This window comes from Amycolatopsis sp. NPDC024027 (assembly GCF_040638975.1).
Lineage (GTDB): Bacteria > Actinomycetota > Actinomycetes > Mycobacteriales > Pseudonocardiaceae > Amycolatopsis.
Genome location: NZ_JBEZYY010000002.1, coordinates 288,257 through 344,662, shown reverse-complemented (window position 1 = coordinate 344,662; position 56,406 = coordinate 288,257). Strand labels below are relative to the sequence as shown.

Sequence of the window (56,406 nt, the reverse complement as noted above, 5' to 3'; positions counted from 1 at the left end):
ACACCGAGCTGGTCCGCACGGGCGTCGTCGTCGACCCGGCGCACCTCGCCGCGTACAACACGGTGTGCGGCTTCCGGCTGAGCGACGAGCTGCCGGCGACGTACCCGCACATGCTGGCGTTCCCGCTGCAGATGGCGCTGATGACCGAGCCGGGTTTCCCGTTCCCGCTCCTCGGCATGGTGCACGTGGCCAACCGGATCACCCAGCACCGCGCGCTGCGGGTGGCCGAGCCGCTGACCGTGCGCGTGCGGGCGGAGAACCTGCGTCCGCACGAGAAGGGCCGTCAGTTCGATGTCGTCAGCGAAGCCTGGACCGGGGAGGACCTGGTTTGGCGCGACGTCAGCACCTACCTGCGGCGCGGCTCGGCTTCGGGCCCGTCCGGGCGCCGCGAGCAGCTGGCCCCGCCGACCCCGGACGCGATCTGGCGCGTCCCGGGCGACATCGGGCGGCGTTACGCGGAGGTCTCGGGCGACCGCAACCCGATCCACCTGCACCCGCTGACGGCCCGCCTGTTCGGCTTCCCGCGCGCGATCGCGCACGGGATGTGGACGAAGGCCCACGCGCTGGCCGCGTTCGAAGGCCGGCTGCCGGAGGCGTTCACGGTCGACGTCCGCTTCAAGCAGCCGGTGCTCCTGCCGGCCAAGGCGGGCTTCACGTCGTGGGCTACTTCGGAGGGCTGGGCGTTCGAGCTGTGGAGCGGATCGAAGCCGCACCTGGAAGGCGCGATCAGCTCACTCTGACGGCTTCCAGACCGCGCCCTCGATGAGGTCGTTGAAGCCCAGCCAGACGAGGTTCATCAGCCAGGAGGCCAGAACGCCGTCGGAGATGTCGGGGTGGTCGAGGGCCCAGTCGGCCAGCGACTCGGCCGCCCCGACCAGCGCCGCGGACAGGCCTTCGCCGGAGAACTCGGCCTGCTCGCCGACGCCCTTGCGGGTGCCGGCGGACACCACGAGCGCGGCGACCAGCTGGATCGCGCGCACCCGCATGTCGGTGACCTCCGCGGCGAACGCGCCGCCGACGGTCAGCGCCTGGCGGTGCAGGACCGTCCACGACTCGCGGTACTCGGCGACGAACCGGTAGAAGGACCGCAGGCCGTGCCAGAGCTGCATGTCCGGCGGCAGGTCGGGCTGCACGCCGGCCTGGATGGCCTCGAGCAGGCGCGTCGCCTCGCGGCGGATGCACGCGCCGAAGAGGTCTTCCTTCGAGCCGAGATAGGTGTAGATCATCGGCTTCGAGACACCGGCGACGTCGGAGATCTCGTCCATCGACGCGGCGTGGTAGCCGTGGCGCGAGAAGACCTGGACGGCCGCGTCCAGGATCTGCCGCTCGCGCACCGCACGCGGCAGCCGCCTGGCCCGTTCGGGCGGACGCTGATCTTCCTCTGACACGCTGGACCTCCTCGTTGCTGCCCGGAGACGCTACCGGTCGTTGCCACGCGCGGGTGATTTCGGCACGCTTGCCCGCCTACCTACTGGTGGGTAGTATTACTCTTGGGTAACTCGAGAGGGGTGACCATGGCCGAAAACGCCGGGATGACCAGCGCTGATCGGATCGCGGACCTCCGCGGGCCGGCGCTGCTCGAAGCACTGGAGCGGCTCGACCCGCTGGGCCCGGAGGCCCACGCCCTCGACGTCAACGAGCTCGACCTCAACCCCGGCAACCTCCGCAAGGATGACTTCCGGCGGCTCCTGAACGCCCTGCTGAGGCTGGCCGAGCGCGCCCCGGCGTTCGACCTGAGCAAGGTCGAGCCGGCCCGCTTCGCGTCCCTGGTGGCATCGGCGTCGCGCGCGCAGCTGGAGAGCGTCGTCGCCGACCGGCCGCTGCGAGAGCGCGTGCTGGACGAGATCTTCGCCCGCATGGGCGCGCACATCAGGTCCGATCGGGCCCGCGACCTGCAGGCAGTGGTCCACTGGCGCCTGTCGGGCGGAGCGGGCGAAGGCGGCTTCGACCGCTACGAGACGGCGATCTCCCACGGCTCCTGCACGGTGAGCCGCGAGATGCACGCCACCCCGCGGGTCACGATCACCATCGCCCCGGCCGACTTCTTCCGGCTCATCACCCACCAGGCGACCCCGGCGGTGTTGTTCGTCACGGGACGGATAAAGGTCAAAGGTGACCTGGCCTTCGCGGCCGGGTTGATCGGTTTCTTCGACTTACCGCACCCCGTATAGTCCGCGCGTGCCCCGAAACGCGAAATGGCGCCGCCCCCGCACCCTTCGCGGTGGCCACGTGGTGAACGCGTTCGCGGAGAAGCTGGTTCTCGGCCGCTTGACGCCCGAGCAGTTCACCCAGGTCCTGGAAACCCTGCACATGCTGGGCGAAGCGGGCGCGGGCATCGAGCTGAGCTCCCTGTCGACGGACGTCCTGGTGGACGTGGTCCGCCGCGCATCCCGCGACCAGCTGAAGGCGATCGCGGACCACCCGGAGCTGCGTGCGGTGTTTTTGGACGAGATATTCCGCCGCATGTCGGAACACTTCTCGCCAACCCGAGCCCGGCACGTGGATTTCGTGGTTTCGTGGCGCTTTTCGGAGGGAACAGGAGAGGACGGCTACGACCGTTTCCAGACAGTGATCGAGGACGGCGTGTGCGTTTCTTCGACGGACTTGTCCCGCACTCCCGACACCACGATCACCTTGTCGGTGGACGACTTCATCAGGATGGCCACCGGCAACGCAGCGGTAGCGGCGATGTTCGTGACAGGCCGGGTGAAGGTGAAGGGCGAGTACGCCCCGGCGGTCCGGTTCTCCAGCTACTTCGACATCCCTAAGCCGACTGGGGACTAGCTGTCACCGTTTTCGGCTACTCTCGCCTTCGGCTGTAGGCGAGTGCTTACAAGGGGTGCATGCCTCAGTTGAGGTGTGCGGCTTCCAGGCCTGTTTGCCGACTATCCGAAGGCCCACCGGTGGGGACCCGAAGGTACGTGGTGAACGGCTGTCGACTGAAGCGTGGGCAAGGAGCTCGATACCGCGAAGCTGTAAGAAAACCTGCAACGGGGTCGACGGACTACTGAAGGACGCCTGACACCCGGCGGCGTTCCCGGACCGCCGTGATGACGCGGTCGGTAGCGACCTCGACAGACTCGTGTTCCCAGATCCGGACGGCGAGCCACCCGGCGTCATCGAGCCTCGCGTCCGTGTCGGCGTCCCGCCTGCGGTTCGTCTCGATCTTCTCGCGCCAGAATTCCGCGTTGTTCTTCGGCCATGTCGCATGCTCCGGACAGCCGTGCCAGAAGCATCCGTCCACGAAGACCGCCACGCGGGCGGGGCCGAACACGAGGTCTGCCTCGCGACGTACGCCTTTGACCGGTCGGCGGTGCACCCGGTAGCGAAAGCCTGCGCTGTGCAAGGCCTTGCGCAGCGCCATCTCGATCCCGGTGTTCCGGGATTTCTGCTTGCTCATCCGGATACGCACGGCTGAAGTGGTGTTCAAACGCTCCACGCGCACATTCTGGCAAGGTTTCGTGCCCTCGGCCGATCGTGGCTAGTTCTCCACGATCCGACCTTCGATCACCGTCGGCTGCTCCCGCCGCGGCTCCTCCGAAGCCACGACCTCGCTGTCCACCACCATCACCGGCCCCCGCCGCTGGTTCGCGAACCGCACGGCCCGCTTCTCCATCCGCTTCAACCACAGCCGCCGAGCCACCACTCGCGAAGGCGGCAGGATCAACAGCAACCCCAGCACGTCGCTCACGAAACCCGGGACCAGGATCAGCACACCACCGAGCCCGACCAGCATCCCGTCGGTGAGTTCCTTCTCCGCCGGGCGCCCCGAGCGGGCCGCCGACGTGAACGCCCTCATCGCCTTGCCGCCCTCGCGGCGGGCCAGCCAGGAGCCCAGGAACGCGCCGGCCAGCAGGAGGCCGAGCGTGCCCAGCACGCCGACGGCCGAACCCACCGCCCAGATCGCGGCGATCTCGGCGAAGACGTAAAGCAGGAACGCGACAGCCATACCTCGTACAACGAACGACCTGTCCGATTTGCTCCCGGCCCCGCCTGATCAGCGCAGCAACGCCGCAACCATCGACCGCAGACCCTCCGCCAGGCGGTCCGTCTCGCCCGTCCGCAAAAACCGCAGCATCAGGTCGCTGTGCAACGAGCCCAGCAGCAAGTGCGCCGTCAAGTCCGCGTCCAGCGAAGGGGCCGCCGAAGCGATCAAGCCTGACACGTGTGCGTGCCACGACACGTAGATCGGGCTGCTCAGGCGGTCCGTCGAGGCCTGCTCGAACGCCGCCATCACCTTCACGTTGCGGGTGGCCAGCTCGACCACCGCGTCGAAGAAGGCCGCCAGGCGCTCTGCCGCGGGGGCGCCCGGGCCCAGTGGGGGCGGGCCCGACGAAACCGCGTCGGACAGCGCCTGGACCCGGGACTCCACCAGTGCGCGCATCAGGCCCTCGCGGTTTCCGAACCGGTGGAACACCGTTCCCTTGCCGACGCCGGCCGCCGCCGCGACGCGGTCCATCGACACCTCGGCGAGGTCGTGGGACGCCAGCAACTCCTCCGCCGCGCGGAGGATCGCCTGGCGGTTGCGGGCCGCGTCGGCACGCTCCATAAAGACTCCCTCGACAAGTTGACCGTCGGTCCATATAGTAGGCGACCGTAAGTTGACCGTTGGTCCAGTTAGGGGTGGCAGATGCGTGCGGTGGTTCAGTACGGCACGGGTGGTCCGGACGTGCTCAAGGTCGAGGACCGGCCCGAACCGACGCGGAAGTCCGGCGAAGTGCTGGTGCGGACCGAGGCGATCGGGGTGCCGTTCTACGAGACGCAGCTGCGGTCCGGGCTGATCCCGGCCGGGTCGGCGCCGGGGGTCTTCGGGCACGAGGCCGCCGGGATCGTTGTCGAGGCCGACGATCCGAGCCTGCACGGCAAGAGGGTCGTCACCATGTCCTTCACCGGTGGCGCGTACGCCGAAGTCGTCGCCGCGAGCCAGTACACGCTCGTGCCCGACACGATCACGCCCGAGCAGGCGGTCGCCGCTGCCGTTCCGGCCTCTGTGGCGCTGGCCTTGATGAACGCCGCGGACGTCAAGGCGGGCGAGACCGTGCTGGTCGAAGCCGCGTCCGGGGCGATCGGTGGTTACCTGGCCAGGCTGGCCGGGCAAAAGGGTGCCCACGTAGTCGAAACCTCCGGCAACGGAAAGGCCGACATCGACCACAACGACCCGGACTGGCGGCAGAAGCTGCCCGACGGCATCGACGTCGTCTTCGAGTCGATCGGCGGCCCGCGCGCCGCCGAGCTCCTCGCGAAACTCGCGCCGCACGGCCGGATCCTCGCCTACGGCCTGCTCAGCGGCGAATTCCCGACGTTCCCGGTCGCCGGCCTCGTCGCGCGCGGGATCACCCTGATCGGCTTCGGCGGTCCGGACGCCTACGGGAAGCGGGTCGCGGCCGTCCGCGCCGAGGCACTCGGCCTCGTCGCGGACGGCACGCTGACCCCCGTGCTCGACCGGACCTATCCCCTCGCGGACGTCGCCGCCGCGCACGCGCGCGTCGAGAGCCGCGAAGGCGCCGGCAAGGTCGTGCTCGTCCCTTAGCTCGGCACCTCGTCCAGGTACGCCTGGGCCTGCAGGGTGAACAAATCCGCGTACCCCGCCTTGGCCGCCATCAGCTCCTCGTGCGTGCCGTACTCCGCCACCTTTCCGTGGTCCAGCAACAGAATCCGCTCGGCCTGCCGAACCGTCGAGAACCGGTGCGAGATGTAGAGCGTCGTCCGGCCTTCGGACAGCTCACGCAGGCGTGCGAACAAGTCGTGCTCGGCCTGGGCGTCCAACGCCGACGTCGGCTCGTCGAGGATCAACAGCGGCGCCTCCCGCTGGAACGCCCTGGCCAGCGCGATCTTCTGCCACTCCCCACCAGACAACGAAACACCCTGGTCGAACCACCTCCCCAACGGGCTGTCGTAGCCGGACGGCAGCCGCTCGATGCGCTCGTCCGCTCCGGCACGGCGGGCCGAGTCCTCGATGTGCGGACGATCTTCCAGCCGCGAAAGGTCGCCCAAGCCGATGTTCTCCGCTGCCGTTCCCTGATACGTCACGTAGTCCTGGAACATCGCGCTGATCCTTTGGCGCAGCTCGTCCGGGTCGTATTCGCGGATGTCGACGCCGTCGAGCAGGATGCGGCCGTTCGTCGGGTCGTACAGCCGGCAGAGGAGCTTGAACAGCGTCGACTTGCCCGCGCCGTTGCGGCCCACCACCGCCACCGTTTCGCCCGGGCGGATCTCGAAGCTCACGTCCTCCAGCGCCGGCTCTTCCGAACCGGGGTAGGCGAAGGTGACCGAGTCGAACTCGATGTGTCCGTCCACTTCGGACGGGAAGGGGCGCGGCGAGGAGGGCGCCGTGATCTCCGGCTTCGTGTCCAGGAACCGGTAGAGCGTGTCCAGGTACAGGTTGTTCTCGTACATCCCCGAAAAGGCCGTGAACAGCCCGGACACCGACGTCTGCACGGACGTCGCCGCGGCCGTGTACAGCGCCAGGTCACCCAGCGTCAGCCGGCCGCCGACCGCCTCCAGGGCGATGTACAGCGCGATCGCCGAGCCCGCGAACGTGCTCAGCAGTCCCCAGGACGTCGAACTGAGGTTGCGGTTGATCGTCAGCTTCCGCTGCCGCTCGTACGAGACGACGCCGAGCCGGCGGAACCGGTCGACGAAGTACGGGCCGAGCCCGAACAGCTTCGTCTCCTTGGCGTAGGTGTCCGTGGTGACCAGCGACGACAGGTAGTCCATCCGCCGCTTGATCGGCGACATCAGGAACGTCAGCCAGAACGCGCGCGAGCCGTACTTGGACTGCGAGATGAACGCCGGGATCGGCGCCACCAGCGCCACCAGGGCGAGCAGCGGGCTGATCGAAACGAGCAGCGCGACCATGCTGCCGAACGTGATCAGCGTCCGCACGAGCCCCAGCGCGGAGTTCATCATCGACAGCGGCCGCGTCGGGGCTTCCTGCGCGGCCTGGCGCAGCATGTCGTACGACGTGGACCCCTCGAAGTACGCGAGGTGCAGTTCGCTCGCGTGCGCCATCACCTGGTGGCGGATGGTCAGCGTCATCCGTTCCTGCAGCAGCGACTGCGCGATCGACGTCAGCGCGCTGCTGATCGCGGTCGCGGCGAGCACGGCGAACTGGAACAGCGCGACGTTCACGATGTCGGCCGTGGTCCCCTTGCCCTGGATCGCCGCGACGACGGCGTCGAGCAGCAGCTTCGCGATGTACGCGGTCACCGTCGGCAGGAGCCCGGACAGCAGCGTGATCAGCGCCAGGAGGATCGTCAGGACGGGACTCGCCTGCCACGTCAGCTTCACGACCTTCGGCAGGCCGCGAACCGTGCCCGCGACGGACGTCTTCGCGCGCTTGAGCCGCGAGCGGAGGTCCTTCGGCTGGTCCTCCGGTTCGGGTTCGGGGATCTCGACCGGCCCGGTCAGCCCGCTTTCCGGGACCGTCGTCGCGTGCCGCCGTCTTCCTCGCCGAGCCAGCATGAACTCCATGCCGCCCCCACCGCCCGGAATCACTGAGCCTCCACGGCGCCGTGCAGGAAGACGTCGACCACCTGGCGCGTGGTGGGCGCGTCGTCGTCCGCGGCCATCGGGCGGCCGCCGAAGAGCAGGGCCAGGAAGAGCGAGGCGAGCTGCTCAGGTGGCAGCCGCAGCCGGTCCTTCTCGGGGGTGAACAGATCGACCATGGCCCCGCGCATGACGGCCATCGACTCGCGGCGGCTGCCCTTCCAGGTGCCACGCCGGTCCTTGAGGCGCTGTTCGGGGTCGCGCTGCTTGTGCCGTCCGGACGCGTGCAGGGCGCCCATCAGCGCGCCCATCCGCTCGAGGTGCGCGCTGAGCGCTTCGGCGGCCTCGACGAGCCGGTCTTTCAGGGGCTGGTCCAGGGGGATGTCGGCGATGGCGTCGAGTACGTGGTCGGGCCGCAGCGCCTCGGCGGTGCAGGCGTCGAAGAGCTCGTCCTTGTCCTTGAACGCGCGGAAGATGGTGCCTTCGCCGATGCCGGCGGCTCGGGCGATCTGGCTGGTGGTCACTCCTGTGCCGTGCTCCATCAGGAGCGGCAGCACCGCGTGCACGATCATGGCGCGCCGGGCTTCGACGCTCATGCCCGGCGCTCTTCGCCGGGTTTCGGGTGCTGGTGTCATGCGTCCAGTGTGCGGAGTGAGTGCTCACTCCGTCAAGCGAGTATGCCGAGGGCGAAACAGTGAGGGCCGCCCCGGCGCACCGGGACGGCCCTCTACCTGCGCGAACTCAGTAAGTCATCGCCATCGCCGGGTCGGCCAGGAGGGCGCCGACGTCGGCGAGGAACTCCGAGCCCTGCTGGCCGTCGACCACGCGGTGGTCGAAGCTCAGCGACAGCTGGAGGACCTTGCGGACCTTGATCTCGCCGTCCACCACCCACGGCTGGTCCTTGATCGCGCCGAGGCACAGGATCGCGGACTCGCCCGGGTTGATGATCGGCGTTCCGGTGTCGACGCCGAAGACGCCCACGTTGGTGATCGTGATCGTGCCGTTCGCCATGTCCGCCGGGGACGTCTTGCCCTCGCGGGCGACGTCCGTCAAGACAGTCAGCGCCTGCGCCAGCTCCTTCAGGGACATCGAGTCGGCGTCGCGGACCTTCGGCACGATCAGGCCGCGCGGCGTCGCCGCGGCGATCCCGAGGTGCACGTAGTCCTTGTAGACGATCTCCTGCGCCTGCTCGTCCCAGACCGCGTTGATGTCCGGAGTGCGCTTCGCCGCCAGGCACACGGCCTTCGCCGCGAACGTCAGCGGCGTGACCTTGACCCCGGCGAACTCGCGCGACTTCTTCAGCTTCTCGCGGAACTCCATCATCGGCGTGACGTCGATGGTCAGGAACTCCGTGACGTGCGGAGCGGTGTACGCGCTCTGCACCATCGCCGCCGCGGTCATCTTGCGGACACCCTTGATCGGCACGCGCCGCTCGCGGGTGGTGGGGTCGTAACCGGACTCCACAGTGGACACAGCGGCCGCCGGAGCCGAGCCGTTGGCCGCCCGCTCGACGTCCTCGCGGGTGATCACGCCACCGTCGGCGCTACCGGTCAGCGCGTGCAGGTCGACGCCGAGGTCCTTGGCCAGCTTCCGCACCGGCGGCTTCGCCAGCGGGACGTATCCGCCGCGAGGAGCCGCCACGGGAGCCGCGACCGGGACCGGAGCAGGCGCCGGAGGAGCGGCGACGGCGACTGCCGGAGCGGGTTCCGCACCCTTGCGGGCCCGCCGCTGCGTGACCACGGCCTTGGAGCCGTAGCCGACCAGCGGCTTCATCTCTTCTTCTTCAGCAGGAGCGGCAGCCGGAGCCGGCGCCGCGACGGGCGCGGCGGCACCACCCGGGTCGACGTCGATGGTGAGGATCGGCGTGCCGACCTCCACCGTCTGGCCCGGCTCGACGTGCAGCTCCGTGACGACCCCGGCCCACGGGATCGGCAGTTCGACGGCGGCCTTCGCGGTCTCGATCTCGACCACGATCTGGTTCACCGTCACGGTGTCACCCGGCTTCACGTGCCAGGACAGGATGTCGGCTTCGGTCAGCCCCTCCGCCGTGTCGGCCAAGGGGAATTGTTTGTACGTGGGCATGGCGCGGATGTCCCCCTTACCAGGCGAGCGAGCGGTCGACGGCGTGCAGCACCCGGTCCAGGTCGGGGAGGTAGTGCTCCTCGAGCTTGGCCGGCGGGTACGGCGTGTCGAACCCGGTTACCCGGAGGACGGGCGCTTCCAGCGAGTAGAAGCACTCCTGCTGGACGCGCGCGGCGATCTCCGACGTCAGCGACGACTCCGACGGCGCCTCCGAGAGCGCGATCAGCCGTCCGGTCTTGCGCACCGACTCGAACACCGGCCCGAGGTCCAGCGGCGAGAGCGTGCGCAGGTCGATGACCTCGAGCGACTTGCCTTCGTCCTCGGCCGCGGCGGCCGCGTCGAGGGCGACCTTCACCGACGGGCCGTACGCGACGACCGTCGCCGTGGTGCCTTCGCGCACGACCTGCGACGAGAAGCACGAGACCGCCGTCCCCGTGACGTCGATTTCGGCCCGCAGCGCACCCGAGTGGTACAGCCGCTTCGGCTCGAAGAACAGCACCGGGTCGTCGGACTTGATCGCCTGCTGGATGCCCCAGTAGGCGTCGACGGCGTTGGAGATGGACACGACCTTGAGGCCGGGGATGTGCGCGAACAGCGACTCGGGCGACTCCGAGTGGTGCTCGACCGCGCCGATCCCGCCGCCGAACGGCACCCGGATCACGACCGGCATCTTGATCTTGCCCTGCGTCCGGTAGTGCAGCTTCGCCAGCTGCGAGGAGATCTGGTCGAAGCCGGGGAAGATGAAGCCCTCGAACTGGATCTCGCACACCGGCCGGAAGCCGCGCACGGCCAGGCCGACCGCGGTGCCGATGATGCCCGACTCCGCCAGCGGCGTGTCCAGCACGCGCTGCTCGCCGAAGTCCTTCTGCAGGCCGTCGGTGATCCGGAACACGCCGCCGAGCTTGCCGACGTCCTCACCCATGATCAGGACCTTCGGGTCTTCTTCCATCGCGCGGCGCAGGCCGAGGTTGAGCGCCTTGCCGATGGTGAGTTTCTGGAGGTCGGACATCAGTGCTCACCCGCCGATACGAAGCCGTCGAGGTAGGACAGGAACTCTTCGCGCTGCGCGTCCAGCACCGGGTTGCCCTCGGCGTAGACGTTGCTGAAGATCCGCTCCGGCGGTGGCTCCGGCATGTTGAACGTGTACTCGCGCAGGTCGGCGGCGAACGCGTCGGCGTCGGCCTGGACGCTGTCGAAGTAGTCGTGGTCGGCGTAGCCGTTGCGGGCCAGGTACGCGCGGACGCGCTCGATCGGGTCCTTGAGCTTCCACTCCTCCAGCTCGTCGGAGAGCCGGTAGCGGCTGGGGTCGTCGGTCGTCGTGTGCGCGTCCATCCGGTAGGTGAACGCCTCGATCAGCACCGGGCCGTTGCCGTGCCGGCACTCGTCGAGCGCCCAGCGGGACACCGCCAGGCAGGCCAGGACGTCGTTGCCGTCGACGCGGATGCCGGGGAAGCCGTAGCCGCGGGCGCGCTGGTACAGCGGCAGGCGCGACTGGCGCTCGGTCGGCTCGGAGATCGCCCACTGGTTGTTCTGGCAGAAGAACACCAGCGGCGCGTCGTAGACGGCGGCCCAGACGAATCCCTCGTGGACGTCACCCTGCGAAGTGGCGCCGTCGCCGAAGTAGCAGATCGTCGCTTCGCCGTCGTCGTCGCCGACCTTGCCCTCGAACTTCTGGCCCATCGCGTAACCGGCGGCGTTGAGCACCTGGTTGCCGATCACGATGGTGTACGGGTGGAAGCCGTGGCCCTGGTAGTCCCAGCCGCTGTGGTCGGTGCACCGGAAGATGCCCAGCAGGTCCTTCATGTCGACCCCGCGCGCGTACGCGACGCCGTGCTCGCGGTAGCTGGGGAACGCCATGTCGTTCGCCTTGAGGGCGCGGCCGGAGCCGATCTGCGCGGCCTCCTGGCCGAGCAGCGGGACCCAGATGCCGAGCTGGCCCTGGCGCTGCATGGCGTTCGCCTCGCGGTCGGCCCGCCGGACCAGCACCATGTCGCGGTACAGGCCGCGGAGTGCTTCGGCGTCGACGTCCTCGACGTACTTGTCGAACTGGGGCGAGGGAACCCGTTCGCCTTCGGGGGTGAGCAGCTGAGTCAGCTCAGCGCCACCTTCGCTGGTCGCTCGCAACCCGGCGATCACCTGTTCGGGGGAGGGCTGGGCCGCGACCGCGGCGGGGCCGTCTCCAGGCTCCGGGTGCGTCCACTGTTCGGACGGCATGCGCTGTACTCCTTGTGTCGGTGCCTCTGGCGGCCGCTTGTGGCGACCACAGCGACTGCACCGGCGGGGACCAGCGCATCGGGTCCGAAGCGCTCGGTCACCGTCGGCGTTGACGGTTCTCGCCGACATCCTGGCACGAAGGTCCACGCTTTGGTGAGTCACGGATACTGATTTGTTGCTGAGAAAGGGCCCCTGAACAGGGGAAACGCTAGGAAGCCCGAGCATCGGACCTACGAGAGTCGGGTGCCGGTCGCGGTGCTCACCAGGCGTGGCGTGCCCGGGTGATCGCGTGATCACCCGCGCCGGGGACGACGTTGTGATGTGCCGCACGCCGTCACCCCCGTGGCACGATGGGCCACGTGGAGCAGAAATCCGTGCGTGAATCCGTCGTGTCGTCGTGGACCAACGACGTCATCCCGAGTCTGTCCGGGCTGGTGGCGATCCCCGCCTTGTCCCCGGCCTTCGACGCCGAATGGGCGAAGAGCGGTCACCTCGCCGCCGCCGTCGAGCACGTCCGCGAGTGGATCGCCGGGCGCGATCTGCCCGGCGCGGCCCTCGAGGTCGTCCAGCTCGAAGACCGGACCCCGCTGTTGCTCGTCGACGTCCCGGCGACCCCGGGCGCGGCGGACAAGGGCACCGTCCTGATGTACGGCCACCTCGACAAGCAGCCCCCGGTGGGCGGCTGGTCCGAGGGCCTCGACCCGTGGACCCCGGTGATCCGCGACGGGCGGCTGTACGGCCGCGGGTCCGTCGACGACGGCTACTCCGGCTACTCGGCGACGACGGCGATCGAGGCCGTGCACGCGGCCGGCGGCGAACACGCCCGCGTCGTGCTGCTGCTGGAGACCGGCGAGGAGTCCGGCAGCCCGGACCTGCCCGCTTACGTCGAGCACCTGGCCGACCGCATCGGCTCCGTCTCGCTGGTGGTCTGCCTGGACGCCGGCGGCAGCGACTACGAGCGGTTGTGGCTGGTCACGAGCCTGCGTGGGATGCTGCACCTCGACGTCACGGTGCAGCTGCTGGGTTCGGCGCAGCACTCCGGCATCGCGAGCGGTGTCGTCGCGAGCTCGTTCCGGATCCTGCGGCACCTGATCGAACGCCTCGAGGACAGCGCGACCGGCGAGCTGCTGCTGGACGAGCTCAAGGTCGACGTCCCGGCGAACCGGCTCGCGGAGCTCAAGGCCGTCTCGCAGGACTTCCCGGACGCGCTGACGAAGGCGTTCCCGCTGGTCGCAGGCGGGCGCGTGATCACGGAGGACGCGCTGGAGCTGATGCTCAACAACGCGTGGCGCCCGACGCTGTCGGTGATCGGCGCCGACGGCTTCCCGAAGCCCGCCGACGCCGGGAACGTCCTGCGCGAGAGCACCACGCTGACGCTGAGCTTCCGCCTGCCGCCGACGGCCGACGCCGAGAAGGCGCTCGAAGCCGTGAAGCGCGTCCTGACCACCGAGGTCCCGTATGGCGCGAAGGTCACGCTCGGCTCTCCGCAGGCGGAGAGCGGCTGGAACGCGCCGACCGAGTCGCCGTGGCTGACGACGGCCCTGCGCACGGTCAGCGACGAGGTCTTCGGCCGTCCCCACCGCGCGACCGGCATGGGCGGCTCGATCCCGTTCATGGGCCTGCTCTCGCGGAAGTACCCGGACGCGCAGTTCCTGGTCACCGGCGCGTGCGGAGCCGACTCGAACATCCACGTGCCGGACGAGTGGCTGCACCTGGACTACGCGCAGCAGGTCACCGAGGCCGTCGCGCACATCCTGGACGCCCACGCCCGCGGCTAACCGCAGGCCTCGCGCAAGGTCGCGGCGGCTGTCTCCAAGTAGGCCGGGAACTCCTGTTTCCCGCCTTCGTCGATCCAGCGGTCGAAGGCGTCGCCGAAGACGATCGCCGCGACCTGCGCCGCCGGTTTCGCCAGCTCAGGCGGTGTTCCCCGGTGTTCCAGGGCGTCCTGGATCGCGGCCGTGATCGCCGCGCCCTTGCTCCGCTCGCGTTCGCGGAGTTCGGCGCTCGAAGCGATCACGGCCCGGCGTTCCGGCGACGGGTCGACGAACTGCGTGACCCGCGTACCGACCTCGGCCAGCGCGGCGAGGGCCGTGCGAAGCGGCGACTCCGCCTCTTCGGCGGCGAGGACGGCTTCGGCGACCGCGGGCGGTAGCTGCTCCGCGCCGGCGAAGAGGACTTCGCGCTTGTCGGGGAAGTAGCGGAAGTAGGAGCGGCGCGTGATCCCGGCGCGCTCGGCGATCTGCGTGATCGTCACGGCGTCGTACCCGTGCTCGGCGAAGAGCTCCAGCGCGGCTTTCCGCAGCCGGTCCGCGGTCCCGGGATCCCATCTGGCCACGCCTCAGCCTAGCTGACGTCTCAGTGTGTCATCACGTGCTAGGGTCAGTGACGACACACTGAGACATCACTGGAGGTCGACATGGAGATCTGGGTGCTCGGGGCGCTGGGCCGCACCGGTCGGGGCATCACCGCCGAGCTGACGGCGAACGGGCTGCCGGTCGTGCTCGTCGGGCGCAACCGGGAACGCCTGGAGGCGACCGGCTCGAAGTTCGTCGTCGCCGACGGCGTCGAGGCCATCGCGGCGGAGATCCGGCGGCAGCGGCCGGCGGTCGTCGTCAACACGATCGGCGAGTACGCCGCCACGGCCGAGACGATCGCGCGAGCTTGCCTGCCCGGTGGCCATTACGTCGACATGGCCGCGGACCTCGCCGCCGTTTCGCGGCTGCTCGACCTGCACGAGGAGGCCCTGGCCGGTGGTAGCACCTTCGTGACCGGCGCCGGCTTCGGCGTCCTGGCCACGGAATCCGTCGTGGCGAAGCTGTGCGAAGGACGCGACACCCCGAGCCGCGTGCGGGTCGACGCGCTGGCGTCCGTCGCCATCGAAGCAGGAGCCGTGGGGGTCGCGTTGGCCGCCAGCGTCGTGGACGGCCTCACCACGGCCAGGCCCGGCGCTGCCCCGAGGACCATCGCCCTGCCGGACGGCGAGTCGGTGAAGGCGGCGGGCCTTCCCACGGGTGAGCTGATCGCCGCCCGGCGCGCGTCCGGCGCGCCGGACGTCACGGTCACCTCCGCGCTGGCGCCGGCCGCTCCGGTGGTCCGGGCGCTCCTGCCCCTGCTCGGCCGGGTGGTGTCGATCCCGGTCGTGCGCCGGTTCGCGGTCCGGCGGCTGGCCCGGGTGACGACGAAGGCGGCCCCGCGTCCCCGCACGCACTCCTGGGGCCACGCCGTCGTCACCTGGGCGGACGGCACGACGCGCGAGGGCTGGCTCCGCGCCGGCGAGGGCATGGACTTCACGACGGCGGTCGTGGCCGAAGTCGCGGCCCGCCTGGCCCGCGGCGAGGGCAAACCGGGCGCGCACACCCCGGTGTCGGCCCTCGGCGCGGACGTCGCCGAAGCGGCGGGCGGGTCCTTCCTGCTCTAGGCGAGCCGGGTCAGCTGCACCGAGACGTCCAAAGTGGATTGACCGCCGCCGGTGAAGATGCCCTTCAACGGCGCCACATCGGCGTAGTCCCGGCCCATGGCCACCCACACGTGCCGCGGCCCGACCGGGATCGCGTTCGTCGGGTCGTAGGCCCACCACCCGCCGGTCCAGACGTCGACCCACGCGTGGGACTCGCCCTCGACCACCTCGCCGAGCTTCGCGTCCGGTTTCGTGTGCAGGTAGCCGGACACGTACCGGGCCGGGACGCCGATCGCCCGCAGCATCACCAGCGTCACGTGCGCGAAGTCCTGGCACACGCCTTCGCGGGCCTGCCAGGCGTCCGTCGCGGTCGAGTGGACGCCCGTGGTCCCCGGCTGGTACTTGAGCTGCTTGTTCACCCACTCGCACACCGCCAGCACCGCGTCCGCCGGGTCCAGGCCGCGGCGCAGCGCGCGGGCTTCACGCGCCAGGGCGAGGTCGCGCGGGGTGTAGTCGGTCGGGGTCAGGTACTCGGTGCGGTGGTCGATGACCGTCTCCGAGCGCAGGTCCTTCCACGCCGCCGTCCGGATCGGTTCCGCTTCGTCCGCCGTCTCGACCACCGAGGTCGCCAGCACGGTGAACTCCGTGTGCGGCGCGTGCAGGTCGAACGACGTCACGACCGTGCCCCAGTAGTCCGTGTACCGGTAGGCGCGGGTGGCCGGGGCCGTCTCGATGCGGGTCGCCACCGTCGTCTGGCGGCGGTCGTTGCGCGGCGTCAGCCGGGCCTCATTGTACGACTGCGTCGCCGGTGTCGCGTACCGGTACCCGGTCCGGTGCGCCACCCGCAGCTGCCACGTCACAGCGAAACCTCCGCGCCGCTCCACGCCACCCACGGCGACGTGCTGAAGTACTGCATCGACACCGCTTCGCCGATCTCCTTGATCGACGTCTGCAACGCACCGAGCCGCCGGGGCAGGTCGGTGAGCAGCTCCGACGGGCGGAGGAACTCCAGCTCGCTGCGGGCCCGGCCGAGCTCGCGCAGGGCCTCGGACTTCTCGTTGGTGCGCGCGCCGCCGCCCGGGTCGAGCCGCTGCAGGCACTCTTCGGCCTGCCGCAGCGCGTGGAACACCGAGCGCGGGAACAGCGTGTCCCGCAACAGGAACTGCACGACGCGGCCGGCGTCCAGCGCGCCCCGGTAGGTGCGCAGGTAGGTGTCCTGCGCGCCGGCCGAGCGCAGCACGGTGATCCAGCCCGGTGAGGACGCACGGTCCGCGACCCGGGACAGCAGCAGCCGCACCACCATGTCGGCGCGTTCGATCGAGCGGCCCAGCACCATGAACAGCCAGCCGTCGTCCCGGCTCATCGTCGAGTCGGCCAGCCCGGCGAACATCGCCGCACGCTCTTCGACGAAGGACAGGAACGCGTGCGGCCCGGCGCGCCGGGCGTAGCGCTGCCGGTCGGGCACCGCGTTCCACGTCGCGTTCAGGCATTCCCACAGCTCGGTCGAGACGACTTCACGGGCGCCGCGGGTGTTCTCGCGCGCCGAATTGATCGAGCCGACGATCGACGCGGGGTTGTCCTTCCCGTACGCGACCAGCTCGGTCAGCTTCCACACGTCCAGGGACTCCGTGCTCGCCGGGTCGATGCCCAGGACGGCCAGGAGCTGGCGGCTCGCGTGGTCCGGGTCGACGGTCGCGTCTTCCAGCAGCTGGTGGACCGAGACGTTGAGGATCCGGGAGGTGTCGTCGGCGCGTTCGACGTACCGGCCGATCCAGTACAGCGACTCCGCGTTGCGTGCCAGCACTTCGAACCTCCCTAGCTCTGTTGCTGCTGCTGTTGCTGCTGCTGGGACGTCGTGAGCTCCGGCCCCTGCTCGGTGACCAGTCCATCCACAGTGGACATCGCACCGAGTGCGGGCTGCTCCAGCTCGCGTTCGGCGGTGGACGCGCGGGACGCCAGCACCCAGGTGTCCTTCGAGCCACCGCCCTGCGAAGAGTTGACGACCAGGCTGCCCTCCGGCAGCGCCACCCGGGTCAGGCCGCCGGGGAGCACGAAGATTTCCTTGCCGTCGTTGACGGCGAACGGCCGCAGGTCGACGTGTCGTGGCGCGAGCCGGTCGGCCACCTTGGCCGGCACGGTCGAGAGCTGGACCACCGGCTGCGCGATCCAGCCGCGCCGGTGCGCGCGCACCTTGCGCCGCAGCGTGTCCAGCTCCTTCTTCGTCGCCTCCGGGCCGAACACGATCCCGTAGCCACCGGAGCCCTCGACCGGCTTCACGACGAGCTCGTCCATGTGGGCCATGACGTGGTCGAACTCGTCCGGCAGCCAGCAGCGGAAGGTGTCCACATTGGGCAGCAGGGGCTTCTCGTTCAGGTAGTACTTCACCATCTCCGGCACGTACGTGTAGACGAGCTTGTCGTCGCCGACGCCGTTGCCGATGGCGTTCGCCACGACGACGTTGCCCGCGCGGGCCGCGTTCTGGATGCCGGCGACGCCGAGCACGGAGTCCGGCCGGTAGTGCACCGGATCGAGGAACTCGTCGTCGATCCGCCGGTAGACGACGTCGACCTGGCGCTCCCCCTCGGTGGTCCGCAGGTAGACGACGTTGTCGCGGCAGAACATGTCACGGCCCTCGACGAGCTCGACGCCCATCAGCCGGGCCAGCAGCGAGTGCTCGAAGTACGCCGAGTTGTGGATGCCGGGGGTGAGCACGACGACCGTCGGGTCGGCGACGTTCGCCGCGGCCGCCGCGCGCAGGGCCCGGAGCAGGTGCGACGCGTAGTCGCCGACCGGTCGCACGCGGTGCTGGGCGAACAGGTCCGGGAACACCCGGGCCATCGTGCGCCGGTTCTCCATCACGTACGACACCCCGGACGGGTTGCGGAGGTTGTCCTCCAGCACGCGGAACGTGCCCTCTTCGTCACGCACGAGGTCCACACCGGACACGTGGATGCGCACGCCGTTGGGCGGGTTGATGCCGAACGCCTCGCGCTGGAAGTGCTCGCACGAGGTGATCAGCCGCCGCGGCAGCACGCCCTCGCGCAGGATCAGGCGGTCGCCGTAGATGTCGGCGAGGAACGCCTCGAGCGCGCGGACGCGCTGAGCCACGCCACGCTCGAGCTTCGTCCACTCGGCCGCCTGGATCACCCGCGGCACCAGGTCCAGCGGGAACGGCCGCTCCTGCCCGGACAGTGAGAACGTGATGCCCTGGTCGACCATCGCCCGGTCCAGCGCGAGCGACCGCGAGTTGAGGTCGTGCGCGTCGAGGGCCGCGATCGATTCGTACAGCGCCCGGTACGGGCCGCGGACCGTGCCGTCGGCGGCGAACATCTCGTCGTACGCGCCGGCGTGCGGCCGCGCCGGCGAGAGGTATCCCTCGAACCGGTCTCCCGGACGGGTGATCCGGCTGGTCGCCGTCGTCCTCGCGCGTCGACCGGACGGGGGCAGCCGCGGCGGGGTGGCGTTCATGGTCGACATCCTTACTCACGCCACGGGGTGGGCGCGATACCCGCGGTGCGACGCGCGCCGTCGTAAACATCGCCGTAACTTCACAGTGCTGTGCTTTGGTATGGATGAGTGGCAATATGCGTGCTCTCACGAACTGAGAACTACGAGGAGTGACGACGTGGCCCGAGGAACCCAGCTCAAGGCGATCGCCCTGCTGCCTGCGTTCGCCCTGGTCGGCTTGACCGTGGCGTGCGGAGCGGGAGGGAGTGGCGCGGGCGACGTCAAGCCCAGCAGCTCAGCCGCCGCCCCGGGCGCCGGCGGTGACTTGGGCGCGGTCGCCAAGGACGACAAGCTGGCGGCCATGGTCCCGGATGCGGTCAAGACGGACGGCAAGATCCTGGTCGGCCAGGACCAGAGCTACCCGCCGAACGAGTTCCAGGACGAGAGCGGCAAGGTCACCGGCTTCGACGTGGACCTCGGCACCGCGATCGGGCAGAAGCTCGGCCTGAAGATGGAGTTCCAGAACGCCGCCTTCGACGGGATCATCCCGGGCATCCAGGCCGGCAAGTACGAGCTCGCGATGTCGTCGTTCAGCGTCAACGCCGAACGGCTCCAGATCGTCGACATGGTCAGCTACTACAAGGCGGGGACGTCGCTCGGCGTGCTGAAGGGCAACCCCGACAAGCTGAACGTCGACGACCTGTGCGGCAAGAAGATGGGCGTGCAGAAGGGCACCACGCAGGTCGACGACCTGCAGACCCGGTCGCAGAAGTGCACCTCGGCGGGCAAGCCGGCGATCGACGTCACCCAGCTGCAGGCCCAGACCGACGTGAACCTCGCGCTCACCGCGAAGCGGGTGCAGGGCGAGCTGGCCGACTCCCCGGTCGTCGACTACGCGGTCAAGCAGACGAACGGGCAGCTGGAGGTCGTCGGTGAGCCGTACGACACGGCGCCCTACGGCATCATCCTGAAGCAGAACAGCGGCGACTACGGCAAGGCGGTCCAGGCGGCGGTCCAGGCTCTGATCGACGACGGCACCTACAAGAAGATCCTCGACAAGTGGGGTCTGTCCGGGGCCGGCGCGGTCACCAAGTCGGAACTCAACCCGGCGGCTTCCTGAGCCGGGCAGAGAGGGCTCAGCGAGTGTCCAGTTCTTCCGACGCGCCTCCCGATGAGCGGGAGGCCGTCGACACCAAGCCCATCAAGGCCGTCCCGGTGCGCCACTACGGGCGCTGGGTGGCCGGGGTGGTCGTCCTCTTCGTCGCCTTCATCGTCGTTCGCAGCATCGTCACGAACGACAACTTCGGCTGGCCCACCGTCTGGGACTACATGTTCAACGACCGCGTGCTGCGCGGTCTGCAGAACACCCTGATCCTGACCGTGATCTCGATGCTCATCGGCATCGTGGGCGGGGTCCTGCTGGCGGTCATGCGGCTGTCTCCGAACCCGCTGACCAAGGGCGCCGCCGGCATCTACATCTGGTTGTTCCGCGGTACCCCGCTGATCACGCAGCTGGTGTTCTGGAACTTCCTCGCGTTCGCCTACCCGCGGCTCGGCCTCGGGATCCCCTTCGGACCCGAGTTCGTTTCGTGGGACACGAACACGCTGATCAACCAGTTCACGGCGTCGCTGCTCGGCCTCGGGCTCAACGAGGCCGCGTACATGGCGGAGATCGTGCGCGGCGGGATCCAGTCGATCGACAGCGGTCAGCTGGAGGCGGCGTCCGCGCTCGGCATGAAGCGGACGACCACGCTGCGGCGCATCGTGCTGCCGCAGGCGATGCGGGTGATCGTGCCGCCCACCGGCAACGAGACGATCGCGATGCTGAAGACCACGTCACTGGTGGTCACGATCGGCTACTACGAGCTGATGGTCGCGGTCCAGACCATCTACGCGCAGAACTTCAAGACGATCCCGCTGCTGCTCACCGCGGTGATCTGGTACCTGTTCATGACGTCGATCCTGACCGCCATCCAGATCCAGATCGAGAAGTACTTCGCCCGGGGTACCTCGCGGGCCGTCACCCCGCGGACCGGACTGGGCAGCCGGTTGTTCGGCCGGGGTGGAGGGAACGTCACATGACCCCCGTGGTTTCCGCGCAGAAGATCCACAAGAGCTTCGGCAGCGTCGACGTCCTCAAGGGCATCGACCTCGAGGTGCACGAGCGGGAGGTGCTCTGCCTGATCGGGCCGTCCGGCTCGGGCAAGTCGACGCTGCTGCGCTGCATCAACCACCTCGAAAAGATCGACGCCGGCCGGCTCTACGTCGACGGCGTGCTCGTCGGCTACAAGCAGCGCGGCGACAAGCTGCACGAGCTGCGGGAGAACGAGGTCGCGTTCCAGCGCAAGGACATCGGCATGGTGTTCCAGCGCTTCAACCTCTTTCCGCACATGACGGCGCTCGAAAACATCATGGAAGCGCCGATCCAGGTCCGGCGCGAGCCGAAGGCCCAGGTGCGGGAGCGCGCGCTGGAGCTGCTGGACCGCGTCGGCCTCGCCGACAAGGCGAAGAGCTACCCCGCGCAGCTGTCCGGCGGGCAGCAGCAGCGGGTCGCGATCGCCCGGGCGCTGGCGATGCAGCCGAAGCTGATGCTGTTCGACGAGCCGACGTCCGCGCTGGACCCGGAGCTCGTCGGCGACGTCCTGGGCGTGATGAAGCAGCTCGCCAAGGACGGCATGACCATGGTCGTCGTCACGCACGAGATGCAGTTCGCGCGCGAGGTGGCCGACAAGGTCCTGTTCATGGACGGCGGGGTCGTCGTCGAGGCGGGACCGCCCGAGCAGGTCATCGGGAGCCCGCGCGAGGAGCGGACCAAGTCGTTTCTCGCCCGGGTGCTGAACCCCAACGCCTGAGGGATGTGGGCGGCGGAAACGGTGTTCCGGCACCGTTTCCGCCGTTTCTTCGCTACCTTGATGGCGGGGTGAGGGAGGGGGAGCCCGCATGTCGACCGAAAGTGCGCTGCCGCCGCTCGACCCCTTCGCGGGCATCCCGGACCGCCGCTACGAGGTCAAGGCCTCCGAACTGCTGAAACCCGGCAACGCGGGCCTGATGCGCTGGCGGCGTCAGGCCACGAACGCCCCGATCGTCTACGTCGAGGACGCCTACATCACCGGGACGCTGGACCTGCGCGCCGCGGACCTGAAGTACCTGTTCCGGTTCGAGCGCTGCCGGTTCGAGCAGCCGCCGGACGTGCGCGAGGCGAACCTGCTCGGGCTCGTGTTCCGCAAGTGCTGGCTGCCCGGGCTCAAGGCCCGCAACATGCGCAGCCGCAACGACGTCCGGCTGATCCGCAGCGTCGTGCAGGTCGACGGCGACCGGCGGGAGATCGAAGAGACGACCGTGCAGCGCGGCGACGACCGCGAACGCGGCATGCCGAACGCCGCGGTCAACCTGACCGACGCGGTGATCGAGGGCTCGATGGTGCTCACCCGCACCGTCATCTCCCACCCGCACGGCAAGGCCATCCAGGCCGACCGGCTCGTGCTGACCGGCGCGCTGCTGGCCTACCGGATGGTCGCGAACGGCGAAGTCCGGCTCCCCGGCGTGCGGACCGGCGGTAACGTGAACTTCTCGGGCGCCACGCTGAACAACCCGGACGGTTTCGCGCTCAACGGCAACGGCCTGCACATCGGCGGCAGCCTGCTCTGCGAAGTCGACAACTACGGGCCGGCCAGCCAGCGCAAGCGGTTCTCCGCCACCGGGATCATGTACCTGCCGAGCGCCACCGTGGACAGCGACATCTCGCTGCGCGAGGCCAAGCTGACGGTGTCCCAGCACGGCCCGATCGCCGTCGACGCGTGGAAGTCCAACGACCCGTACATCGACCCCCGGCCGGCGCTGGTCGCCGACCGGATGCGCGTCGACGGCAACGTCGAGCTGTCGGACGGCCTGCAGGCCCTGGGCACGCTGCGCATGGTGAACGCCCGGATCGGCGGCTCGCTGCGGCTGGCCGGCGCCGAGATCCGGGTCGAGCGCGGCAAGACGGTGCCGTACTACGACCGTGCGCTGCACCTGGACGGCACCGAGATCGGCGGCGACATCGAGGCGACGAGCCTGCGCGTCCCGGCGGGGCAGCTGCGCCTGGCCGACGTCACCGTCGGCGGCAACTTCCTGGCCTGGAACTCGATGTTCCGCCACCCCGGCCGCGACGTGTTCTCCGCCCGGCGGTCGAAGATCGCGGGCAACTTCCAGCTCACCGACGCCACCATCCACGGCACGCTGCGCCTGCAGGGTGTGGACGTCGGCGGCAGCATCAACCTCGCGGGCACCCGGCTCACGGATCCGGGCCGCCGCGCGACCAGCAGTTATTCCCTCGACGTCCGCACCGGCCGGGTCGGCCGCGACCTGACGCTCCGGGACAACAACGGCCGCCCGTTCGTGGCCGAAGGCGGCGTCAACCTCGACGGCGCCCAGGTCGCCCGGCGCGTGGACCTGCGCGGTTCCCAGCTCGGTTCGCTACCACCGTTCGGCGTGGCCCTCGACGCGGGCGACGTCGCCTCGGACGAGTTCATCCTGACCCCGAGCAGCCCCCCGACGGGCCGGATCGTCCTGCGCCGAGCCCACTGCGGAACGCTGAGCGACAACAACCAGTTCTGGGCGGCCTCCGACGGCATCGAGCTGGAGGACTTCCGCTACGACGCGCTCAAGAAGGGCATCCCCCTCGACGACGACAAGACCCTGGACGAGCGCATCGAGCTGTTGCGCAGCGCGATGCGCGGGTATCGGCCGGGCCCGTACGACCAGCTGGCACACATGCTCCGCGCGGCGGGAAACGAAGAGCACGCCTCGACGGTGGCCCTGCGCAAGCAGCAGTTCCGCTACGAGGCGCTGGCCCGCGGCTTCAAGTTCTTCGGCCCGGGAGTGCGGCTCTGGAGCTGGCTCCAGCGCTCGATGGTCGGCTACGGCTACCGCCCGGTCCGCGCGCTCGGCTGGCTCTTCACGCTCCTGGTCCTGGGCAGCCTGTGGTTCGGTCTGGGCTCGGACGACTGCGTGCACGACCGCACGGGCCGCTACGTCGCCAGCGGGCCCCGCTGCGTGGTGAACCAGCAGGACACCGGGCTGCAGTGGAACCCGGTGATCTACACGGCGGACCTGCTGGTCCCGATCGTCGACTTCGGCAACAAGTCCAAGTGGTACATGCACGACACGGACAAGTGGGTGGCGGCGGGCTTCACGGCCTCGGGCTGGATCCTGGCGACCACCGTGGCGGCCGGCGTGAGCCGCATGCTGCGCCGGGAGAACTGAGCCGGGGCCCGCCAAGGACCCCCAACCAGCCTCCGCCCCACCCTCCCCAGTGGTCCGGCAAAGCCGCGGCCCGGTCGATCTTGAGCGGGTCGCTGGCCTGCGTGGTTACCTGGCTCGGGTGCCTGATCCACGCCAACGTCGTGGTGTGGTGGCACTCGCTGGTGTCGATCCTGACGATCGCGGCGTCGGCGGTGGCCGCGGGAGCGCTGTCGATCGTGGACGGAGTCCGCCTGGACGCCACGATCAGCGCATGGATCCGCCGGCAGGTGAGCGGGCAGGGCGCACCGGAGGTGATCGCGGTGGACGGCAAGTCCGTGCGTGGCACATTCGCCCGCACCGGCGGGGCCGCATCGAGCAACGCATCAACGAAGTCCTCCCCCGCCCCCATGATCGCGGGTTCCCCGCCGCGGCAAGGGTTTTCGCCGTCACCCGCTCCCGCACCGACCGTGCCGGCAGGAAACGCGAAACCCGCACCGTCCACGGCGTCACCAACCTCACCAGCGCACACGGCGACCCCACCGGCATCGCCGCCCACCTACGCGGCCACCGGGACATCGAGAACCGGCTGGTCCGCGCCGTCACCTATAACGACGACGCCTCCCGCGTCCGCACCCACCGCGCACCACCGGCCACACCACCATCGCCGCAGCTCGAGGGAGTTCCCGCGCAGCCAGGTGGCGGCCGGCGTCGGCCGCATGCTGCGCCGGGAAAACTGAGCCCGGGCCCGCCAAGGACCCCCAACCAGCCCCCACCCTCTCCGGGGGGCGTCCCCAGGTCCAGTCTATCGGCGAGGTCCGACAATCCGGCCCGCAGAAGCGTTCTCAGCCGAAGCTGTCCACATCACCCTTCCGGCATCCACAGGCCGTTCCCTAACGCCGGTCTCTGACATACCCTCGGTATGTACCCTCAGTGTGGAGGTCCCCTTGAACGCTCCGAACGCCACCGGCCGGATCGAGATCGATGCAGCTCCCGAGACCGTGTACTCGCTGGTCAGCGACCCCGGGCAGCTGGCGGGCCTCGCCGAGGAGTACGCCGGGCACCGGTGGGTCGGCACCGACCGCGAACCCGCCGTCGGCGCCAGGTTCCGCGGGCGCAACCGGCGCGGGCTCCGGCGGTGGAGCACCCTGTCCACCATCACCGACGCCGAGCCCGGTTCGGCTTCGAGGTCACCTCGGTCGCCGGGCTGCCCGTCGCGCGCTGGCAGTACGACTTCGAACCCGCTCGGGACGGCTGCGTCGTCGTCGAAAGCATGTGGGAGCGGCGGGCGGCGTGGTTCAAGGTCGCGACCTCGACCGTCACCGGGGTCTGGGACCGGGAACGGGCCAACGCCGCCAACATCGCCGCCACCCTGGCTCGGCTGAAGCGCGCCGCCGAAGCTAGTCGATGAAGCGGGACCAGAACGGTATGTAGCGGGGGCCGTCCGGTGGGGCCGTGCTGATGCCGCCCGTCGCGAACTCGCGGTGCAGGTAATCCCGCAGGTCACTGCCGTAGACGATGATGTCCGTCTGGTACACCGACAGCACCGGGTAACCCACCGTGCCCGCCAGGCCGGGCAGGTACCGGTGCCCGCACACCGGCACCAGCTGCGGCACGTCGGCCAGGCGCCGCCGGGCTTCGCGGACCGCGTCCTCCGGGCCGACCGGGCGCGTGCCCCAGTCCGGCAGCCAGAACCCGTTGTGCTCGACGTCGTACAGCACGCCGTCCACCGGCCATGCCAAACGTTTGCGCAGCTGCTCGGCGTTGCCGCAGCGCCAATCCGGCCAGCGGTCGCCGATCGGGACGCCGGCGGCCAGGAACGTGCGGTGGTCCGCGGCGAAGCGGAAGCCGAACCGGCGCTCGACGTCGTCGAGCTCGGCTTCGCTCAGCCCGGGACGCACGGGTTCCCGGAGGTTCTCCTGCAGGTGCCGCGCCTCCTCCGGAGTGAGGGCGCCGGCCGGCTGGACGGGGGTCATGACCCGAGCCTAAGCGGCGGCTCACCCGCCCGCGCCTCCTTTTTCGCGCTGACCAGGGGACCCACGTCCGGGTGAGTTTGTTCTCTCATCAGGGCGGACCGCGGAACAGAGCGTGAGGGCGTGTAGTTCACTCATGGCGTGACTTCTCCCCGACCGCAGAGCCGCGTGCGCGCCCCCGAGCTGCGCGGCGATGTCTGGCTGAACACCGGCGGCCGCCCGATCACCCTCGCCGAGCTGCGCGGCCGCGTCGTGCTGCTGGACTTCTGGACCAGCGGCTGCATCAACTGCCTGCACGTGCTCGACGAGCTGCGTCCGCTGGAAGCCGAGTTCGCGGACGTGCTGGTCACCATCGGTGTCCACTCGCCGAAGTTCCTGCACGAGGGCGAGCGCGCCTCGATCGAGGCCGCGGTCCGCCGCTACGAGGTGCACCACCCGGTGGTCAACGACCCCAAGATGGAGCTGTGGTCGCAGTACGCGGTCCGCGCCTGGCCGACGCTCGTCGTCGTCGACCCCGAGGGGTACGTCGTGCACGTCGCCGCGGGCGAAGGGCACGAAGAGGCGCTTCGCCGCGTCATCGCGGACCTCTTGAAGAAGCACGAAGCCAAGGGGACGCTGCGCCGCGGCGGCAGCCCGTACGTGCCGGTCGAGGAGCAGCCCGGCGAGCTGCGGTTCCCGAGCAAGGCCGTCGCCACCGCCGAGGGGCGCGTCCTGGTCGCCGACACCGGGCACCACGCCATCGTCGAGTTCGCTTCGGACGGTGAGACCGTCATCCGCCGCTTCGGCAGCGGGGCCCGCGGCAGCCAGGACGGTCCGTTCGACATCGCGACCTTCACCGAGCCGTCGGGCATCGCGCTCCTGCCGTACGACATCGCCGAGCGCGTCGGCTACCACGCCGTCGTCGCCGACACGGCCGGCCACCGGCTGCGCGGCCTCGACCTGATCACCGGCGAGGTGACGACGGTCGCCGGCACCGGCGCGCAGTGGCGCAGCGGCCCCGACTCCGGCAAAGCCGCCGAGGTCGACCTCACGAGCCCGTGGGACGTCGCCTGGTGGGGTCCGGCGGGCGGGGTCGTCGTCGCCATGGCGGGCAACCACACGCTGAGCGTGTTCGACCCGGTCGGCGGCACCATCCGCCGCTTCGCCGGGACGACCGTCGAAGGCCTTCGCGACGGCGACGCCGGCGAAGCGTTCTTCGCGCAGACGTCCGGCCTGGCCGTGGACGGCGACAAGCTGTGGCTCGTCGACGCGGAGACGTCGGCGCTGCGCTGGATCGAGCCCGACGGCGAGTCGTTCACCGTGCAGACCGCGATCGGCGTCGACCTGTTTTCCTTCGGCCACACCGACGGGCCGGCCGATCAGGCGCTGCTCCAGCACCCGCTGGGCCTGGCCGTGCTGCCCGGCGACAAGATCGCGATCGCCGACACCTACAACGGCGCGGTTCGCCGCTTCGACGTCTTCACCCGCCAGGTGACCACGATCGCCACCGGCCTCGCCGAGCCGCAGGGCCTGCTGCTGCACGACGGCGAGCTGCTCGTCGTCGAGTCCGCGGGCAACCGGCTCAGCCCGCTCGACTCGTCGTCCGGGCCGACGGTCGTCACCGGCGACGCGCATGCGGTGCGCCGCCCGCCGACGGTGCTCGCGCCGGGCGAGATCGATTTTTCGGTGGTGTTCACGGCCCCGCCGGGCGAGAAGCTGGACGACCGCTTCGGCCCGTCGACGCGGCTCGAGATCAGCGCGTCGCCGCCATCGCTGCTGGCCGACGGCGGCGGGACCGGCACGGACCTGAACCGCAAGATCCGCCTGGCCCCGGGTGTTGCGGAGGGCGTGCTGCAGGTCGTCGCGCAGGCCGCGAGCTGCGACAGCGCGGACAGCGGCGCCGAGCACCCGGCGTGCCGGATCACCCGCCAGGACTGGGGCGTCCCGGTCCGGATCGAGGACGGCGGGGTGCGCGAACTGAGCCTGGTCATGGCCGGGGAGCCCAGGACCGACGGGTAACATGCAGGCCGTGTCTGACGGGCCGAAACTCGAAATCCAGATGCTGCACGACCGGGTACTCGTGCGGCTGTCGCCGGAAGAAGGGGAGCGCCGCAGCAGCGGCGGCATCGTGATCCCCGCGACGGCGCAGGTCGCGCGCCGGCTTTCCTGGGGTGATGTACTGGGCGTGGGCAACAGTGTGCGGAACGTCAAGACCGGCGATCGCGTGCTCTTCAACCCGGAGGACCAGCTCGAGGTCGAGATCCAGGGCGAGGGGCACCTGGTGATGCGCGAACGCGACATCCACGCGGTGGCGACCGAGCGCACCGAGCACGGGACGGGGCTCTACCTGTAGGTCGGGTCCCGCGGAAGGCAGGCGCGTGGCAGACGAAGAGGTACGCGAGGGCGGGGAGACGCTCGAAGCCGACCACGCTCGTGCGTCGGCCGAGCCCGGAACGCTCGAAGCAACGGCCGCCGAGGTGTGGCCCGACGCCGAGCCGGAGCTACGGGCGCCCGAGCGGACCACCGCGGCGGCCGCACCGGAGCCGGTGACCGACCCGCCGAGCGCGGTGCCGCCTTCGGCGGCCGACCCGCCGACCGTGGCTGACCTGTCAACGGTGGCCGAGCTGCCAACCGTCGCCGACTTGCCGGCTGTCGTTGATCCGCCAACCGTGGCCGACCTGCCAGCCGTGGCCGACTTGCCAGCTGTCGCCGACTCGCCAACTGCGACCGGCCTGCCAACCGTCGCCGACTTGCCGGCTGTCGCCGACCCGCCGAGCGCGGCGCCGCCTTCGGTGGCCGAGTCGCCTACCGCGGCTGACCTGCCAACCGTGGCCGACTTGCCGCCTGTCGCCGAACCGCCGACCGTGGCTGTGTCGCCTGTGGTGCCGGCCAGCGACGGGGTGATCGAGTGGCCCTCGGCGGCCGACCCGTCGACCGTGGCCGAACCACCTGTCGCGGCCGTTGGCGTTGTGGCCGGGGCACCCGCGGAACCCGCGACCGAGCCTGCGATCGAGGTCGTGCCCGCTTGGCCGCCCGTTGTCGCCGCGCCCGTTCCCGATAGTGCCCCCGACAATGCCGCCGGCACGACCGATCTCTTCTCCGATGATCTGCTCGGCGAGCTCCTCGAGAACCCCGCGCCACCGCCGGCGCCGGAGACCCCGGCCCGGAAGCTGCGCAAGGGCGTTGCCCGGACCATGATGTCCGTCGGGCTCGCCCTTGGCCTCTTCGTCATCCTCTACGCCATCGATCTCGCCGTCAGCGCCGGGGATGTGCCGCGCGGGGTGACCGTGGCCGGCATCGAGGTCGGGGGGCTCAGCCATGCCGAGGCCGAAGCCAAGCTGCGGAGAGAGCTCGAACCGCGGCTGATCCGGCCCGTCGCCGTGCACGGTGGGGATGTGCAGGCCGAACTCGTGCCCTCGCGGTCCGGGCTCGGGCTCGACTGGCCGAACACCCTGGGGCTCGCCGGGCACCAGCCGCTCAGTCCGATCACGCGGATCATGTCCTTCTTCAGCAGCCGCGAGGTCGGGGTGGCGACGCGCACCGACCAGAACCGGATCGGGCAGGCCGTGCAGGAGCTGGCCGAGGGCAGGCTGAACCACCCCGCCACCGAAGGCACGGTCGGGTTCACGCCGATCCCGGGCAGCGACGGCGGTGTCACCGCCCACCCCGTCCTGCCGCGGCAGGGCCAGCAGCTGACCGACCTGGCCGGCGCCGTGCAGACCGTCACCGACCACTGGCTCGACCCCGGTGGGGTCAAGCTGGCCATGGCGATCACGCCCGTGCGGGCGACCGCCGCCGGCGTGCAGGCCGCGTGTCAGCAGATCGTCGTGCCCGCCGTCGCGAAGCCGGTCGTCGTGCACGGCGAAGGCAAGGACGTTCCGCTGAAACCCGTGACGATCGCGTCGTCGTTCCAGTTCGCCGTGGTCGAGGGCGGGGCCGTCGAGGTCCGGATCGACCAGGGCAAGCTGCAGGCCGCCCTCAAGGACCAGCTCGCGAGCACCGAGACCGACGGCAAGGACGCGCAGGTCGTCTTCACCGGCGACCAGCCGACGGTGGAACCCTCCGAGGACGCCCGCAAGATCAACTGGGAGAAGACCTTCCTCCCCCTGATCGACGTGCTCAAGAAGACCGACGGACGAGATCTCCCGGTCGTCTACAGCACGGCGGAACCCGGCGTGACCACCGACGCCGCCAGCGCGCTCGGCATCAAAGAGGTCATCGGCGAGTTCACCACCGGCGGTCTGACCGGCCGCGCCCAGACGAACAACCGGACGCTCGCCGCCCGCGTGTCCGGCGCGATCGTCAAGCCCGGCGAGACGTTCAGCCTCGGCGGCCGCTCCGGCCCGCGCACCGCGGACGCCGGCTACGTGCCCGCTCCGGTCGACGAGGACGGCACCGGCCCCTCCGTGGTCGGCGGCGGTGTCTCCCAGCTGGCGTCCACTTTGTACAACGCCGCCTACCTCGGCGGCCTGGCCGACGCCGGCCACCTGGAGCACGACCACTACCTCGACCGCTACCCCGTCGGCCGCGACGCCAAGGCCGTCAACGCCGACGGCAGCCCCGTCGAGCTCAAGCTGACCAACGACGCGGCGACCGGCATCGCCATCCAGGCCACCGTTTCCGGCGACTCGGTGACCGTCCGGATCTGGGGCACCCGCCACTTCCGCGTCGAGGGCCAGACCGGAGCGCAGACGCCCGGTGACCCGCCGCCGATCCAGTTCGGCGACGGCGGGGCCGGCTCGTGCCAGCCCTCGATCGGTTCGTCCGGCTTCAGCGTCACCGACACGCGCGTGCTTTACGACCTCGCGAGCGGCACCGAGCTTCGCCGGACGTCGCACACGGCGACCTACGGGCCGCGTCCGACCGTTCTCTGTTGAGTTGTCAGCGAAGGACCATGCACCCCGCCTCCTCGAAGTCGCGCAGCCAGGCCGGCTCCCGGAGCTGCTTGTTCCACCGCAGATCCAGCTTGTCCAATTTGGACAGCCGGGCGAGCGACGCCGGCAACGTCGTCAGCGAGTTCTCCCGCAGGTCGAGCTGACGCAGCTCACTCAGCAAGCCGATCGAGTCCGGCAGCGCGGTGAGCCGGTTGCCGCGCAGGTGCAGCTCCCGCAACGCACTCAGCGCACCGATCGACTCGGGCGGCGCGGCCAGCTCGTTGCGGTACAGCCGGAGTTCGCGCAGCGCCGCGAATCCCGAGAGGTCCGACGGCAGCGCGGTGAGCCGGTTGTCCGTGCACCCCAGGTACCGCAGCTTGCCCAGCCGGCACCAGGCATCCGGGAACTTCGTCAGCCGGTTGTCGCTGATGTACAGGTATTCGGTGAGCCCGGCCAGCTCGCCCAGCTCGCCTGGCAGGGAGTCGAACCGGTTGTGCGCCAGGTCGAGCGTGTGCAACGACGTCAGCGCCGAGATGCCCGGCGGCAGCGAAGAAATCCGGTTCGCCGCGAGGTTCAGCACGCGCAGCCCGGTCAGCGACCACAGCGACCCGGGCACCTCCGAGATCGAGTTCTTGTACAGATCGAGCCGGGTGACGCCCTCCGGCAGCGAAGGCACCGACGTCAGCCCCTGATCGCTCAGGTCCGCGTACGTCACGATGCCTCCCGCCGGGTCAAGGGCAGCAACGCCCACGTCGCCGCGTCGTCCGGAGTGGACACCTGGATGCGCAGGCCCGGAGCTTCCGAGACCGCCAGCTCGGTCAGCCGGAGGCGCATCCGGCCCGCCCGCGGATGCTGGAACTCCCGCAGTCGCGGCCGCGGTTCCGCCACCTCGTGCCGCGCCCACAACGCGGCGAACTCCGGGCACAACGCCGACAGGCGCCGGATGTCCTCTTCCCAGACCGGGTCACCGATGTGCCTGCCGTACTCGGCACGCATCCGGGCGACCATGTGGGGGACCTCCTCGTCGTAGTTCAGCAGCATCTGCCGCGCCTTCGGCTCGGTCACGCAGCACCACAGCAGGTTCTTGTGCAGGCAGGGCAGGCTGTGCCACTCCCAGAACAGCTCTTCCTGCGCCGCGTTCGACGCGAGGATGTCGAACCGGCCGTTGATCAGGGTGGCCGGCAGCGGATCGAGCGCGCGCAGCACCTCGCACACCGTTTCCGGCACCACCTCGACCGACGACGGCAGCCGGGACGGCGTCAGCTCCGCCAGCCGGTACAGGTGTTCCCGCTCGGGGTGGTCCATCCGCAGCGTGCGCGCCACCGCGTCGAGCACCTGCGCGCTCGCGTTGATCGGCCGCCCCTGCTCCAGCCACGTGTACCAGGTGACGCCGACGCCGGCGAGCAGCGCGACCTCTTCCCGCCGCAACCCGCTCGTGCGACGGCGCACGCCGGGCGGCAGCCCGACCTCCTCCGGGCCGATCCGCGCCCGGCACGCCTTGAGGAACTGGCCGAGTTCCTCTCGGTGGCTCGTGTGGACCTGCGTTGACGTCATGCCGACATGGTGCCGGAGGGGTACGACAATTTTCGGCGGCGCGACTCCGCACGCTGCTGCCGAAGCAGGTGCTCCCAGTACCAGCATCACCAGGCTCTCTCCGTGCACAACCCAAGAACCTCAAGGTCAGAGGCATGACACTGACCACCCCTGCCCCGGCCACCCCGGACCGGGCCGCCCGGCCGGACCGCCGGCCGTGGTTCATGCTGGCCGTCCTGCTGCTCGGCCAGTTCATGGCGCTGCTCGACGTCACCGTCGTGAACGTCGCCATGACCGACATCCGCACCGATCTGCACGCGTCCGGCGCCGCGCTGCAGCTCGTCGTTTCCGGCTACACCGTGGGCTACGCGATGCTGCTGATCACCGGCGCCCGGCTCGGCGAGCTGTTCGGACGGCGACGGCTGTTCGTCACCGGCGTCGTCGCTTTCACCGTCTGCTCGCTGGCCTGCGGCTTCGCGCCGGACCCGGTGACGCTGGTCGTCGCGCGGATCGCCCAGGGCGCCGGCGCCGCGCTGATGATGCCGCAGGTCATCAGCGTCATCCAGGCGCAGTTCAGCGGGCCCGCGCGGGCCAAGGCGCTCAGCGCGTACACCGCGGTCATCTCGGTCGCGTTCGTGGCCGGTCAGGTGCTCGGCGGCGTGCTCGTCGGCGCGGACCTCTTCGGCGCGGGCTGGCGGCCGATCTTCCTGGTGAACGTGCCGATCGGGGTGCTCGTGGCCGCGCTCGCCCTGCGGCTGGTGCCCGGCGGCGCGGCGAAAGCGGGCCGCCGGCTCGACCTCGCCGGCCTCGCGCTCGCCGTGCCCGCCGTGGTGCTCATCGTGCTGCCGCTCGTCCTCGGGCACGAAACCGGCTGGCCGGTGTGGACGTTCGGCTCGCTCGCGGCGGGCGTGCTGCTGGCGGTGCTGTTCGTGGCCGTGGAACGCCGGGTGCGCGACCCGCTGGTCAACCTCGGTGTGCTGCGGGTCCGCGGGGTCGCACCGGGACTGGCCGCGCTGGCCACCGGCGTGGCGTCCTACGGCGGTTTCCTCTTCTGCGTGGCCTTGCACCTGCAGGCGGGCCTCGGCGAGACGGCCCTGGCCGCCGGGCTCACCATGGCCCCCGGTGGCGTGCTTTTCGGCGTGTGCGGGTTCTTCTGGCACAAGCTGCCCGAGCGCGTCCACGCGGCACTGACCCCGTGCGGCTACGTGGGATCGGCGGTCGCGTACGCGTTGCTGGGGCTGAGCCTGAAGGACGGCGGAAACGGCGGCGCGCTGTTCTTCGCCGCGCTCCTGCTGTTCGGCCTTTCCATGGGCCTGGCGTTCGGGTCCCTGATGGCGCACGCGCTGACCCACGTCCCGCTCGAAAGCGCGGCGGACGCCAGCGGCCTGCTCACGACGACGTTGCAGCTGGGCCAGGTCGTCGGGGTGGCGACGTTCGGGAGTCTCTTCCTGACGCTCGCCGGTGGTTCGTCCGCCCACGCCATCACCACGACGATGACCTTGGCCGCGGCACTGCTGCTGGTGGGTGCCGGGTTCGCCGTCGCGCTCGCCCGCGCGTCGGCCCGGCGGTAGCCACGGAAAAGCCCGGCCGGTTCACCCGAAGGTGGACCGGCCGGGCTTGAGTTCCGGGAAGTTACCGGGTTACCCCACGACGGCCATAGGCGCCCGCGGCGATGCTGACACCGATCGCGGCCAGCACGACCTGGGTGAGGATCTCCAGCCAGTCGATGCCGTTCGTGTCGGCGTAGCCGAGACCACGCGCGATGGCCGTACCGATGAAGGCGGCGATGATACCGATCACGATGGTCAGCCAGACCGGGATGTTCTGCTTGCCGGGAGCGAGCAGCCGGCCCAGAACGCCGATGATCAGCCCTACGACGATGGCGCTGATGATGCCGGCGACAGTCATCACTATCTCCTCTCGGTGATCGCGGGTCCGGCCACTCGGTCCCGCGAACTCGGAGAGGAGATTCCCCGGCCGTACGACCTCGAAACGCCGGAAGGGCCCCTTCCGGGTGGAAGGGGCCCTTCGGCGGAACACGTTGATCAGAACGCGGCTTCGTCCAGCTCCATGAGCGCGTTGTCGGCGGCCTCCACGATGGCGCGGCGGGCGGTCAGCTCCGGCAGCACCTGCTTCGCGAAGAACGAGGCCGAGGCGATCTTGCCCTCGTAGAACGGGGTGTCCTTGGCGGACGCGCCCGCGTCGAGCTTGCCGATGGCGACCTCGGCGTGCTTGAGCAGCTGCCAGCCGATGAGCAGGTCACCGACGGACATCAGCAGGCGGACCGTGTGCTGGCCGACCTTGTTGATGCTCTGCGGGTCCTCCTGGGACGCCGTCAGGTAGCCGATCAGCGAGCCGAGCATGCCCTGGGTGTCCTCAAGGGCCTGCTTGAGCAGCGCGCGCTCGTTCTTGAGCCGGCCGTTGCCCGCCTCGGACTCGATGAACTTGGTGATCTCCCCGGCGACGAAGGCCAGCGACTGGCCCTTGTCGCGGACGATCTTCCGGAAGAAGAAGTCCAGCGACTGGATCGCCGTGGTGCCCTCGTACAGCGAGTCGATCTTGGCGTCGCGGATGTACTGCTCGATCGGGTAGTCCTGCAGGAAGCCGGAGCCGCCGAGGGTCTGCAGCGACTGCACGAGCTGCTCGGTGGCGCGCTCGGAGCCGACGCCCTTGACGATCGGCAGCAGCAGGTCGTTGACGCCGTGCGCGAGCTTCAGGTCGCCCTCGCCGATCCACAGCTGGTCCTGGAACGACGCCGTATAGAGGTACACCGCGCGGAGGCCCTCGGCGTACGCCTTCTGGAGCATCAGCGAGCGGCGGACGTCCGGGTGGTGCGTGATGGTGACGCGCGGGGCGGCCTTGTTCAGCATGTTCGGCAGGTCGGCGCCCTGGACGCGCTCCTTGGCGTACTCGAGCGCGTTGAGGTAACCCGTCGAAAGCGTGGCGATGGCCTTCGTGCCGACCATCATCCGGGCGTACTCGATGACCTGGAACATCTGCGCGATGCCGTCGTGCACCTCGCCGAGCAGCCAGCCCTTGGCCGGGGTGCCGTGCTGGCCGAAGGTCAGCTCGCAGGTCGTCGAGGCCTTGATGCCCATCTTGTGCTCGACGTTCGTGACGTAGGCGCCGTTGCGCTCGCCCAGCTCACCGGTCTTGGAGTCGAAGTGGAACTTCGGCACGAGGAACAGCGACAGGCCCTTGGTGCCCGGCTTGGTCTCGATGCCGGGACCCTCGGGGCGGGCGAGCACCAGGTGCATGATGTTTTCGCTCATGTCGTGCTCGGCCGAGGTGATGAACCGCTTCACGCCGTCGATGTGCCAGGAGCCGTCCTCCTGCTTGGTGGCCTTGGTGCGGCCAGCGCCGACGTCGGAGCCGGCGTCCGGCTCGGTCAGCACCATCGTGGCGCCCCAGGCCCGGTCGATCATGATCTGGGCCCAGTGCTTCTGCTCTTCGGTGCCGTTCTTGTTCACGATCATCGCGAAGTTCGGGCCCGCCATGTACATGAACAGCGGGGCGTTCGCGCCGAGGATGAGCTCGGACGCCGCCCACTGCACGGTCGGGGGCAGGCCGAAGCCACCGAGGTCGTTGGTCAGGCCGAGGCGCCACCACTCGCCGTCCAGGAGCTGCTTGTAGCTCTTCTTGAAGGACTCGGGGATCTTGACGCTGAACGTCTTCGGGTCGTACACGGGCGGGTTGCGGTCGGCGTCGGCGAAGGACTCGGCGAGCGGGCCGGTCGCGAGCTTGTTCAGCTCGGACAGCACCCCGCGGGCGGTCTCTTCGTCGGATTCGGCGAGCACGCCCTTGCCCAGGCGCTCCTGCACGCCGAGTACCTCGAAGAGGTTGAACTCCAGGTCTCGGACGTTGCTCTTGTAGTGGCCCATGTCGTCACTCCAATGTGTTCGGCTCCCCGGCCGGGCACATAGTCGCCTTACTCGCCGGTAACTTCAGGATATTACCTGCGGGTAACCAGAGCAAGCAGATCCGCACTTCCGAGTAATGGAAATCCCCCCGAATGTTGCCTTCGGCCTGGGAAAGAGAGGTCAGGGGTGGCCGGGGATCGCCGTTGTGTCCGCCGTCACCGGGACGTGCCCGTCTTCGGCGCGGGCGATCAGGATCCCGCCGCGGAAGGCGATCGTCACGGCGTGTGTCCGGTCCCGGGCGGACAGCTTGCGCAAGATGCTCTTCACGTGGGTCCGGACGGTCTCGACGGACAGGAACAGCAGCTTCGCGATCGCCGAGTTCTCCAGCCCTTCGGCGACCAGCTGGAGCACCTGGTACTCGCGCCTGGACAGCGGCATCCCGCCGCGGGGCGCCGGCGGGCTGTCGTGGGCGAGGTCGCCCTTCGGGGCGGTCGTGCGCTTGGGCCGGGCGGTCAAGGCGGCGAGCGCCGGGTCGATGTAACGGCGTTCGCTGTGCGCCCGCCGGATCGCTTCGGCGAGCCGCCGCGAATCGATCGACCGCGGGACGATCGCGTGCGCCCCGGCGGCGATCGCGGCCGCGAGGTACTGCTGCGTGCGATTCGCGTCACGGATCAGGATGACCAGGATCAGCGCCGGGTCGCCGGTGTTGAGCAGTTTGGTCAGGTGGCAGTTCGGGTCGAGCGCCGAGTCCAGGAGGACGACGTCCGGCTTGACCTGCTCGCACAGCTGCAGGGCGGCGTGGTGGCTGGCGGCCTGCCCGGCCCAGTGCAGCCCCTGGTTGCGGTGCACGAGCGCGGCGAGGCCGTCGCGGAAGATCGGCACGGGATCGACGACCGCCACGCCGAGGCTTCGCCCGCCTGGTCCGGCCGGCCCCGCGGGCCTGCGGGTGGGCTCGATGCCGTGCATCGTGGGCCTCCGTCTCTGCGCGGTCTCTCCCGGGTGCCGGACGTCTCCGGCACCGTCCGGTTCCCTGCTTGGACCCGGCCGGAAGTGACTCCTCCTGCTTGGTACGAGTCGCGATTGCGCAGCTCATGACGCCAAATCCCCCTCATGGCCCAATCCGCCGGTCACAGCAAACTTTCCGTAGAAGTCGATCATGGAGAGTTCGCGCGGCCGGGCGGGAAGTGGCCTGATGGGGCAGTCGGCGCTACTGAGGGTGGCCCGCAGCGCGTTCAACGATTTCGACAGTCGGCGGATGCGGCTCTCAGCTCGGCGAACTCGGCCGCCAGGCCGGCCGGTGTCCAGTGGGCGTTGAGCCCGCTCGGGTTCGGGAGCACCCACACGTGGGTGTCGCCGATCCGGTGTTCCTGCCGTCCGACGCGCGCCTTCGGGAAGCCGAAGGCGGTCCGGTAGGCGGTGATCCCGACGACGGCCAGCCACCGCGGCCGGTACTCGAGCACCTTCGCGACCAGCAGCTTCCCGCCCTCGCGCAGCTCGTCGCCGGTCAGTTCGTCGGCGCGGGCGGTGGTCCGGGCGACGACGTTCGTGATGCCGAGGCGGAGGTCGAGCAGCAGGTCCTGCTCGCTGGGGTCGTACAGCCGCGGGGTGAAGCCGCCCTTGTGGAGCGCGGGCCAGAAGCGGTTGCCGGGGCGGGCGAAGTGCCGGCCGAGCGCGCCGGAGTAGAGGCCGGGGTTGATGCCGCAGAAGAGGACGTCGAGGCCGGGGGCGATGACGTCGGGGATGGTGGCGTTGTGCGCCGCGGCCAGCTGGTCCTTCGTGGGTCGGGTGCTCACCCGACCAGTTTCCGGCACGCCCGGGTTCGCCGCCCTCGTCGCGGGGGGTAGCGAATTCACCACGAACCTGCGTACCCTGTGTGATCTCCCGCACAGCGCCGTACCGAGGAGGATTTCGTGCAGCTTCCGATCGTCCTCGGGCTGGTCGCGCTGGTCTTGGCCGTGGCCGCGCTCGTCGTCGTCCTGGAAGACCGGCGGGCCGCCAAGCGGGCCGCGCTGCAGCGGAAAGCCCGGCTAGCGCGTCTTGGCGAGGTGGACCCGCTCGCTCCGGGCCGGCTGCACGTCGACCGTTGAACGCCGGAGCGTCAGCAGCAGCGCCCCGAACACCCAGCCGGCGACGGCGCCGAACGTGTTGTTCATGAGGTCGTCGACGTCGAAGATGCGGTAGGCGAACGGCGCCGTGCCGAAGTTGGCCGTGAGCTGCGTGAACTCGATGAACAGTGACGCCGCGAAACCGATCAGCGCGGTGCCGGTCAGGCCGCGGCGCCAGAGGATCCGGGCGAACACCCCGAGCGGCACGAACAGCAGGACGTTCAGGCACGCCTGCTGGAACGTCTGCGTCGTGAACCACTGCCCACCGTGCTTGAGCAGCTCCGTGTGGATGTCGGCGATCCACTGGAAGGGGTGCAGCTGCACGGTCTGGCCGAGCCGGCGGGTGCCGGGACCCGGCAGTGGCAGGAAGACGACCGCGAGCGTCATGCAGCCGTAGAGCAGCACCGCCGCCGTGGTGGCGAGGCCGCGCAGCCGCGGGGCGCCGTGCCGGGCGAGCTGGGTGATCAGCTGCGGCACCAGCACCACGGCCCACAGTGCGAGGAAGGCGATGAAGCCGTACTGCAGGGCTGTGAGCTGTGCGTTCGTCATGCCACCGACGCTATGGATCTTGCCCCGGGTGCCGCTTCGGTCGAAGAGCCCGACGGTCTGGGGCCGCCATCGGCCACTCGGCCGACCCGTCCACGGCCGATCGGTGGACCGTGGGTGAGCGAAGTCATGCCGGCGTAACCGGATGCGGCTTGCGCCGATACGGGAATGCGCACGACGCTCGGCACGTCGGGCTCTATGCAGGCAACCGAAAGGAACGCTCATGGCACCGCTCCGGGTCGGCATCGTCGGGCTCAGCGCGAACGGCGGCTGGGCCGCGACCGCGCACGTGCCCGCGCTGGCCGCGGTGGACGGCTACGAACTCCGCGCGCTCGCCGGCAGCAGCGCCGACTCGGCGCGGGTGGCCGGCGAGAAGTACGGCGTGCCGCTGACCTTCGGCGACGCCGGGGAGCTCGCCCGGCACCCGGAGGTCGACCTCGTCGTGGTCGCTGTGAAGGTGCCGCAGCACCGGGCGCTCATCGAGCCCGCGCTCGCCGCGGGCAAGCAGGTGCTGAGCGAGTGGCCGCTGGGCGTCAGCCTCGCCGAAACCGAGGCGCTGGCCGAGGCCGCCCGGGACAAAACGACCGCGGTCGGCCTCCAGGGCCGGTCCGCGCCGGCGTTGCGCTACCTGCGCGACCTCATCAAGGACGGCTACGTCGGCCGCGTGCTCTCGACGTCGCTGATCGCTTCGGGCGCGAATTGGGGCCCGAGCGTGCGGGCCGGCCGCGACTACCAGCTCCACCCCGCGGGCGGGGCGACGATGCTGACCATCCCGTTCGCGCACACCGTCGACGCGCTGGCCATGGTCCTCGGCGGCTTCGCCGAGCTCTCGGCGACGCTGGCGACGGTCCGGCCGCGGGTGCGCGACGAGGTCACCGGCGAGTCCGTCGAGATGACCGCGCCGGACCAGATCGCCGTCACCGGCGTGCTGACCGGCGGCGCGGTCGCGTCGCTGCACCTGCGTGGCGGGACGTCGCCGGCCACGGACTTCCACTGGGAGATCAACGGCACCGAGGGCACGCTGGTCGTCGAGGCCGCGGACCCGCTGTTCTGGATCGCGAAGCTGACGCTGCGCGGCAGCCGGACGGGCACGCTGGAGAAGCTCACCGTGCCCGCGCGGTACGAGCTGCCGCAGCTGGCCGGCCGCAGCGCCGAGCCGTCGTACAACGTGGCGCACGCGTACGCCCGGCACCTCAAGGGCGACCTGCCGGACTTCGCGCACGCCCTGCGGGTGCACCGCGTGCTCGACGCCGTCCAGCGGTCGGCGGACAGCGGCACCCGGATCGAACCGGACGCAAAGTAACTGTTACCGGTGGTTGCAGATTCCGCTACCCTCGGGTCATGGACGACGTTGTCTACGACCGTGCGGGCCGGGGCGAGCCACTGGTGCTGATCCACGGCATCGGCCACCGCCGCCAGGCGTGGGCGCCGGTGTTCCCGCTGCTCACGGCCCATCGTGACGTCATCGCCGTCGACCTGCCCGGCTTCGGCGAGTCGCCCGAGCCGTCCGGCGGGTACGGCATCGAGCCCGCGCTGGTGATGTTCAAGGAGCTCTTCACCGACCTCGGGCTCGACCGGCCGCACGTCGCCGGCAACTCGCTCGGCGGCCTGCTGTCGCTGGCCCTGGGGCAGGCCGGGCTGGTCCGCAGCGTCACGGCCTTGTCGCCGGCCGGGTTGTGGAACCGGACCCAGAAGATGTACGCGATCGCCACGCTCAAGGCCCACCGCGCCCTGGCGCAGCGCACGCCGCCGCACGTCGTGCGCCGGATCGCCGCGAGCGCGTCCGGGCGGCGCGCGCTGACCGGGATGATCGTCGGACGGCCCGAGCTGCAGACCCCCGACACCGTGGTCGAGGACGCGCACGCGCTCGCCACCGCGCCGGGCTTCGAGCCCACCGCCGCGCAGTCCCGAGGCGACTTCCGCTTCACCGGCCCGGTCACCGGTGTCCCGGTGACCATCGCCTGGGCCGAACGTGACCGGATCCTGGCCCGGCCACGCGTCGCCGACCTGCGGAAAGTCGCGCCACACGGAGTCTTTCGGCTGTTGCCGGGCTGCGGGCACGTGCCGATGAACGACGACCCGGACCTCGTGGCGCGGGTGCTGCTCGAGGGAAGCCGTTAGGTGACATTCGCTTTACGTCCGTCTTTTGACCCTGGTAGGTGACTGCTCCGCGAGGCAGAATCCTCCGCCGTGCGCCCGTTCGGGGACCCGGGGCGCGAATCGGAGGAAGAACACTCATGAGGCTTTCGACCCGGCTCGCGGTGTTCGCCGCGGCCGCGCTGGCGACCACGGCGGTGACCACCGCACCCGCGTCCGCGGGCCAGCGCCCGGATTCCACCACCGACGTCCGGATCATCGGGTTCAACGACCTGCACGGGAACCTGGAGCCGCCGTCCGGCTCCAGCGGCCGCGTGGTGCAGTCGGACGGGACCACTGTGGACGCCGGTGGGGCCGCCTACCTGGCCACGCACGTGAAGCAGCTGCGGGCGCAGGTGGCCAACTCGTTCGTCGTGTCCGCCGGGGACAACATCGGCGCGTCGCCGCTGACGTCGGCGCTGTTCCACGACGAGCCGACCATCGACTTCCTGAACATGCTGGGCGTCGGCGCGTCCGTCGTCGGCAACCACGAGTTCGACGAGGGCTACAAGGAGCTGCAGCGCATGCAGTTCGGCGGCTGTCACCCGACCGATGGTTGCCAGTTCGAGAAGACCTTCAAGGGTGCGAACTTCCCCTTCATCGGGTCCAATGTGTACTTCACCAACGGCCTGCCCGCGCTGCTGCCGTTCACCGTGAAGTTCGAAGGCGGCGTGCCGATCGGCGTCATCGGCGCCACGCTGAAGGACCTGCCGTCCGTCGTCACGCCGGAGGCCATCAAGGGCCTGAAGTTCGGTGACGAGGTCGAGGCGATCAACCGGACCGCGAACCTGCTCGACTTCCTCGGCGTCAAGGCCCAGGTCGTGCTGATGCACCAGGGCGACGGCACCGAGGTCGAGGGCCCGAACGACTGCAAGCTGCGCCCCGGCCCGGCCGCCGCCATCGCGGCCGCGGTGACGCCGAAGGTCGACGCCTTCTTCACCGGGCACAGCCACCAGCAGTACAACTGCGTGATCAACGACCCGGCCGGTCAGCCGCGGCCGGTCATCCAGGGCTCGTCCTTCGGCCGGCTGCTGTCGGTGGTGGACCTGAAGATCAGCCGCAAGACCCGGGACGTCGTGCGCTCGCAGACCAAGGCGTTCAACGAGATCGTCACCCGCACGGTCACGCCGGACCCGGCCGTGGCCGCGCTGGTCGCCGACGCGAAGACCAAGTCGGCGCCGATCGCGAACGAGCAGGTCGGCACCATCACCGCCGACCTGCCGGCGGCGGGCAACGCGGCCGGTGAGTCTCCGCTCGGCGACGTCATCGCCGACGCGCAGCTCGCGGGCACGCAGTCGAACAACCCGGTCATCGCGATCACGAACCCGGGTGGCATCCGCGCCGACCTGACGTACAAGTCGTCCGCGAACGGCGAGGGTGACGGTGTGGTGACCTACGGCGAGGCGTTCACCGTCCAGCCGTTCTCGAACATCATGCAGACGATCACACTGACCGGCGCGAACCTGAAGAACGTGCTGGAACAGCAGTGGACCGCGGCCGGCACGAAGATCCTGCAGATCTCGAGCTCGCTGCACTACAGCTACTCGGCGTCCGCGCCGATCGGCTCGCGGGTCTCGAACATCACGGTCAACGGCACGCCGGTCGACCCGGCGGCGACGTTCCGCGTGTCGGTGAACAACTTCCTCGCCGCAGGCGGGGACGGCTTCACCGAGTTCACCAAGGGCACGAACCTGTCGGGTGGCCCGGTGGACCTCGACGCCCTGGTCGCCTACCTGGGTGCGCACCCCAACCTGGCCCCGCCCGCGGCGGACCGGATCACCCGCCTGCCGTAGTTCCCGTTTCTCCAAGACACCGGGTCGACAATGGACCCATGACGACCTGGGAAGACGTCGTGCGCCTCGCCTCCGGCCTGCCGGAGGTGGAGGCGTCGACGTGGTACCGCACGCCCGCGCTGAAGGTGGCGGACAAGGGGTTCGCGCGGCTGCGCACCGAGGCCGAAGGCGGCCTGGTGGTGCTGTGCGGCCACGACGAGAAGGCCGCGTTGCTGGATTCCGGCGACGCGGCCTTCTTCACGACCCCGCATTACGACGGGTACGGCTCGATCATCGTCGACCTGGACCGCGTGGACGTCGATCAGCTGCGCGAGCTGCTCGAAGAGGCGTGGCGGCTGAAGGCGCCCAAGCGGCTCACCAGGTGAGCTCGCCCTTCAGCATGCTCATCAGGATCATGTCGTGGCGCTCGCCGTCGAGGCCGACGAACGCCTCGCGGTGCCGGCCGTCCTCGGAGAACCCGACCTTGCGGTAGACGTGCCGGGCACGTTCGTTCTCGGCGACCACCCAGAGCGTGATCATGTGCAGTCGCATGGCGTTGAAGCCGTAGCGGCACATCAAGCGCAGGGCTTCGGTGCCGTAGCCGCCGCCGTTGCGGTGTTCCGCGTCACCGATGTAGATGTCCAGCTCGGCGTTCCCGACCTCGGGCACGGCATCACGGAGGTCGACGATGCCGATCAGCTTGCCGTCGGCCTTCGTCGCGATGCCGAGCACGACCAGTTCGTACTTGTTGACCGGACGCTCTTCGCAGTGCTTGCGGATCTGGGCGTGCGAGCGCGGGTAGTCGTTGACCATCCAGCGGCCGACCTCGGGGTCGTGCACCCAGCCGTGGATCTTGTCCGCGTCCTCCGGTTCGAGCGCACGCAGCCGGACGAGCTCCCCCTCGAGCAGCACTTCTCCCCCTAGTCCCGCTTCAGCAGCAGGAAGTCGTGGACGTTCAGCAGGCCGAGGAACTGGCGCACGGGCGTCGGCATCGCTCGGCGTGACTCATCATGCACGAGCTCGGGCGAGTGCACGCGGTGATTTTTCCGCTGGGTGATGATGGTGCAACTCTCCGCGGCCAGCACGTTCTTCACCCAGTCGGTGTCCGGGCCGTAGGTCAGAGCGACGACGAAGCCGTCGGCGGTGCGGAAGACGTTCAGGGGGGTCCGGTACTCCCGGCCGGACTTTCGCCCTTTGTGGACGAGCAAGCCGAAGCCCGGCGCCCAGTTCACGAAGTACTTGTTGATCCGGTTGGTCACCACGCGGTTGAAGCGGGCGAGTCCCTTGGGCAGCACCATGACACCATGATATCAACAAATGATGAATTAACCGATCGGGTGACCCCGGCTCCCCGGGCGCCCCGCACCGATGGTGGGATATGGCGCATGTCGACCGCATGGCCGCTGCGCCAAGACCCGGAAGGGCCGGTCATCATCGCGCTGGCCCTGGTGAACGACCCCGACGAGCTGGGCTTCGTCGTGCTGGACGACGAGGACGACTGGTTCATCAGCGACGGCACCGAGCTGTCCGACGACGTGCTGGTAAACCGCGAGAGCTTCGGCAAGATGTCGCTGCGCGAAGCCGTCGAACTGCTGCCGCAGCTGGCCGCGCTGGCGGATCTGCCGACCGGGATGGCCGCCGACTGGGACCCGGAGCGCCGCACGTGGCTGCTCTCGTCGGTGACGGGTTCCGACGACGAGGACGAGGACGTCCGGCTGCTCGCCCAGCGTCGCGCGGCCTGGAAGTACGAGGGCTCGCCGGACGACGAAGCCCAGATCAGCAGCGGCCTCACCGAGATCCCGACCGGCCCGCAGCAGCCGGTGCGCGCGGTCCGCCAGGTCGTCCGCGAGCAGGACGGCACGTGGTTGTTCGTCGGCTTCGAGGTCCCGGAGGCGGAAGACTTCGAGGTCGAGGGCCTGGAGCTGGAGCACGTGGCGAACCTGTACCCGGACGTGCGCAGCGTGCTCAAGGCCGCGCCGGGCCAGGTGTACGACCGCGCGACGCCGGACGCCGACTGGGAACTCGTCGAAGGTTAGAGCTCGACCGGTAGGTGGAAGAGCCCGCGCGTGGGATCGCGATCGAAGTCCGGACCGAACAGCGCGGGCTCTCCCATGCGTTCACCCCGCCCGCCGGAATTTCTTCGCGACAAGTGTCCCGGCGCGGCTTCGCCCGTTCGTCCTTACAGTGAGAACCGGCGACCGGCGCCGGCCAGGACCTGCGAGGAGCACCTCATGCCCAAGTACGCCGCGATCATCTACGCCTCCGACGTCGACCCGACCACGCCCGAGGCCACGGACATGATGAAGGACTACGACGAGTTCGGGGAGGGGGCGCGCGCGGTGATCCGCGGCGGCGCGGCCCTGTACCCCACGGCGACCGCGACCACGGTCCGCGTCACCGGCGGCAAGGGTGGCGACCTCGTCACCAGCGACGGCCCGTACGCGGAGACGAAGGAAGCCCTCACCGGCTTCTACCTGCTCGAATGCGCCGACCTCGACGAAGCGGTCAAGGTCGCCGCGCGGATCCCGGGTGCCTGGGACGGCGCGATCGAGGTCCGGCCGGTCGTCGACTTCGGCAAGTGACCGGCGCCGGGGACGCGGTCGCGCGGCTGGTCCGGGAGGAGGGCACCCGGGTACTGGCCACGCTGGTCCGCGTCACCGGCAGCGTCGACCTGGCCGAAGACGCGGTCCAGGACGCCGTCGTGCGCGCGCTGGAGACGTGGCCGCGCGACGGCGTCCCGGAAAATCCGCGCGGCTGGCTGCTGGTCGCGGCCCGCCGCCGGGCGGTGGACGTGGTCCGCCGCGAGGCGAAGCGCCAGGGGAAGGAGGCCGTCGCGATGCCCGACATCGACCCGTACCCCGACCCACTGGTGGTCCGCGACGACCTGCTGCGGCTGGTCTTCACGTGCTGCCACCCCGCGTTGTCCCTGGACGCCCAGGTGGCTTTGGCGCTTCGGACCTTGGGCGGTTTGTCGACGGCGGAGGTCGCCCGGGGCTTGCTGGTCCCCGAAGCGACCATGGCGAAGCGGCTGATGCGCGCGAAGCAGAAGATCGCTCAGGCGCGGATCCCGTACCGGGTCCCGTCGGCGGAGGAGCTGCCGGCCCGGCTGGCCGGCGTGGCGTCGACGGTGTACCTGATCTTCAACGAGGGCTACACGGGCCGCGTTTCGCTGCTCGCGGAGGGCGTGCGGCTGGCGCGCCTGCTGGTTTCCCTGATGCCGGACGAGCCGACGGCGTTGGGGCTGCTGGCTTTGGTGCTGCTGCAGGACGCCCGCCGTCCCGCGCGGTTCTCGTCGGGCGTGCCGGTGTTGCTTTCCGCGCAGGACCGTTCGTCGTGGGACACATCGTTGATCAAGGAAGGCGTCGAGCTGGTCGCCCGAGGCTTGCGCCGGACACCATCGGTGCCGAACGCGTACGTGGTCCAGGCGGCCGTCGCCGCGTGCCACGACCTGGCGCCATCTTACGAAGAGACGAACTGGAACGCGGTGATTTCCTGGTACGACGTGTTGTTGTCGGTCCAGGACACCCCGGTGATCCGCTTGAACCGGGCGGCCGCGGTGGCGGAACGCGACGGGCCGGCCTCGGCATTGGAGCTGGTGGACGCCTTGGCGGAATTGGACGACTACCCGTGGTGGCACGCGTCGCGGGCGGAGTTGTTGCACCGCTTGGGTTCCGCGTCGGCCTTCGAGGCGTTGGATCGCGCGGAGGAAACCGGATTGCCCGCTGCCCACGCGGCGCAACTGCGGGCCAGAATGGAAAGCGAAAACCCCGGGTAGAAGGCCCGGGGTTTCGGTGAGCGCGGATGACGGGAATCGAACCCGCGTATTCAGTTTGGAAACCCATCCCCTGCTCCAAAGAAAGTGGCTCTTGCCGGGCAGCTTTCGCTCGATGACGTCGGGCCACGCCGATGAGGGTGAAGCCGTCGTGCGCTGGGCCGCGCGGTTTGCGGCGTCGTTGTTGCGCCGATCGAGCGCCGGCATGCGCGGGTTCCCGGGGTGCTCGTCGCCGCGGGTGCTCTCCTAAGATCATGAGGTTGACCGCAGCGACGAAGGCTGAACGCAAGGTCGAGGGGTTCGTGGTGCGGCGAGACCGACTGGGCGACACGGCGCGCTTAGCGCCCAGTGACAGCTTGGACGGAGGTGTTTCTTCAGGCGACGGTCGGCGGCGGTCCCGCGCGAGCGCGGTCGGCGGCCTCGGTATTACGGTTCTCACGACATCGGCGATGGGCTATGCGCTGCTCCTGCTGGCGGGCAGGCACCTCACCGCGGTTGAGAACGCTGTTTTCCTGGGGTTCTGGGGGCTGCTGATGGGGGTGGGCAGCGCCCTGTCGCCGGTGGAGCAGGAGTTGTCGCGGCAGACTGCGGTGGCCTCGGCGCGGGGACACAAGCCGGACTTGAGTGTTGCCCGGACCTTCGCGGTGACGCAAACCGTTGCGATCGCGGTGGCCGCGGTGCTGGCGGTGCCGGCGGTGAATGCGCAGCTGTTCGACCAGCATCGGGAGCTGGCGCTGGTCGCCGGCTGCGGGATCGTGGCGTTCCCTGCGCTCTACGCGATACGGGGCCTGTTCATCGGAGCCGGGCAGAACGGGCGCTACTCGGCGATCTTGCTGGCTGAGGCCGCGGCGAGGCTGTTGCCGTTCGTCGGGTTCGTCGTCGCCGGTGTCAGCGGGCTGACTTGGATTGCGGTCGCAGTGGCGGCCGGCTCATGCGCCTGGCTGCCGTTCGCGCTCCGGACACGCGGCTTGGTCGAGCCGAGTCGGTCGAGCGAGCCGTGGGGCGCGCTGTGGCGGCGCATGCTGGGCCTGATCGTCAGTGCCGCGTTGACCGCGAGTGTGCTGACCGGCTACCCGGCGGTGGTCAAACTGGTGGCACCGCGCGGGAGCGAAGACGCGCTGGGTGGGTTGTTCCTGGCGGTGTCGCTGCTGCGGTCTCCGCTGCTGCTGGTGTTGGCCCCGATCCAGACGCTGGCGGTACCGACGGTCGTGCGCGTGTTGCACCAGCCGGACGGGACGCGCCGGCTGCGGCGGTTTGCCGCCCTGGGTGCAGGTGGAACGCTGGTTGTCGGCTTGGCCGTGGGGGCGGCGGCGTATGTGGCCGGTCCGTGGGTGTTCCACCTGCTGTACAAGGACAAGTTCGCGGTGTCGGCGTGGACGATGGCCGGACTGGGCTGGTCGGGCATCGCGTTGGCGGCCACGATGCTGACCGTGGCGGTGCTGGTCGCGCGGAAGCAGACCGGCCGAGTGGTGACGTTGTGGGCGGTCGTGGCGGGGCTGAGTTTGCTGGTGCTGCTGGCCTCGCCCGGCGGGATCATGTTCCGTGCCGTGTTGGGTGCGACCGTCGCTCCGACCATTGGCTTGGCGGTCGCGCTCGCGCTGGTGGTCGCAGCGCGCGATACGGCTGCTGGTGATGATGGGGCGCCCCGTTGACGGTGCTCTCCGAGCCGGGCCGGCTGGCGGCATCTCCCGCTTGAAGCGGCAGCGGCAAGCCGGTCCGCAACCCAACTTCGGCCAGCGGGTGGGGTGGACCAAGCTCATGGCCGACCTCGGCCTGTTCGCAACCGGTTCCCGTCGGCCAATGGCACATTAATGGCACGCGAGAAGTGAAGAGCCGGAGATAGAGAAAGCCCCAGATCCACAGTAGACACCGTGTGACCTGGGGCTTCTCTATGAGAGCGGATGACGGGAATCGAACCCGCGTATTCAGCTTGGGAAGCTGATGTTCTACCATTGAACTACATCCGCAGTGCGTCGCCAGCATACACGGCATCGTGATCCCCCTGTCCAGGCCCCTCCTCCTTGACTCGCGCGCGTCAAGTGACAACACTTGTTGTCGACTGGCGGAGGTGAGCGTGGTGGACGAGCCCGAGCTGTTCCGGCAAGGCGGGTTCCGGCTGGCCCAGCGGCTGTTCATCGAGGGCGACATCCGGGGTGACGAGCGGCAGGTCGCGCGTCTGCGGGAGTTCGCCCAGGTGCAGGACCGGCTCGCGGACGACGTCGTCGCCTGGATGGCGCAGCAGCCCAAGGGGCAGGGGCGCGCGCTCTTCGAGGAAGCCCTGACAAACCGAGCCGAAGCGACCGGGCCGCTCAAGGACTTCTTCGACCAGGTCGACGCCAAGCCCTACTGGGTCGATGACGAACGGCTCGAGCGGGGCGCGAAAGCCATCACGCGGGCGGGGTTGCTGGGGCTCTTCCCGCTCGGGGACATGTCGCTCATGGGCGGCTACCTCGCGTCGCGCGCCACGAAGTCGCTGGTCGGGACCGGGGAGATCGAATACCAGGCCATCCGGAGGCTCGTCGAGACCGCCGCGTGGTGGATCGACGTCACCACGCCCGGTGCCCTCGAGGACGGCCAGAAAGGGTACGCCTCCGCGCTGCGGATCCGGCTCGTGCACGCCCACGTCCGCGCCGCCATGAACCGGCGGGACGACTGGGACTACGCCGCCTGGGACCGGCCCGTCAACCAGGTGCAGACCGCCGGGACACTGCTGCTTTTCTCGCTCGTCTACGTCTTCGGCACGCAGCTGCTCGGCCTCCGCTACTCCGCTCGCGAACGCGGCGACATCCTGCACCTCTGGCGCTACATCGGCTGGCTCATGGGTGTCGACGACGAGCTGCTGCCCGCCTCCGAAGAGGACGCCTGGCGGCTGCTCTGGCTGCTCGCCGCCACCGAGTTCATCCCGGACGACGACTCGAAGCGGCTCGCCAAGGCGCTGATCGAGGCCAACGCCGCCGTCGGCGAGGGGCGCGGGGCCATCGGGAAGGTGCTCTCGCACGTCTCCGTCGCCGTGCACTCGTCGATCAGCCGGCTCGTGCTCGGGAAGACCAACGCCGACTTCCTCGGGCTGCCGAACGATCCCGTCGCGCAGGCCGCGATCGTCGCCGTCGCGGGGGTCAACTTCGCCGCCGAGACCGTGCGGCGGTTCATCCCCGGCGCCACCGCGCTGCAGGAACGGATCGGGCAGGCCGGGCGCCGCGGGTACGTGAAGCGGCTCGAGAAGATCTTCGCGCCCGACACCACCTACGCGCAGCACATGCGGGCCGCCTGAACCCACCGGATAGGCTTCGGGCCGTGCTGCTCAGTGACCGTGACCTCCGCAAAGAGCTCGACGCCGGCCGGCTCGGCATCGACCCCTTCGATGCCGGCATGGTCCAGCCGTCCAGCATCGACGTCCGGCTCGACCGCTTCTTCCGCGTCTTCGACAACAGCAAGTACACCCACATCGACCCGCAGCTGCAGCAGGACGAGCTGACCTCGCTGGTCGAGAAGGAGGGCGACGAGCCCTTCGTGCTGCACCCCGGCGAATTCGTGCTCGGCTCGACGTTCGAGCTCGTCGCCCTGGCCGACGACCTCGCCGGCCGGCTCGAGGGCAAGTCCTCGCTCGGGCGCCTCGGGCTGCTCACGCACTCGACCGCCGGGTTCATCGACCCCGGCTTCTCCGGGCACATCACCCTGGAGCTGTCGAACGTCGCCAACCTGCCGATCACGCTCTGGCCCGGCATGAAGATCGGCCAGCTGTGCATCTTCCGGCTGTCCAGCTCGGCCGAGCACCCGTACGGCTCCAGCGAAGCCGGGTCCCGCTACCAGGGGCAGCGCGGCCCGACCCCGAGCCGGGCGTACAAGAACTTCCACCGCGTCGACACCTGGCGGTAGTGGATTCGCCCTCGGCGGGGAGAAGTACCTCGGGCGCTAGGCAGCGACTTTCTCGTCCCAGTCGATGTGGTGGTTCCACATGAAGGCGTTCGGGTCCTCCTTGAACGGCTTCGCGAACGCCCGCTTGATGAAGAAGTCGCGGACGACCCGCCCGACCGGGCCGATCACCTTCTGCTCGCCGTTGCGCTTGCCGGCCGCGACCACGGCCTCCACGCGCTCGCGGCGCAGACCCTCGTAGGTGGCCAGCGCGCGCTCGACGTCCGGCACGTCGCGGAGGCATTTGCCCAGCGTGACGGCGTCTTCGATGGCCATCGAGGCGCCCTGGCCCGCCGCCGGTGACGTCGCGTGCGCCGCGTCCCCGATGATCACCATGCGGCCGCGGTGCCAGACCGGGACCGTCGGGAAGTCGTACGTCGGCCAGGCCGGGTAGATCTCCCGTGTCGCCCGGATGATCTCGGCCGCCGGTGTCCGGTCGCCGGCCACCAGCTGCAGGAGTTCGGCGCGCAGCTTTTCGCCGGCGAGCGTGATCAGCTCGGACGGGGCCGGTTCGGTCTTGCGGGCCGGGTTCGCGAACCACCAGACGCGGCCGTCCGTGCTGACGACGTGGCAGAAGAACACGCGCTTGCCGAACACCATGTTCAGCACGCCCGGCTCGTCGGGCAGGTCCAGGCCTTCGGCGAACCCGCCGGTGTTCAGCAGCGGGACGTACCGCGGTGACGGCGCGTCCGGGTCGATGATCGTGCGGACGCGGGAGCGGAGGCCGTCGGCGCCGATCAGGAGGTCGCCTCGCGCGTGTGAGCCGTCGGAGAAGTCCGCGCTGACCTGCGTGTTCGTCTGGCTCGCGCCGATCAGACGCTTGCCGTATTCGACGCGGATGCCGCGCCGCGCGGCCTCGTCGCGCAACGCCACGTAGAGGTCGGAGCGCAGGACGGTCTGGCTCACCGTGCCGTCCGGGAGGGCGCCGCCCAGGGGGAATTCGGCGAGCCGCGTGCCGTTGCCGAGCCCGATCGACATCCGCGGCGAGTCGAAGCCCGCGCTCCGGACGACGTCCTTGAGGCCGAGCGGGAGCAGCGCGTCCAGCCCGTTGACGGCCAGCGTCAGGAACGCCCCGACGCCCTCGGAGTCGCGGTCGTACGCCTCGAACAGCAGCGGCTCGTGCCCGGCTTCGTGCAGGGCGATGGCCGTGATCGTGCCCGCGACGCCACCCCCGATGATCAGTGCCCGTGTCATGTTGTTCGACCCCTCGAATGTCTTAGAAAGTAATTCGTTCTGTCGAACTAAAGAGTGGGCTAGGCTGGTCGCCGTGTCAAGCGAGCGAACGAAACTCGTCGAGGAAGTCCTGCTCAGGTCGCGGGAGCTGTCGACGGAGACGGTCATGTTCCACACCGCGATCTCCGAGACCCGGGGGCTGTCGGCGGTGGAGAGCAAGGTCCTGGACTACCTCGCGCGCTTCGGGCCGCAGACGCCGAAGGACCTCGCGCGGCTGTCGGGGCTCGCGCCCGCGTCGGTGACGGCGATGATCGACCGGCTGGAGCGCAAGGGCATCGTCAACCGCGAGCCGCACCCGGACGACCGGCGCAAGATCCTCATCGCCCTGGACCTGCAGTCCATCGCGAGCGGGGTGCACCTGTGGGATCACCTCGTCAAGGGCATGTACGAGCTCTGCGACCGCTACACCGACGACGAGCTCCGGACGGTCATCGGGTTCGTCCAGGCCGCCACCGCGCTCACCCACGAGTCGACGGTGAAGCTGACCGATTCCGCGTCAGGAGCCACGAACGAGTGAGTTTGAAGGCGTAAAACCGGGTCTCGTGCCACGCTCCCAAGGTCGTCTCGGCCCCGCAGGTGGCGAGGAGTGCCGTTGCCCGAAAGACCGCTTCGCCCGATTCTCGTGCTGGCACTGGTCTTCCTGGCCTCCGCCTTCGTGCCGTCGGCGGGCGCGGCCGCCGCCCCGCCGTTCGAGGTGGGCTACGACGACGTGGTCTACGGCGACTTCGTCTACGCGGGCAACGGCGTCCTGCGCTGCCCGGTCGCCGCCGACGACGCGCCGGCCAAGGGGACGGTCGCGACCCCCGCGGCGTGCGCGAACACCGCCGACCGCAAGGACACGCTGGCCAACGACGACTTCTTCATGCAGTGGGCCGACGTCGACGCCGACCCGGGCACGTTCGACTCGGCGAGCGCGTCGGTGGGCGTCCCGCCGGGGGCTCGCGTCGTCTTCGCCCGGCTGAACTGGGCCGGCAGCACCACCTGCGGTACCTCGGCGGTCGCGCCGCCCGGAACGCCCGCGAAGCAGAACGTCCGGCTTTCCGTCGGCAGCGCGGAATCCGTGGACATCGCGCCTTCGGGATACGCCGAAGACGGCGGTTACTACTCGGCGCGCGCCGACGTGACCAGCCTCTTCGCGAAAGTTCCTGCCGTTTTCGACGTGACGGTCGGGAACGTCTGGGCTTTGCGGGGTTTCGACTGCGCGGGGGGTTGGTCGATCGCGCTCGTCTACGCCTACCCGGAGCGCAATGCGGACTACGCGCCGAACAAGCGCAAGGTGGTCGTCTACGACGGCCACGTCCGGCAGACCGCCGGCGCCCCGGCGGCGGAGGCGACGATCACCGGTTTCCGCGCCGCGGCCGCCGACGCGCACCTCGGCGTCACCGCGTACGACGGCGACTGGGGCGCCTCCGGCGACCAGTTCCTGGTCGACGGCACCCCGGCCACCGAGCCCGCGACCGGCGGCACGGCCAATTTCTTCGTCTCCAATGCCGACAACGCGGCGGCGCCGGGTGCGAGGAACAACTTCAGCGTCGACGCGAAGGCGTTCAACGTCGACAGCATCCCCGCCGGCGCGACGAGCACGAAGCTCGGCTTCGTCACCAGCGGCGACGCCATCTTGGCGCAGAACCTCGCGTTTTCGGTGCCGGTGCCCGAACTTCAGCTCGCTGTGCGCGCTATCCAGCCGAAGGTGCACGCCGGTGAGCCGGTGCCGTTCGCCGTCGTCGTGACCAACCCGGGCGAGGTCACGGCGTCCGGTGTCGAGGTCGCCGACCCGGCCGTCCCGGGCTGCGCCAAACCGCTCGGCACGCTCGCCCCGCACCAGACGGTCAGCTACCCGTGCACCGGAACCGCACCGCCCGACGACTTCACGAACACCGCGAAGGCCACGGGCACGAGCGCGCTCGGCGACGCGCTCGAGGGCGTCGCCAGCGCGCGCGTCGACGTCCTGCACCCGGCGCTGGGCATGACGAAGACGGCCGACCGGCCCGCGTACCGCGCCGGCGAGGTCGTGACCTTCACGATCAAGGTCACGAACACCGGCGACACGGGGCTGTCCGGCCTCCAGGTCGCCGACCCGAAGACGCCGTCGTGCGCCCTCACCGGAACACTCGCGCCGGGCGAAAGCCGCACGACGACGTGCGCCGCGAAGGCGCCGATCGCCGACGGCGTCAACACGGCGAGCGCGGTAGGCGTCGACGAGCTCGGCAAGCAGGTCACGGCGACGGCCGACGCGCCCGCGCCGACGATCGCGCCCGCGGTCGAGGTCACCAAGACCGCGGACCCGCCGGTGATCCACGCGGGCGACGCCGTCACCTGGACGGTCGCGGTGCACAACACCGGCGACAGCCCGCTCGCCCCGGTGAAGCTCACCGACGACACGACATCGGCGTGCGCGCGCACCTTCGCCGGCCTGGCCGCGGGCGCGACCCAGACGTACACGTGCACGGCAAACCCGTCCCGGACCACGACGTCCCAGGTGACGGCGACCGGAACCGACCTGGCCGGCCGGCCCGTGACGGCCATCGCGTCGGCGACGGTCACGGTCATCACCCCGGCGCTGACGCTCGCGAAGGACGCCACGCCCGCCATCGCCCGCGCCGGCGACCCGATCACGTTCACCATGACGGTCGCCAACGCCGGCGACGCACCGCTGACCGAGGTCGCCGTGACGGACGACGTCCCGGCGTGCGCCAAGGCGATCGGCGCCTTGGCCCCCGGCGCGACGGTCGTCTACCGGTGCACCGCACCAGCCCCACCGGACGACCTCGCCACGACGGCCACGGCCACCGGCAAGGACCAGCTCGGCCGCGCGGTGAAGGTCACCGACGACGCGGCGGTGGACGTGATCCACCCGGCGCTCCGGCTGGCCGTGCGCGCGACACCGGCCCAGGTCCGCGAGGGCGACACGGTGACCTGGACGATCACCGCGGCCAACACGGGCGACGTCCCGCTCACCGAGGTCACGGTCGCGGACGACCAGGTCCCGGCGTGCGCGAAGCGGTTCGGCACGCTCCAGCCGCAGGCGCAGCAGGAGTACACGTGCACGACGCTCGCGGGCACGGCCGGCTTCGCGAACAAGCCGGCGCTGACGGGCACGGACCCGACCGCTCGCCCGGTGACGGCGGCCGCGGAGGGAGCGTTCGCGGTTCAGCACCCGGCGGTCGCGATCACGACCGAGGTGACGGGCGGCCCGTTCCGCGAGGGCGACAAGGTGCCGTTCCGGATCACGGTCCGCAACACCGGTGACGTGCCGCTGGCGAGCCTCCGAGTCACCGACGCGCAGGCCAGGGACGGGCAGGCCGCGGACGCGCAGGCCAGGGACGCGCAGACCGCGGGCACGCAAGCCGTCGGCGAGCCAGCCGCCGTCGCGTCGGGCACCGGCACGCGAGCCCTTGGCGGCCCAGCTGCCTCACCGGGCACCGGCACGCAAGCCATCGGTGGCTCAGCCGCCGCCTCACGGGGCCCCGGCGCCCGAGCTGCCACCTCGGCCACCCGAACCCCAGCCACCCAGACCCCAGCCACGGGCTGCACCCAAACCCTCGAGGGCACCCTCGCCCCCGGCGCCACCCGCGACTTCACCTGCACCACCACGGCTCCGGCCGACGACGTCACCCGCAGCCTCCGGGTCGCCGCCACTCCACCCGTCGGCACGGACGTCACCGCATCCGGCAGCGCTGCCCTCGATGTCATCCACCCGGCCGTCGCGGTCGCTCGGACCGTCGACCCCGCCGTCGTGCACGCCGGCGACACCGTGACCTCGACCGTCACCGTCACCAACACCGGTGACAGCGCGCTCCAAGACGTCGCCGTCGCCGACGAGCGGGCTCCGGACTGCTCCAGATCCCTGGGCCGGCTCGAACCGCAGGCCAAGCGCACCTACACCTGCACCCAAGCCGCCGGGGAAGCCGACTTCGCCGCCGTCGCTAACGCCACCGGTACCGATGCCACGAATCGGCCGGTGACCGCGTCCGCCGGCGCCGGCGTCGACGTCATCCACCCCGCCATCAGCGTCACCGACGACGCCGCACCCGCGCGTGTCCGGCAAGGCGACACCGTCACGTTCACCCTCGTCGTCGCGAACACCGGTGATGTCCCGCTGACCAATGTGTCCCTTGTGGACAGTCGGACTCCGGCGTGCGCTCGGTCCATCGGCACCCTCCTTCCCGGCGCTCGGCAGCGCCACTCCTGCAAGGTAGACGCCGGCACCGACAATTTCGTGAGCTCCGCCACCGTAAGTGGCACCGATCCGGTGAAACGCCAGGTCAGCGCGAGCGACGACGCGGCCTACACCGTGCTGCACCCGGCCCTCGAGCTCACTCAGGACATCCACGGCGGCCCCTTCCGCCCTGGCGACACCGTCACCGCCACCCTCACCGTCACCAACACCGGCGACGTTCCGCTGACCGCCGTCGACGTCCGGAGCGGGTCCTGCACGAAGACCTTCGACGAGCTGAAACCCCGTGACAGAAGGAACTTCGACTGCACCACGACCGCCCCGGCCGACGACGCGGACATCGCCGCGGAGGCGACGGCGGACGCCCCCATCGGGCCGCCGCTCACAGCAAAAGACACGGACAAAGCAGACGTCATCCACCCCGCCGTCAAGATCACGGCCGACGCGACACCCAAGACGGTCCGCGCCGGCGACGATGTCACCTTCACGATCACCGTCACCAACGCCGGCGACGTCCCGCTCACCGCGCTGTCCGTTGTGGACGAACAGGCCACCTGCGCGCTCAAGTTCGGCACCGTGGCCGCCGGGGTGGCGAAGACCTACACCTGTACCCGCAAAGCGCCTGATGACGACTTCGGGCAAACCGTCGGGATCAGCGGAATCGACCCGAGTGGTCGCGCGGTGCA

52 protein-coding genes, 1 tRNA gene and 1 pseudogene (2 of these 54 only partly in view) are annotated in these 56,406 nt (G+C 70.2%); 29 read left to right on the top strand and 25 right to left on the bottom strand.

The genetic code is table 11. The features are described 5' to 3' along the window. Window positions 1–740: the 3' portion of a MaoC/PaaZ C-terminal domain-containing protein gene (locus AB0F52_RS06515; RefSeq protein ID WP_360165244.1), read on the top strand. The gene continues 103 nt to the left of window position 1, outside the view; only the last 740 of its 843 coding nucleotides appear in the window; its start codon lies beyond the left edge, outside the window; it ends in the stop codon at window positions 738–740. Here the strand turns inward: AB0F52_RS06515 and AB0F52_RS06510 are convergent. After that, window positions 732–1,388, bottom strand: coding sequence for a TetR/AcrR family transcriptional regulator (locus AB0F52_RS06510; RefSeq protein ID WP_103340895.1), 657 nt, complete (start codon window positions 1,386–1,388; stop codon window positions 732–734). The two genes, AB0F52_RS06515 and AB0F52_RS06510, sit on opposite strands and share 9 nt — an antisense overlap. Window positions 1,389–1,514: 126 nt before the next feature. Here AB0F52_RS06510 and AB0F52_RS06505 point away from each other — a divergent pair, with 126 nt between their 5' ends. Then, entirely contained in the window at window positions 1,515–2,171 is a 657-nt protein-coding gene (locus AB0F52_RS06505; RefSeq protein ID WP_360165240.1) for an SCP2 sterol-binding domain-containing protein, read from the top strand. A gap of 61 nt (window positions 2,172–2,232) precedes the next feature. Then, window positions 2,233–2,784 (top strand): SCP2 sterol-binding domain-containing protein, encoded by a 552-nt coding sequence (locus tag AB0F52_RS06500; protein WP_360165237.1) that lies wholly within the window; start codon window positions 2,233–2,235, stop codon window positions 2,782–2,784. Window positions 2,785–3,004: 220 nt separating this feature from the next. Here the strand turns inward: AB0F52_RS06500 and AB0F52_RS06495 are convergent, their stop codons facing one another. The 3 genes from AB0F52_RS06495 to AB0F52_RS06485 all read right to left on the bottom strand — a co-directional run bounded on the left by AB0F52_RS06495 (window position 3,005) and on the right by AB0F52_RS06485 (window position 4,549). Further along, window positions 3,005–3,400, bottom strand: coding sequence for a very short patch repair endonuclease (locus tag AB0F52_RS06495; RefSeq protein WP_360166587.1), 396 nt, complete (start codon window positions 3,398–3,400; stop codon window positions 3,005–3,007). An 81-nt stretch (window positions 3,401–3,481) separates the two neighbouring features. Continuing rightward, window positions 3,482–3,949: an FxsA family protein gene (locus tag AB0F52_RS06490; protein WP_360165234.1), complete on the bottom strand. Its 468-nt coding sequence runs from the start codon at window positions 3,947–3,949 to the stop codon at window positions 3,482–3,484. A gap of 48 nt (window positions 3,950–3,997) precedes the next feature. Then, on the bottom strand, window positions 3,998–4,549 hold the full coding sequence (locus AB0F52_RS06485) for a helix-turn-helix domain-containing protein (RefSeq protein ID WP_360165231.1): 552 nt from the start codon (window positions 4,547–4,549) through the stop codon (window positions 3,998–4,000). 81 nt (window positions 4,550–4,630) lie between these two features. Here AB0F52_RS06485 and AB0F52_RS06480 point away from each other — a divergent pair, with 81 nt between their 5' ends. After that, entirely contained in the window at window positions 4,631–5,530 is a 900-nt protein-coding gene (locus tag AB0F52_RS06480; protein WP_360165228.1) for a zinc-binding dehydrogenase, read from the top strand. On the opposite strand, the gene AB0F52_RS06475 is transcribed toward AB0F52_RS06480, so the two are convergent. From AB0F52_RS06475 to pdhA, 5 genes are all read right to left on the bottom strand, one after another. Continuing rightward, window positions 5,527–7,473, bottom strand: coding sequence for an ABC transporter ATP-binding protein (locus tag AB0F52_RS06475; RefSeq protein ID WP_360165225.1), 1,947 nt, complete (start codon window positions 7,471–7,473; stop codon window positions 5,527–5,529). The genes AB0F52_RS06480 and AB0F52_RS06475 overlap by 4 nt on opposite strands. A 20-nt stretch (window positions 7,474–7,493) precedes the next feature. Further along, window positions 7,494–8,084 (bottom strand): TetR family transcriptional regulator, encoded by a 591-nt coding sequence (locus AB0F52_RS06470; RefSeq protein ID WP_360165222.1) that lies wholly within the window; start codon window positions 8,082–8,084, stop codon window positions 7,494–7,496. Between the two features lie 145 nt (window positions 8,085–8,229). Further along, entirely contained in the window at window positions 8,230–9,570 is a 1,341-nt protein-coding gene (locus tag AB0F52_RS06465) for a dihydrolipoamide acetyltransferase family protein (RefSeq protein WP_360165219.1), read from the bottom strand. Between the two features lie 16 nt (window positions 9,571–9,586). Further along, entirely contained in the window at window positions 9,587–10,579 is a 993-nt protein-coding gene (locus tag AB0F52_RS06460; RefSeq protein WP_360165216.1) for an alpha-ketoacid dehydrogenase subunit beta, read from the bottom strand. Then, on the bottom strand, window positions 10,579–11,784 hold the full coding sequence (gene pdhA / locus AB0F52_RS06455; RefSeq protein WP_360165213.1) for a pyruvate dehydrogenase (acetyl-transferring) E1 component subunit alpha: 1,206 nt from the start codon (window positions 11,782–11,784) through the stop codon (window positions 10,579–10,581). The genes AB0F52_RS06460 and pdhA overlap by 1 nt, the downstream gene beginning before the upstream one ends. Window positions 11,785–12,143: 359 nt before the next feature. Here pdhA and AB0F52_RS06450 point away from each other — a divergent pair, with 359 nt between their 5' ends. Further along, complete coding sequence (locus AB0F52_RS06450; protein WP_360165210.1) at window positions 12,144–13,562, top strand: M20/M25/M40 family metallo-hydrolase; 1,419 nt, start codon at window positions 12,144–12,146, stop codon at window positions 13,560–13,562. Here the strand turns inward: AB0F52_RS06450 and AB0F52_RS06445 are convergent. Next, window positions 13,559–14,119 (bottom strand): helix-turn-helix domain-containing protein, encoded by a 561-nt coding sequence (locus tag AB0F52_RS06445; protein WP_360165207.1) that lies wholly within the window; start codon window positions 14,117–14,119, stop codon window positions 13,559–13,561. The two genes, AB0F52_RS06450 and AB0F52_RS06445, sit on opposite strands and share 4 nt — an antisense overlap. 81 nt (window positions 14,120–14,200) lie before the next feature. Here AB0F52_RS06445 and AB0F52_RS06440 point away from each other — a divergent pair, with 81 nt between their 5' ends. Then, window positions 14,201–15,202: a hypothetical protein gene (locus AB0F52_RS06440; protein ID WP_360165204.1), complete on the top strand. Its 1,002-nt coding sequence runs from the start codon at window positions 14,201–14,203 to the stop codon at window positions 15,200–15,202. On the opposite strand, the gene AB0F52_RS06435 is transcribed toward AB0F52_RS06440, so the two are convergent. The 3 genes from AB0F52_RS06435 to AB0F52_RS06425 are packed head-to-tail and all read right to left on the bottom strand — an operon-like array spanning window position 15,199 to window position 18,658. Beyond that, window positions 15,199–16,041 (bottom strand): transglutaminase family protein, encoded by an 843-nt coding sequence (locus AB0F52_RS06435; protein WP_360165201.1) that lies wholly within the window; start codon window positions 16,039–16,041, stop codon window positions 15,199–15,201. The two genes, AB0F52_RS06440 and AB0F52_RS06435, sit on opposite strands and share 4 nt — an antisense overlap. Further along, window positions 16,038–16,985 carry an alpha-E domain-containing protein gene (locus AB0F52_RS06430; RefSeq protein ID WP_103338057.1) on the bottom strand — a complete coding sequence of 316 codons (948 nt, stop codon included), beginning with the start codon at window positions 16,983–16,985 and terminating at the stop codon, window positions 16,038–16,040. The genes AB0F52_RS06435 and AB0F52_RS06430 overlap by 4 nt, the downstream gene beginning before the upstream one ends. A gap of 11 nt (window positions 16,986–16,996) precedes the next feature. Continuing rightward, on the bottom strand, window positions 16,997–18,658 hold the full coding sequence (locus tag AB0F52_RS06425; protein ID WP_360165197.1) for a circularly permuted type 2 ATP-grasp protein: 1,662 nt from the start codon (window positions 18,656–18,658) through the stop codon (window positions 16,997–16,999). 148 nt (window positions 18,659–18,806) lie between these two features. Between AB0F52_RS06425 and AB0F52_RS06420 the strand changes: the two genes are divergently transcribed. The 6 genes and pseudogenes from AB0F52_RS06420 (at window position 18,807) to AB0F52_RS06395 (ending at window position 25,259) form a co-directional block, all read left to right on the top strand. Further along, window positions 18,807–19,748: an ABC transporter substrate-binding protein gene (locus tag AB0F52_RS06420; RefSeq protein ID WP_360165194.1), complete on the top strand. Its 942-nt coding sequence runs from the start codon at window positions 18,807–18,809 to the stop codon at window positions 19,746–19,748. A 23-nt stretch (window positions 19,749–19,771) separates the two neighbouring features. Continuing rightward, window positions 19,772–20,710 (top strand): amino acid ABC transporter permease, encoded by a 939-nt coding sequence (locus AB0F52_RS06415; protein WP_360165191.1) that lies wholly within the window; start codon window positions 19,772–19,774, stop codon window positions 20,708–20,710. After that, window positions 20,707–21,480 carry an amino acid ABC transporter ATP-binding protein gene (locus AB0F52_RS06410; protein WP_360165188.1) on the top strand — a complete coding sequence of 258 codons (774 nt, stop codon included), beginning with the start codon at window positions 20,707–20,709 and terminating at the stop codon, window positions 21,478–21,480. The genes AB0F52_RS06415 and AB0F52_RS06410 overlap by 4 nt, the downstream gene beginning before the upstream one ends. Window positions 21,481–21,568: 88 nt before the next feature. Continuing rightward, on the top strand, window positions 21,569–23,872 hold the full coding sequence (locus tag AB0F52_RS06405) for an oxidoreductase (RefSeq protein WP_360165185.1): 2,304 nt from the start codon (window positions 21,569–21,571) through the stop codon (window positions 23,870–23,872). 101 nt (window positions 23,873–23,973) lie between these two features. Beyond that, entirely contained in the window at window positions 23,974–24,588 is a 615-nt protein-coding gene (locus AB0F52_RS06400; protein ID WP_360165182.1) for a hypothetical protein, read from the top strand. A gap of 207 nt (window positions 24,589–24,795) precedes the next feature. Then, window positions 24,796–25,259: pseudogene (locus AB0F52_RS06395) on the top strand (SRPBCC family protein). On the opposite strand, the gene AB0F52_RS06390 reads toward AB0F52_RS06395, so the two are convergent. Beyond that, on the bottom strand, window positions 25,249–25,824 hold the full coding sequence (locus AB0F52_RS06390; RefSeq protein WP_360165179.1) for a hypothetical protein: 576 nt from the start codon (window positions 25,822–25,824) through the stop codon (window positions 25,249–25,251). The pseudogene AB0F52_RS06395 and the gene AB0F52_RS06390 sit on opposite strands and share 11 nt — an antisense overlap. A gap of 165 nt (window positions 25,825–25,989) precedes the next feature. On the opposite strand from AB0F52_RS06390, the gene AB0F52_RS06385 reads away from it, so the two are divergent. The 3 genes from AB0F52_RS06385 to AB0F52_RS06375 all read left to right on the top strand — a co-directional run bounded on the left by AB0F52_RS06385 (window position 25,990) and on the right by AB0F52_RS06375 (window position 30,677). Beyond that, window positions 25,990–27,819 carry an NHL domain-containing thioredoxin family protein gene (locus AB0F52_RS06385; RefSeq protein ID WP_360166584.1) on the top strand — a complete coding sequence of 610 codons (1,830 nt, stop codon included), beginning with the start codon at window positions 25,990–25,992 and terminating at the stop codon, window positions 27,817–27,819. A 1-nt stretch (window position 27,820) separates the two neighbouring features. Further along, the gene (locus tag AB0F52_RS06380) at window positions 27,821–28,153 is read left to right on the top strand and encodes a co-chaperone GroES (RefSeq protein WP_103338050.1); all 333 of its coding nucleotides are present in this window, start codon (window positions 27,821–27,823) and stop codon (window positions 28,151–28,153) included. Window positions 28,154–28,550: 397 nt separating this feature from the next. Next, entirely contained in the window at window positions 28,551–30,677 is a 2,127-nt protein-coding gene (locus tag AB0F52_RS06375) for a VanW family protein (protein WP_360166581.1), read from the top strand. A gap of 4 nt (window positions 30,678–30,681) precedes the next feature. Here AB0F52_RS06375 and AB0F52_RS06370 read toward each other — a convergent pair whose 3' ends face one another. Together AB0F52_RS06370 and AB0F52_RS06365 are read right to left on the bottom strand one after the other, a co-directional pair. Then, on the bottom strand, window positions 30,682–31,389 hold the full coding sequence (locus tag AB0F52_RS06370; protein ID WP_360165175.1) for a leucine-rich repeat domain-containing protein: 708 nt from the start codon (window positions 31,387–31,389) through the stop codon (window positions 30,682–30,684). Continuing rightward, on the bottom strand, window positions 31,386–32,228 hold the full coding sequence (locus AB0F52_RS06365) for a helix-turn-helix transcriptional regulator (RefSeq protein WP_360165172.1): 843 nt from the start codon (window positions 32,226–32,228) through the stop codon (window positions 31,386–31,388). The genes AB0F52_RS06370 and AB0F52_RS06365 overlap by 4 nt, the downstream gene beginning before the upstream one ends. Before the next feature lie 134 nt (window positions 32,229–32,362). On the opposite strand from AB0F52_RS06365, the gene AB0F52_RS06360 reads away from it, so the two are divergent. After that, window positions 32,363–33,778 carry an MFS transporter gene (locus tag AB0F52_RS06360; protein ID WP_360165169.1) on the top strand — a complete coding sequence of 472 codons (1,416 nt, stop codon included), beginning with the start codon at window positions 32,363–32,365 and terminating at the stop codon, window positions 33,776–33,778. A 61-nt stretch (window positions 33,779–33,839) separates the two neighbouring features. Here the strand turns inward: AB0F52_RS06360 and AB0F52_RS06355 are convergent, their stop codons facing one another. The 4 genes from AB0F52_RS06355 to mug form a co-directional block, all read right to left on the bottom strand. Beyond that, on the bottom strand, window positions 33,840–34,115 hold the full coding sequence (locus AB0F52_RS06355; protein ID WP_360165166.1) for a GlsB/YeaQ/YmgE family stress response membrane protein: 276 nt from the start codon (window positions 34,113–34,115) through the stop codon (window positions 33,840–33,842). A gap of 137 nt (window positions 34,116–34,252) precedes the next feature. Beyond that, window positions 34,253–36,088 (bottom strand): acyl-CoA dehydrogenase, encoded by a 1,836-nt coding sequence (locus AB0F52_RS06350; protein ID WP_360165163.1) that lies wholly within the window; start codon window positions 36,086–36,088, stop codon window positions 34,253–34,255. Window positions 36,089–36,247: 159 nt separating this feature from the next. Then, window positions 36,248–37,033, bottom strand: a complete 786-nt coding sequence (locus tag AB0F52_RS06345) for a response regulator transcription factor (protein ID WP_360165160.1) — start codon at window positions 37,031–37,033, stop codon at window positions 36,248–36,250. A 266-nt stretch (window positions 37,034–37,299) separates the two neighbouring features. Continuing rightward, the gene (gene mug, locus AB0F52_RS06340; protein WP_360165157.1) at window positions 37,300–37,860 is read right to left on the bottom strand and encodes a G/U mismatch-specific DNA glycosylase; all 561 of its coding nucleotides are present in this window, start codon (window positions 37,858–37,860) and stop codon (window positions 37,300–37,302) included. A 117-nt stretch (window positions 37,861–37,977) separates the two neighbouring features. Between mug and AB0F52_RS06335 the strand changes: the two genes are divergently transcribed. Next, on the top strand, window positions 37,978–38,154 hold the full coding sequence (locus AB0F52_RS06335; RefSeq protein WP_003058066.1) for a hypothetical protein: 177 nt from the start codon (window positions 37,978–37,980) through the stop codon (window positions 38,152–38,154). Here AB0F52_RS06335 and AB0F52_RS06330 read toward each other — a convergent pair. Continuing rightward, window positions 38,095–38,721, bottom strand: a complete 627-nt coding sequence (locus tag AB0F52_RS06330; RefSeq protein ID WP_360165153.1) for a VanZ family protein — start codon at window positions 38,719–38,721, stop codon at window positions 38,095–38,097. The genes AB0F52_RS06335 and AB0F52_RS06330 overlap by 60 nt on opposite strands. A 220-nt stretch (window positions 38,722–38,941) precedes the next feature. Here AB0F52_RS06330 and AB0F52_RS06325 point away from each other — a divergent pair, with 220 nt between their 5' ends. The 4 genes from AB0F52_RS06325 (at window position 38,942) to AB0F52_RS06310 (ending at window position 43,012) form a co-directional block, all read left to right on the top strand. Further along, the gene (locus AB0F52_RS06325; protein WP_360165150.1) at window positions 38,942–40,021 is read left to right on the top strand and encodes a Gfo/Idh/MocA family oxidoreductase; all 1,080 of its coding nucleotides are present in this window, start codon (window positions 38,942–38,944) and stop codon (window positions 40,019–40,021) included. A 38-nt stretch (window positions 40,022–40,059) separates the two neighbouring features. After that, window positions 40,060–40,839 carry an alpha/beta fold hydrolase gene (locus tag AB0F52_RS06320; RefSeq protein ID WP_360165147.1) on the top strand — a complete coding sequence of 260 codons (780 nt, stop codon included), beginning with the start codon at window positions 40,060–40,062 and terminating at the stop codon, window positions 40,837–40,839. A 116-nt stretch (window positions 40,840–40,955) separates the two neighbouring features. Continuing rightward, a complete protein-coding gene (locus AB0F52_RS06315) occupies window positions 40,956–42,647 on the top strand; it encodes a bifunctional metallophosphatase/5'-nucleotidase (protein WP_360165144.1) in 1,692 nt (563 codons plus the stop codon). A 38-nt stretch (window positions 42,648–42,685) separates the two neighbouring features. Next, the gene (locus tag AB0F52_RS06310) at window positions 42,686–43,012 is read left to right on the top strand and encodes an MmcQ/YjbR family DNA-binding protein (protein ID WP_360165141.1); all 327 of its coding nucleotides are present in this window, start codon (window positions 42,686–42,688) and stop codon (window positions 43,010–43,012) included. On the opposite strand, the gene AB0F52_RS06305 is transcribed toward AB0F52_RS06310, so the two are convergent. After that, complete coding sequence (locus tag AB0F52_RS06305) at window positions 43,002–43,538, bottom strand: GNAT family protein (protein ID WP_360165138.1); 537 nt, start codon at window positions 43,536–43,538, stop codon at window positions 43,002–43,004. The two genes, AB0F52_RS06310 and AB0F52_RS06305, sit on opposite strands and share 11 nt — an antisense overlap. A gap of 8 nt (window positions 43,539–43,546) precedes the next feature. Further along, a complete protein-coding gene (locus AB0F52_RS06300; protein WP_360165135.1) occupies window positions 43,547–43,924 on the bottom strand; it encodes a nitroreductase family deazaflavin-dependent oxidoreductase in 378 nt (125 codons plus the stop codon). Window positions 43,925–44,011: 87 nt separating this feature from the next. Here AB0F52_RS06300 and AB0F52_RS06295 point away from each other — a divergent pair, with 87 nt between their 5' ends. From AB0F52_RS06295 to AB0F52_RS06280, 4 genes are all read left to right on the top strand, one after another. Then, a complete protein-coding gene (locus AB0F52_RS06295) occupies window positions 44,012–44,662 on the top strand; it encodes a hypothetical protein (protein ID WP_360165132.1) in 651 nt (216 codons plus the stop codon). A 195-nt stretch (window positions 44,663–44,857) separates the two neighbouring features. Then, window positions 44,858–45,208, top strand: coding sequence for a YciI family protein (locus AB0F52_RS06290; protein ID WP_360165129.1), 351 nt, complete (start codon window positions 44,858–44,860; stop codon window positions 45,206–45,208). After that, window positions 45,205–46,401: a sigma-70 family RNA polymerase sigma factor gene (locus AB0F52_RS06285; RefSeq protein ID WP_360165126.1), complete on the top strand. Its 1,197-nt coding sequence runs from the start codon at window positions 45,205–45,207 to the stop codon at window positions 46,399–46,401. The genes AB0F52_RS06290 and AB0F52_RS06285 overlap by 4 nt, the downstream gene beginning before the upstream one ends. A 257-nt stretch (window positions 46,402–46,658) precedes the next feature. Then, on the top strand, window positions 46,659–48,050 hold the full coding sequence (locus AB0F52_RS06280; protein ID WP_360165123.1) for a hypothetical protein: 1,392 nt from the start codon (window positions 46,659–46,661) through the stop codon (window positions 48,048–48,050). A 244-nt stretch (window positions 48,051–48,294) separates the two neighbouring features. Here the strand turns inward: AB0F52_RS06280 and AB0F52_RS06275 are convergent. Continuing rightward, window positions 48,295–48,365: transfer RNA gene (locus tag AB0F52_RS06275), tRNA-Gly, on the bottom strand. A 107-nt stretch (window positions 48,366–48,472) separates the two neighbouring features. Between AB0F52_RS06275 and AB0F52_RS06270 the strand changes: the two genes are divergently transcribed. Both AB0F52_RS06270 and dcd read left to right on the top strand, forming a co-directional pair. Further along, window positions 48,473–49,669: an oxygenase MpaB family protein gene (locus AB0F52_RS06270; protein WP_360166578.1), complete on the top strand. Its 1,197-nt coding sequence runs from the start codon at window positions 48,473–48,475 to the stop codon at window positions 49,667–49,669. 23 nt (window positions 49,670–49,692) lie between these two features. Then, window positions 49,693–50,274, top strand: coding sequence for a dCTP deaminase (gene dcd, locus AB0F52_RS06265; RefSeq protein WP_093945941.1), 582 nt, complete (start codon window positions 49,693–49,695; stop codon window positions 50,272–50,274). Between the two features lie 36 nt (window positions 50,275–50,310). On the opposite strand, the gene AB0F52_RS06260 is transcribed toward dcd, so the two are convergent. Continuing rightward, the gene (locus tag AB0F52_RS06260; protein ID WP_360165119.1) at window positions 50,311–51,504 is read right to left on the bottom strand and encodes an FAD-dependent monooxygenase; all 1,194 of its coding nucleotides are present in this window, start codon (window positions 51,502–51,504) and stop codon (window positions 50,311–50,313) included. A 73-nt stretch (window positions 51,505–51,577) separates the two neighbouring features. Between AB0F52_RS06260 and AB0F52_RS06255 the strand changes: the two genes are divergently transcribed. Together AB0F52_RS06255 and AB0F52_RS06250 are read left to right on the top strand one after the other, a co-directional pair. Further along, window positions 51,578–52,060 carry a MarR family transcriptional regulator gene (locus tag AB0F52_RS06255; RefSeq protein ID WP_360165116.1) on the top strand — a complete coding sequence of 161 codons (483 nt, stop codon included), beginning with the start codon at window positions 51,578–51,580 and terminating at the stop codon, window positions 52,058–52,060. Window positions 52,061–52,135: 75 nt separating this feature from the next. After that, window positions 52,136–56,406 carry the 5' portion of a hypothetical protein gene (locus AB0F52_RS06250; RefSeq protein ID WP_360165113.1) on the top strand. It continues 343 nt past the right edge of the window, so 4,271 of the gene's 4,614 nt are visible here — the first part of the coding sequence; its start codon is at window positions 52,136–52,138; its stop codon lies off the right edge, out of view.

Coding starts and splice junctions, on each gene's coding strand:
- AB0F52_RS06505 (WP_360165240.1), top strand. CDS start 1,515: ATGGCCGAAAACGCCGGGATGACCAGCGCTGATCGGATCGCGGACCTC.
- AB0F52_RS06495 (WP_360166587.1), bottom strand. CDS start 3,400: ATGAGCAAGCAGAAATCCCGGAACACCGGGATCGAGATGGCGCTGCGC.
- AB0F52_RS06490 (WP_360165234.1), bottom strand. CDS start 3,949: ATGGCTGTCGCGTTCCTGCTTTACGTCTTCGCCGAGATCGCCGCGATC.
- AB0F52_RS06485 (WP_360165231.1), bottom strand. CDS start 4,549: ATGGAGCGTGCCGACGCGGCCCGCAACCGCCAGGCGATCCTCCGCGCG.
- AB0F52_RS06480 (WP_360165228.1), top strand. CDS start 4,631: ATGCGTGCGGTGGTTCAGTACGGCACGGGTGGTCCGGACGTGCTCAAG.
- AB0F52_RS06475 (WP_360165225.1), bottom strand. CDS start 7,473: ATGGAGTTCATGCTGGCTCGGCGAGGAAGACGGCGGCACGCGACGACG.
- AB0F52_RS06470 (WP_360165222.1), bottom strand. CDS start 8,084: ATGAGCGTCGAAGCCCGGCGCGCCATGATCGTGCACGCGGTGCTGCCG.
- AB0F52_RS06465 (WP_360165219.1), bottom strand. CDS start 9,570: ATGCCCACGTACAAACAATTCCCCTTGGCCGACACGGCGGAGGGGCTG.
- AB0F52_RS06460 (WP_360165216.1), bottom strand. CDS start 10,579: ATGTCCGACCTCCAGAAACTCACCATCGGCAAGGCGCTCAACCTCGGC.
- pdhA (WP_360165213.1), bottom strand. CDS start 11,784: ATGCCGTCCGAACAGTGGACGCACCCGGAGCCTGGAGACGGCCCCGCC.
- AB0F52_RS06440 (WP_360165204.1), top strand. CDS start 14,201: ATGGAGATCTGGGTGCTCGGGGCGCTGGGCCGCACCGGTCGGGGCATC.
- AB0F52_RS06425 (WP_360165197.1), bottom strand. CDS start 18,658: ATGTCGACCATGAACGCCACCCCGCCGCGGCTGCCCCCGTCCGGTCGA.
- AB0F52_RS06410 (WP_360165188.1), top strand. CDS start 20,707: ATGACCCCCGTGGTTTCCGCGCAGAAGATCCACAAGAGCTTCGGCAGC.
- AB0F52_RS06405 (WP_360165185.1), top strand. CDS start 21,569: ATGTCGACCGAAAGTGCGCTGCCGCCGCTCGACCCCTTCGCGGGCATC.
- AB0F52_RS06390 (WP_360165179.1), bottom strand. CDS start 25,824: ATGACCCCCGTCCAGCCGGCCGGCGCCCTCACTCCGGAGGAGGCGCGG.
- AB0F52_RS06380 (WP_103338050.1), top strand. CDS start 27,821: ATGCAGGCCGTGTCTGACGGGCCGAAACTCGAAATCCAGATGCTGCAC.
- AB0F52_RS06365 (WP_360165172.1), bottom strand. CDS start 32,228: ATGACGTCAACGCAGGTCCACACGAGCCACCGAGAGGAACTCGGCCAG.
- AB0F52_RS06360 (WP_360165169.1), top strand. CDS start 32,363: ATGACACTGACCACCCCTGCCCCGGCCACCCCGGACCGGGCCGCCCGG.
- AB0F52_RS06355 (WP_360165166.1), bottom strand. CDS start 34,115: ATGACTGTCGCCGGCATCATCAGCGCCATCGTCGTAGGGCTGATCATC.
- AB0F52_RS06350 (WP_360165163.1), bottom strand. CDS start 36,088: ATGGGCCACTACAAGAGCAACGTCCGAGACCTGGAGTTCAACCTCTTC.
- AB0F52_RS06345 (WP_360165160.1), bottom strand. CDS start 37,033: ATGCACGGCATCGAGCCCACCCGCAGGCCCGCGGGGCCGGCCGGACCA.
- AB0F52_RS06330 (WP_360165153.1), bottom strand. CDS start 38,721: ATGACGAACGCACAGCTCACAGCCCTGCAGTACGGCTTCATCGCCTTC.
- AB0F52_RS06325 (WP_360165150.1), top strand. CDS start 38,942: ATGGCACCGCTCCGGGTCGGCATCGTCGGGCTCAGCGCGAACGGCGGC.
- AB0F52_RS06320 (WP_360165147.1), top strand. CDS start 40,060: ATGGACGACGTTGTCTACGACCGTGCGGGCCGGGGCGAGCCACTGGTG.
- AB0F52_RS06315 (WP_360165144.1), top strand. CDS start 40,956: ATGAGGCTTTCGACCCGGCTCGCGGTGTTCGCCGCGGCCGCGCTGGCG.
- AB0F52_RS06310 (WP_360165141.1), top strand. CDS start 42,686: ATGACGACCTGGGAAGACGTCGTGCGCCTCGCCTCCGGCCTGCCGGAG.
- AB0F52_RS06300 (WP_360165135.1), bottom strand. CDS start 43,924: ATGGTGCTGCCCAAGGGACTCGCCCGCTTCAACCGCGTGGTGACCAAC.
- AB0F52_RS06295 (WP_360165132.1), top strand. CDS start 44,012: ATGTCGACCGCATGGCCGCTGCGCCAAGACCCGGAAGGGCCGGTCATC.
- AB0F52_RS06290 (WP_360165129.1), top strand. CDS start 44,858: ATGCCCAAGTACGCCGCGATCATCTACGCCTCCGACGTCGACCCGACC.
- AB0F52_RS06260 (WP_360165119.1), bottom strand. CDS start 51,504: ATGACACGGGCACTGATCATCGGGGGTGGCGTCGCGGGCACGATCACG.